General features: G+C 59.5%; 59 protein-coding genes (1 of these 59 only partly in view). 19 read left to right on the forward strand and 40 right to left on the reverse strand.

The annotated features are described in order from the left end of the window. Nucleotides 1-123 precede the first annotated feature (123 nt). Complete coding sequence (locus tag JNB91_RS21195) at nucleotides 124-534, reverse strand: MarR family winged helix-turn-helix transcriptional regulator (RefSeq protein ID WP_223218304.1); 411 nt, start codon at nucleotides 532-534, stop codon at nucleotides 124-126. 97 nt (nucleotides 535-631) lie between these two features. Here JNB91_RS21195 and JNB91_RS21200 point away from each other — a divergent pair, with 97 nt between their 5' ends. Further along, on the forward strand, nucleotides 632-1,249 hold the full coding sequence (locus JNB91_RS21200) for a hypothetical protein (protein ID WP_220327474.1): 618 nt from the start codon (nucleotides 632-634) through the stop codon (nucleotides 1,247-1,249). 6 nt (nucleotides 1,250-1,255) lie between these two features. On the opposite strand, the gene JNB91_RS21205 is transcribed toward JNB91_RS21200, so the two are convergent. From JNB91_RS21205 to JNB91_RS21220, 4 genes are all read right to left on the reverse strand, one after another. Next, on the reverse strand, nucleotides 1,256-1,615 hold the full coding sequence (locus tag JNB91_RS21205; protein WP_206824942.1) for a nuclear transport factor 2 family protein: 360 nt from the start codon (nucleotides 1,613-1,615) through the stop codon (nucleotides 1,256-1,258). 67 nt (nucleotides 1,616-1,682) lie between these two features. Continuing rightward, entirely contained in the window at nucleotides 1,683-2,678 is a 996-nt protein-coding gene (locus JNB91_RS21210) for an aldo/keto reductase (protein WP_220327475.1), read from the reverse strand. 60 nt (nucleotides 2,679-2,738) lie between these two features. Continuing rightward, nucleotides 2,739-3,698, reverse strand: a complete 960-nt coding sequence (locus JNB91_RS21215) for an aldo/keto reductase (protein WP_220327476.1) — start codon at nucleotides 3,696-3,698, stop codon at nucleotides 2,739-2,741. A gap of 119 nt (nucleotides 3,699-3,817) precedes the next feature. Continuing rightward, nucleotides 3,818-4,762: an aldo/keto reductase gene (locus JNB91_RS21220; RefSeq protein ID WP_220327477.1), complete on the reverse strand. Its 945-nt coding sequence runs from the start codon at nucleotides 4,760-4,762 to the stop codon at nucleotides 3,818-3,820. Between the two features lie 191 nt (nucleotides 4,763-4,953). On the opposite strand from JNB91_RS21220, the gene JNB91_RS21225 reads away from it, so the two are divergent. Next, complete coding sequence (locus JNB91_RS21225; RefSeq protein WP_220327478.1) at nucleotides 4,954-5,940, forward strand: Gfo/Idh/MocA family protein; 987 nt, start codon at nucleotides 4,954-4,956, stop codon at nucleotides 5,938-5,940. On the opposite strand, the gene JNB91_RS21230 is transcribed toward JNB91_RS21225, so the two are convergent. Together JNB91_RS21230 and JNB91_RS21235 are read right to left on the reverse strand one after the other, a co-directional pair. Continuing rightward, a complete protein-coding gene (locus JNB91_RS21230; protein ID WP_220327479.1) occupies nucleotides 5,937-6,320 on the reverse strand; it encodes a GtrA family protein in 384 nt (127 codons plus the stop codon). The genes JNB91_RS21225 and JNB91_RS21230 overlap by 4 nt on opposite strands. Next, on the reverse strand, nucleotides 6,317-7,375 hold the full coding sequence (locus JNB91_RS21235; RefSeq protein WP_220327480.1) for a glycosyltransferase: 1,059 nt from the start codon (nucleotides 7,373-7,375) through the stop codon (nucleotides 6,317-6,319). Before JNB91_RS21235 ends, JNB91_RS21230 begins: the two co-directional genes overlap by 4 nt. Nucleotides 7,376-7,499: 124 nt before the next feature. On the opposite strand from JNB91_RS21235, the gene JNB91_RS21240 reads away from it, so the two are divergent. Then, complete coding sequence (locus JNB91_RS21240) at nucleotides 7,500-9,350, forward strand: hypothetical protein (protein ID WP_223218305.1); 1,851 nt, start codon at nucleotides 7,500-7,502, stop codon at nucleotides 9,348-9,350. A 1-nt stretch (nucleotide 9,351) separates the two neighbouring features. Here JNB91_RS21240 and JNB91_RS21245 read toward each other — a convergent pair whose 3' ends face one another. Beyond that, nucleotides 9,352-9,576 carry a hypothetical protein gene (locus JNB91_RS21245; protein WP_220327481.1) on the reverse strand — a complete coding sequence of 75 codons (225 nt, stop codon included), beginning with the start codon at nucleotides 9,574-9,576 and terminating at the stop codon, nucleotides 9,352-9,354. A gap of 213 nt (nucleotides 9,577-9,789) precedes the next feature. Further along, nucleotides 9,790-10,053: a spike base protein, RCAP_Rcc01079 family gene (locus tag JNB91_RS21250; protein ID WP_220327482.1), complete on the reverse strand. Its 264-nt coding sequence runs from the start codon at nucleotides 10,051-10,053 to the stop codon at nucleotides 9,790-9,792. Nucleotides 10,054-10,210: 157 nt separating this feature from the next. Here JNB91_RS21250 and xseA point away from each other — a divergent pair, with 157 nt between their 5' ends. Continuing rightward, nucleotides 10,211-11,842: an exodeoxyribonuclease VII large subunit gene (gene xseA, locus JNB91_RS21255; protein ID WP_220327483.1), complete on the forward strand. Its 1,632-nt coding sequence runs from the start codon at nucleotides 10,211-10,213 to the stop codon at nucleotides 11,840-11,842. A gap of 42 nt (nucleotides 11,843-11,884) precedes the next feature. Here xseA and JNB91_RS21260 read toward each other — a convergent pair whose 3' ends face one another. The 4 genes from JNB91_RS21260 to JNB91_RS21275 form a co-directional block, all read right to left on the reverse strand. Next, nucleotides 11,885-12,640, reverse strand: coding sequence for a ParA family protein (locus JNB91_RS21260; RefSeq protein ID WP_220327484.1), 756 nt, complete (start codon nucleotides 12,638-12,640; stop codon nucleotides 11,885-11,887). 182 nt (nucleotides 12,641-12,822) lie between these two features. Further along, nucleotides 12,823-14,076 (reverse strand): aminopeptidase, encoded by a 1,254-nt coding sequence (locus tag JNB91_RS21265; RefSeq protein WP_220327485.1) that lies wholly within the window; start codon nucleotides 14,074-14,076, stop codon nucleotides 12,823-12,825. 79 nt (nucleotides 14,077-14,155) lie between these two features. Then, the gene (ybaK, locus tag JNB91_RS21270) at nucleotides 14,156-14,629 is read right to left on the reverse strand and encodes a Cys-tRNA(Pro) deacylase (protein WP_220327486.1); all 474 of its coding nucleotides are present in this window, start codon (nucleotides 14,627-14,629) and stop codon (nucleotides 14,156-14,158) included. Nucleotides 14,630-14,631: 2 nt separating this feature from the next. After that, nucleotides 14,632-14,985, reverse strand: coding sequence for an ArsC family reductase (locus JNB91_RS21275; RefSeq protein ID WP_220327487.1), 354 nt, complete (start codon nucleotides 14,983-14,985; stop codon nucleotides 14,632-14,634). Between the two features lie 204 nt (nucleotides 14,986-15,189). Here JNB91_RS21275 and JNB91_RS21280 point away from each other — a divergent pair, with 204 nt between their 5' ends. Next, nucleotides 15,190-15,354, forward strand: a complete 165-nt coding sequence (locus JNB91_RS21280) for a hypothetical protein (RefSeq protein WP_220327488.1) — start codon at nucleotides 15,190-15,192, stop codon at nucleotides 15,352-15,354. 54 nt (nucleotides 15,355-15,408) lie between these two features. Here the strand turns inward: JNB91_RS21280 and JNB91_RS21285 are convergent, their stop codons facing one another. Continuing rightward, complete coding sequence (locus JNB91_RS21285; RefSeq protein ID WP_220327489.1) at nucleotides 15,409-16,197, reverse strand: 2'-5' RNA ligase family protein; 789 nt, start codon at nucleotides 16,195-16,197, stop codon at nucleotides 15,409-15,411. A gap of 87 nt (nucleotides 16,198-16,284) precedes the next feature. Here JNB91_RS21285 and JNB91_RS21290 point away from each other — a divergent pair, with 87 nt between their 5' ends. Further along, complete coding sequence (locus JNB91_RS21290; protein ID WP_220327490.1) at nucleotides 16,285-16,842, forward strand: methylated-DNA--[protein]-cysteine S-methyltransferase; 558 nt, start codon at nucleotides 16,285-16,287, stop codon at nucleotides 16,840-16,842. 13 nt (nucleotides 16,843-16,855) lie between these two features. On the opposite strand, the gene JNB91_RS21295 is transcribed toward JNB91_RS21290, so the two are convergent. The 16 genes from JNB91_RS21295 to JNB91_RS21370 form a co-directional block, all read right to left on the reverse strand. Further along, on the reverse strand, nucleotides 16,856-17,449 hold the full coding sequence (locus tag JNB91_RS21295) for a YqaA family protein (RefSeq protein ID WP_220327491.1): 594 nt from the start codon (nucleotides 17,447-17,449) through the stop codon (nucleotides 16,856-16,858). 281 nt (nucleotides 17,450-17,730) lie between these two features. Continuing rightward, a complete protein-coding gene (guaA, locus tag JNB91_RS21300) occupies nucleotides 17,731-19,308 on the reverse strand; it encodes a glutamine-hydrolyzing GMP synthase (protein WP_220327492.1) in 1,578 nt (525 codons plus the stop codon). A 39-nt stretch (nucleotides 19,309-19,347) separates the two neighbouring features. Continuing rightward, the gene (locus JNB91_RS21305; protein ID WP_220327493.1) at nucleotides 19,348-19,986 is read right to left on the reverse strand and encodes a 5'-methylthioadenosine/S-adenosylhomocysteine nucleosidase; all 639 of its coding nucleotides are present in this window, start codon (nucleotides 19,984-19,986) and stop codon (nucleotides 19,348-19,350) included. Next, nucleotides 19,983-20,432 (reverse strand): PaaI family thioesterase, encoded by a 450-nt coding sequence (locus JNB91_RS21310; protein ID WP_220327494.1) that lies wholly within the window; start codon nucleotides 20,430-20,432, stop codon nucleotides 19,983-19,985. The genes JNB91_RS21305 and JNB91_RS21310 overlap by 4 nt, the downstream gene beginning before the upstream one ends. A gap of 71 nt (nucleotides 20,433-20,503) precedes the next feature. After that, nucleotides 20,504-20,956, reverse strand: coding sequence for a TspO/MBR family protein (locus JNB91_RS21315; protein ID WP_220327495.1), 453 nt, complete (start codon nucleotides 20,954-20,956; stop codon nucleotides 20,504-20,506). Between the two features lie 37 nt (nucleotides 20,957-20,993). Continuing rightward, nucleotides 20,994-22,079 (reverse strand): DUF1513 domain-containing protein, encoded by a 1,086-nt coding sequence (locus tag JNB91_RS21320; protein WP_220327496.1) that lies wholly within the window; start codon nucleotides 22,077-22,079, stop codon nucleotides 20,994-20,996. Nucleotide 22,080: 1 nt separating this feature from the next. Next, a complete protein-coding gene (locus tag JNB91_RS21325) occupies nucleotides 22,081-23,193 on the reverse strand; it encodes an imelysin family protein (protein ID WP_220327497.1) in 1,113 nt (370 codons plus the stop codon). Then, the gene (locus tag JNB91_RS21330; RefSeq protein WP_430736334.1) at nucleotides 23,193-24,677 is read right to left on the reverse strand and encodes a di-heme oxidoreductase family protein; all 1,485 of its coding nucleotides are present in this window, start codon (nucleotides 24,675-24,677) and stop codon (nucleotides 23,193-23,195) included. The genes JNB91_RS21325 and JNB91_RS21330 overlap by 1 nt, the downstream gene beginning before the upstream one ends. Before the next feature lie 215 nt (nucleotides 24,678-24,892). Continuing rightward, on the reverse strand, nucleotides 24,893-26,170 hold the full coding sequence (locus JNB91_RS21335; RefSeq protein ID WP_220327499.1) for an imelysin family protein: 1,278 nt from the start codon (nucleotides 26,168-26,170) through the stop codon (nucleotides 24,893-24,895). A gap of 127 nt (nucleotides 26,171-26,297) precedes the next feature. Further along, a complete protein-coding gene (locus JNB91_RS21340; RefSeq protein ID WP_220327500.1) occupies nucleotides 26,298-27,587 on the reverse strand; it encodes an RsmB/NOP family class I SAM-dependent RNA methyltransferase in 1,290 nt (429 codons plus the stop codon). A gap of 119 nt (nucleotides 27,588-27,706) precedes the next feature. After that, nucleotides 27,707-28,114, reverse strand: a complete 408-nt coding sequence (locus tag JNB91_RS21345) for a septal ring lytic transglycosylase RlpA family protein (protein ID WP_220327501.1) — start codon at nucleotides 28,112-28,114, stop codon at nucleotides 27,707-27,709. Nucleotides 28,115-28,495: 381 nt separating this feature from the next. Then, the gene (locus JNB91_RS21350; RefSeq protein WP_220327502.1) at nucleotides 28,496-29,368 is read right to left on the reverse strand and encodes an SDR family oxidoreductase; all 873 of its coding nucleotides are present in this window, start codon (nucleotides 29,366-29,368) and stop codon (nucleotides 28,496-28,498) included. Next, nucleotides 29,368-30,543, reverse strand: coding sequence for a tRNA epoxyqueuosine(34) reductase QueG (gene queG, locus JNB91_RS21355; protein WP_220327503.1), 1,176 nt, complete (start codon nucleotides 30,541-30,543; stop codon nucleotides 29,368-29,370). The genes JNB91_RS21350 and queG overlap by 1 nt, the downstream gene beginning before the upstream one ends. Then, nucleotides 30,524-31,216, reverse strand: coding sequence for a glutathione S-transferase family protein (locus JNB91_RS21360; protein ID WP_220327504.1), 693 nt, complete (start codon nucleotides 31,214-31,216; stop codon nucleotides 30,524-30,526). The genes queG and JNB91_RS21360 overlap by 20 nt, the downstream gene beginning before the upstream one ends. Nucleotides 31,217-31,923: 707 nt before the next feature. Continuing rightward, nucleotides 31,924-32,904, reverse strand: a complete 981-nt coding sequence (locus JNB91_RS21365) for a complex I NDUFA9 subunit family protein (protein WP_220327505.1) — start codon at nucleotides 32,902-32,904, stop codon at nucleotides 31,924-31,926. Between the two features lie 103 nt (nucleotides 32,905-33,007). After that, nucleotides 33,008-33,295, reverse strand: a complete 288-nt coding sequence (locus JNB91_RS21370) for a DUF1330 domain-containing protein (protein ID WP_220327506.1) — start codon at nucleotides 33,293-33,295, stop codon at nucleotides 33,008-33,010. 86 nt (nucleotides 33,296-33,381) lie between these two features. On the opposite strand from JNB91_RS21370, the gene JNB91_RS21375 reads away from it, so the two are divergent. Further along, nucleotides 33,382-34,416 carry a NosD domain-containing protein gene (locus JNB91_RS21375; protein ID WP_346269377.1) on the forward strand — a complete coding sequence of 345 codons (1,035 nt, stop codon included), beginning with the start codon at nucleotides 33,382-33,384 and terminating at the stop codon, nucleotides 34,414-34,416. 12 nt (nucleotides 34,417-34,428) lie between these two features. Here the strand turns inward: JNB91_RS21375 and pyrF are convergent, their stop codons facing one another. From pyrF to dnaN, 4 genes are all read right to left on the reverse strand, one after another. Then, nucleotides 34,429-35,139 carry an orotidine-5'-phosphate decarboxylase gene (gene pyrF, locus JNB91_RS21380; protein WP_220327595.1) on the reverse strand — a complete coding sequence of 237 codons (711 nt, stop codon included), beginning with the start codon at nucleotides 35,137-35,139 and terminating at the stop codon, nucleotides 34,429-34,431. Nucleotides 35,140-35,144: 5 nt separating this feature from the next. Continuing rightward, the gene (locus JNB91_RS21385; RefSeq protein ID WP_220327508.1) at nucleotides 35,145-35,732 is read right to left on the reverse strand and encodes a histidine phosphatase family protein; all 588 of its coding nucleotides are present in this window, start codon (nucleotides 35,730-35,732) and stop codon (nucleotides 35,145-35,147) included. 69 nt (nucleotides 35,733-35,801) lie between these two features. Beyond that, the gene (gene pmtA / locus JNB91_RS21390; protein WP_220327509.1) at nucleotides 35,802-36,395 is read right to left on the reverse strand and encodes a phospholipid N-methyltransferase PmtA; all 594 of its coding nucleotides are present in this window, start codon (nucleotides 36,393-36,395) and stop codon (nucleotides 35,802-35,804) included. 143 nt (nucleotides 36,396-36,538) lie between these two features. After that, nucleotides 36,539-37,657: a DNA polymerase III subunit beta gene (gene dnaN / locus JNB91_RS21395; protein WP_220327510.1), complete on the reverse strand. Its 1,119-nt coding sequence runs from the start codon at nucleotides 37,655-37,657 to the stop codon at nucleotides 36,539-36,541. A gap of 90 nt (nucleotides 37,658-37,747) precedes the next feature. Between dnaN and JNB91_RS21400 the strand changes: the two genes are divergently transcribed. From JNB91_RS21400 to JNB91_RS21440, 9 genes are all read left to right on the forward strand, one after another. Further along, nucleotides 37,748-37,888 carry a hypothetical protein gene (locus tag JNB91_RS21400; protein ID WP_220327511.1) on the forward strand — a complete coding sequence of 47 codons (141 nt, stop codon included), beginning with the start codon at nucleotides 37,748-37,750 and terminating at the stop codon, nucleotides 37,886-37,888. Between the two features lie 24 nt (nucleotides 37,889-37,912). Then, nucleotides 37,913-38,818, forward strand: a complete 906-nt coding sequence (gene rsmI, locus JNB91_RS21405) for a 16S rRNA (cytidine(1402)-2'-O)-methyltransferase (RefSeq protein WP_220327512.1) — start codon at nucleotides 37,913-37,915, stop codon at nucleotides 38,816-38,818. Beyond that, nucleotides 38,818-39,192: a YraN family protein gene (locus JNB91_RS21410; RefSeq protein WP_220327513.1), complete on the forward strand. Its 375-nt coding sequence runs from the start codon at nucleotides 38,818-38,820 to the stop codon at nucleotides 39,190-39,192. The genes rsmI and JNB91_RS21410 overlap by 1 nt, the downstream gene beginning before the upstream one ends. Before the next feature lie 130 nt (nucleotides 39,193-39,322). After that, nucleotides 39,323-40,621 carry an extracellular solute-binding protein gene (locus JNB91_RS21415; protein ID WP_220327596.1) on the forward strand — a complete coding sequence of 433 codons (1,299 nt, stop codon included), beginning with the start codon at nucleotides 39,323-39,325 and terminating at the stop codon, nucleotides 40,619-40,621. An 80-nt stretch (nucleotides 40,622-40,701) separates the two neighbouring features. Further along, on the forward strand, nucleotides 40,702-41,682 hold the full coding sequence (locus JNB91_RS21420; protein WP_346269378.1) for an ABC transporter permease subunit: 981 nt from the start codon (nucleotides 40,702-40,704) through the stop codon (nucleotides 41,680-41,682). Nucleotides 41,683-41,694: 12 nt separating this feature from the next. Continuing rightward, on the forward strand, nucleotides 41,695-42,537 hold the full coding sequence (locus tag JNB91_RS21425; RefSeq protein ID WP_220327514.1) for an ABC transporter permease subunit: 843 nt from the start codon (nucleotides 41,695-41,697) through the stop codon (nucleotides 42,535-42,537). An 11-nt stretch (nucleotides 42,538-42,548) separates the two neighbouring features. After that, the gene (locus JNB91_RS21430; protein ID WP_220327515.1) at nucleotides 42,549-43,646 is read left to right on the forward strand and encodes a sn-glycerol-3-phosphate import ATP-binding protein UgpC; all 1,098 of its coding nucleotides are present in this window, start codon (nucleotides 42,549-42,551) and stop codon (nucleotides 43,644-43,646) included. A 129-nt stretch (nucleotides 43,647-43,775) separates the two neighbouring features. Further along, entirely contained in the window at nucleotides 43,776-44,726 is a 951-nt protein-coding gene (gene gshB, locus JNB91_RS21435) for a glutathione synthase (protein WP_112507086.1), read from the forward strand. Nucleotides 44,727-44,903: 177 nt separating this feature from the next. Then, complete coding sequence (locus JNB91_RS21440) at nucleotides 44,904-46,439, forward strand: YifB family Mg chelatase-like AAA ATPase (RefSeq protein ID WP_220327516.1); 1,536 nt, start codon at nucleotides 44,904-44,906, stop codon at nucleotides 46,437-46,439. A 10-nt stretch (nucleotides 46,440-46,449) separates the two neighbouring features. On the opposite strand, the gene cysK is transcribed toward JNB91_RS21440, so the two are convergent. Next, the gene (cysK, locus tag JNB91_RS21445) at nucleotides 46,450-47,415 is read right to left on the reverse strand and encodes a cysteine synthase A (protein WP_220327517.1); all 966 of its coding nucleotides are present in this window, start codon (nucleotides 47,413-47,415) and stop codon (nucleotides 46,450-46,452) included. Between the two features lie 282 nt (nucleotides 47,416-47,697). After that, nucleotides 47,698-48,168: a dUTP diphosphatase gene (dut, locus tag JNB91_RS21450; protein WP_220327518.1), complete on the reverse strand. Its 471-nt coding sequence runs from the start codon at nucleotides 48,166-48,168 to the stop codon at nucleotides 47,698-47,700. Between the two features lie 99 nt (nucleotides 48,169-48,267). Between dut and JNB91_RS21455 the strand changes: the two genes are divergently transcribed. Further along, complete coding sequence (locus JNB91_RS21455) at nucleotides 48,268-49,848, forward strand: peptide chain release factor 3 (protein ID WP_220327519.1); 1,581 nt, start codon at nucleotides 48,268-48,270, stop codon at nucleotides 49,846-49,848. A gap of 6 nt (nucleotides 49,849-49,854) precedes the next feature. Here the strand turns inward: JNB91_RS21455 and JNB91_RS21460 are convergent, their stop codons facing one another. After that, nucleotides 49,855-50,439, reverse strand: a complete 585-nt coding sequence (locus JNB91_RS21460) for an IMPACT family protein (RefSeq protein ID WP_220327520.1) — start codon at nucleotides 50,437-50,439, stop codon at nucleotides 49,855-49,857. Between the two features lie 183 nt (nucleotides 50,440-50,622). Between JNB91_RS21460 and JNB91_RS21465 the strand changes: the two genes are divergently transcribed. Beyond that, nucleotides 50,623-50,910, forward strand: a complete 288-nt coding sequence (locus JNB91_RS21465) for a putative quinol monooxygenase (RefSeq protein ID WP_220327521.1) — start codon at nucleotides 50,623-50,625, stop codon at nucleotides 50,908-50,910. A 58-nt stretch (nucleotides 50,911-50,968) separates the two neighbouring features. Here JNB91_RS21465 and JNB91_RS21470 read toward each other — a convergent pair whose 3' ends face one another. From JNB91_RS21470 to otsB, 3 genes are all read right to left on the reverse strand, one after another. Next, entirely contained in the window at nucleotides 50,969-51,178 is a 210-nt protein-coding gene (locus JNB91_RS21470; protein WP_220327522.1) for a TOBE domain-containing protein, read from the reverse strand. A gap of 77 nt (nucleotides 51,179-51,255) precedes the next feature. Then, entirely contained in the window at nucleotides 51,256-52,635 is a 1,380-nt protein-coding gene (gene otsA, locus JNB91_RS21475; RefSeq protein WP_220327523.1) for an alpha,alpha-trehalose-phosphate synthase (UDP-forming), read from the reverse strand. 40 nt (nucleotides 52,636-52,675) lie between these two features. Beyond that, entirely contained in the window at nucleotides 52,676-53,485 is an 810-nt protein-coding gene (otsB, locus tag JNB91_RS21480; RefSeq protein ID WP_220327524.1) for a trehalose-phosphatase, read from the reverse strand. A gap of 268 nt (nucleotides 53,486-53,753) precedes the next feature. On the opposite strand from otsB, the gene JNB91_RS21485 reads away from it, so the two are divergent. Next, nucleotides 53,754-54,246, forward strand: partial view of a class II glutamine amidotransferase gene (locus tag JNB91_RS21485; RefSeq protein ID WP_220327525.1) — the 5' portion only. It continues 314 nt past the right edge of the window; the window shows 493 of its 807 coding nt (coding positions 1-493); it begins with the start codon at nucleotides 53,754-53,756; the stop codon falls past the right edge of the window.

The following is a 54,246-nucleotide window of genomic DNA, read 5'->3' on the forward strand; positions in this document are numbered from 1 at the left end:
CCAGCCTCGTGCTCCCTCAGAATGCCAATGATCTGTTCGTCCGTGAAACGTGTGCGCTTCATTCTCTGGTCCTTTCGATGGGCCAGAGCTTACTTCAAAATGGATTATTTCAACGGGGCAAGGTCACGCCTGCTGGACGAACCCGGCAAACACGCCATTCCCGAGTTCGCCCTTCAAACGCTCAGTCACCCTGGCGCTGGCGGCGTTCAGGTCGTCCTTCAATTCCATGGCGCTGGCGGTCGGGTGGATCTCCGATTCCCGGCCGTCCTGCTTGGTCGAACGCCGCTCCAGCAGGCCGCGTGCCATGAGTCCGTCGACAGCGCGGGTGGCGGTTGCCCGGGCTATCTTCAATGTGTCAGCCAGTTCGCTATGCAGCATTCCCGGTTTTTCCAGCACGGCCCGCAGCGTGAACGCCTGCGACGGCGTCAGGTTGTAGGGCTTGAACGCGTCCGACCAGACACGTTCCAGCTGGCGGGCAAGCGCGGTGGTGTTGAAGTAGAGGCAATGGTCGAACATGAAGCGAGCGTAGCACATATAATTGCATATGCAATTAGCTTGTTGTGAGTTAAATCGGGTGGAATGCTGCGGCCTATCTGGATAGCCTGCAAAGGGATGGGCGAGGGGATGGGATATGCGCAAGCCGAATTCGATGAAAGGTCTGGAAGACATCGGCCGTGCGCGGCTGTCGAAGAATTTCTTCTTCCGCGATTTCCTCCATTCGGAAATCGCCGATTTCTACCGTATTCCCAATATCCCCGACGATCCCGACTTGGCGATAGAAGCCGGAAGCCGTCTTTGCGAGGAGCTTCTGGAGCCACTGCAGGCGACATTCGGCCGGCTGCATATCCGCTCCGGTTATCGGTCACGCGCGGTCAACGAGTTTGGCAATCTGAACAAGCTGAATTGCTCGACCAATGCCGCGACCGCGGCCGACCATATCTGGGACATGCGTGATGCCGATGACTGCATGGGCGCGACGGCCTGTGTGGTGGTGCCGTGGCTGATCGATACCTATGATCGCCAAGAGGACTGGCAGCGGCTCGCCTGGTGGATCCACGACCACCTGCCTTATGCCTCGCTCTGCTTCTTTCCGAAATTATGGGCGTTCAACATCCAGTGGCATGAGCGACCGGCAAGGCGGATTTCAAGTTATGTCGCGCCGCGCGGCGTGTTGACCAAACCCGGCATGGCCAATCACGACGGCAGCCATGCCGAATGGTATGCGGGATTTCCACATCTGCAGCGTTGAGGCCGCCTAGGAATGCAGGTGATAGAGCTTGTTGACGATCACCCAGCGGCCCTCGACCTTGAGGAGGGACAGATAGTCCGAAAACCGCATTCCGGCGAATTCGTCGACCACCTTGACGGTTGCGGCATCGCCGGTCACGTCGATCGCCTCGATCTGGATCAGCGGCTGTGAACCGGCAACCGTCGGGCCTTCCGATGCCACGGCATCGATGAACTCGTTGAGGGACATCCACTCGACCTTGCCCTGGTAATTGCCGATGATCGAGGCATTCGGATGAAAGGCTTTTCTGAGTGCGCCCGCATGGGCAAGCGCCATGCCGTCCACATAAAGGTGCACGACGGATTCGACTGATTGTTCTTCCGACATCGCTGAAATCCTCCCGCCCGCGACTATAGCAAAGCCGCAAGCGGGAGCAATGTTGCGTTGTGAGACGTCAGCGCTTCGGCGTCCATGCCGCACCCGCGCCATAGCGCGCGCCTGCGATCTTTTCGGGTGACAGCATCTCGTCGAGCTTGGTCACCTCTTCGGCGCTCAGCGTCACGTCGGCCGCAGCTGCATTCTGCTCCATGTTGGGGATTTTGCGCGCACCCGGGATCGGTACGATGAAATCGCCCTTGGAGAGAACCCAGGCCAGCGCCAGCTGGGCAGCGGTCACGCCCTTCTGCGCTGCCATCTCTTCCACCAGTTTCACCAGCGCCAGATTGGCCGCCATGTTGTCTGCCTCGAAACGCGGCAGCTTGGCGCGCAAATCACCCTCGCCAAAATCGGCCGTGCTCTGGATCTTGCCGGTAAGAAAGCCGCGGCCGAGCGGGCTGAACGGCACGAAACCGATGCCAAGCTCGCGGCAGGTGTCGAGGATGTCGCCTTCCGGATCACGGGTCCAGAGCGAATATTCGCTCTGCAATGCGGAGATCGGATGCACGGCATGCGCCCGGCGAATGATCTCGGCGCTTGCCTCAGAAAGGCCAAGCGCCTTCACCTTGCCTTCCTTCACCAGATCCGCCATCGCGCCGACCGTATCTTCGATCGGAACGTCCGGATCGACGCGGTGCTGGTAGAAAAGATCGATGACATCGACGCCGAGGCGTTTGAGCGAGGCTTCCGCCACCTCGCGCACATGTTCCGGCCGGCTGTCGAGGCCGGACATGGCGGCGGAATCGCTCTTTGTGGGATCGATCTTGAAGCCGAACTTGGTGGCGATGACGACCTGATCCCGATAGGGCTTCAACGCCTTGCCGACCAGTTCCTCGTTGACGAAGGGACCGTAGACTTCGGCGGTGTCGAAGAAGGTCACGCCGATTTCGACGGCGCGCTGCAGCGTCCTGATCGACGTCGCCTCGTCCTGCCCGCCATAGGCGTGGCTCATGCCCATGCAGCCGAGGCCGATGGCCGAAACGGTAAGGTCTTTTCCCAGTCTGCGCGTCTGCATGAAAGTCTCCGATCCTGGATAAGGCAGGCGGGCCGGTTGCATGGCCCGCCTGTTATGGGGTCAGGCGCTGGCGTCGTTGAGCAGCGCCATCTGATTGCTGGTCAGTGTGAGATTACCCGCTGCAATCAGCGTGTCGAGCTGGCGGGCGCTGGTGGCGCTGGCGATCGGTGCCGTCACGCCGGGCCGCTGGGCAATCCATGCAAGCGCCACCGATGCCGGTTGCGAATGGGTTTCTGCGGCCACTTCATCCAGTGCTGCGAGGATACGTGTGCCGCGCTCGTCGAAATAGCGCGCCACCATGCCGCCACGGTTCGGGTTTGCCTCGGCCTCGGCCTTGCTCTTGTATTTGCCGGTAAGGAAGCCGGACGCCAGGCTGAAATAGGTAATCACGCCGATATCCTGCGCGTTGCAGAGGTCGGCCAGCGGCCCCTCGAAGCCTGAGCGATCATAGAGATTATATTCCGGCTCCAGCACGTCATAACGCGGCAGGCCTGCCTTTTCCGCAGCCTCGAACGAGGCCTTGAGCTGCTCGGCGTTGAAATTGGAGCAGCCGATGGCGCGGATCTTGCCCTGTTGCTTCAGCTTGGCGAAGGCGGCGAGCGTCTCTTCATGCGGTGTCTGCGGGTCCGGCCAGTGCGAGAGGTAGAGGTCGATATAGTCGGTCTGCAGGCGATTCAGCGAGCTTTCGACCGCATCGATGATACGTGCACCGGCCAGGCCCTTTTCCATGGCGCTGCCCTGCGGTGTCGATCCGACCTTGGTGATGATCACGGCCTTGTCACGTGCGCGGCCGGATTGCTTCAGCCATTTGCCGATGATCGTCTCGGATTCGCCACCGGCATTGCCGGGAACCCAGCCGGAATAGCAATCGGCGGTATCGATCGTGTCGAAACCGGCGTCGAAGAACTTGTCGAGAAGGTCGAAGGAGGTTTTCTCGTCTGCCGTCCATCCGAAGACGTTACCGCCGAAAACGACGGGCGAAATGGAAAGGCCTGTCCGGCCAAGTACGCGCAGATCCATGATAATCTCCAATATTTATTGCAGGATTTGAGAACCGGCGAGCGCCGGTTCTCTTGATCTAGGGACGCGATGTGACCTTCGCACTGCGTAGATGGTCACGATGCCGTTAGCCGTGCTCCTCAGGCGGCGTCGTTGAGCAGCTTCATCTGCGCGTCGGTCAATGTCAGCTTGCCGGCCGCGATGATCGCGTCGAGTTGCCTGAGGCTGGTGGCGCTGGCGATCGGTGCGGTAATGCCCGGGCGTGCCGCGACCCATGCGATGGCGATCGTCGCCAGGCTTTCGCCGGTCTCGACTGCGACCTGATCGAGTGCTGCCAGAACTTTTGCACCCTTGTCGTTCAGGTAGTCCGGAATGCGATAGCCGCGGGCGCTGCCCGTTGCATCTTCCGGCTTGCGATACTTGCCGCTGAGAAAGCCGGCGGCAAGAGCGTAATAGCTGATCACGCCGATGTCCTCGGCGATGCAGAGGTCGGCAAGCTCACCCTCGAATTTTTCGCGAGTGTAGAGATTATATTCCGGCTGCAACACGTCGTAGCGCGGCAGGCCATCTTTGGCGGCGGCGTCGAGCGAGGCCTTCAGCTGTTCGGCGCTGTAATTGGAGCAGCCGATGGCGCGGATCTTGCCCTGTTGCTTCAGCTTCGCATAGGCACTGAGCGTCTCTTCATGCGGCGTGTCGTCATCCGGGAAATGCGAGAGATAAAGGTCGATATAGTCGGTTTGCAGGCGCTTCAGCGAGTTATCGACGGCCTCGACGATCCAGCTTGCCTTGAGCTTTCGGTCATCCATCGAGGGATGGCCGACCTTGGTGACGACGATCGCCTTGTCGCGGGAAACCTTGCCGCGCTTCAGCCATTGGCCGATCACCGTCTCGCTTTCGCCGCCGGAATGACCATCGACCCATTTCGAATAGACATCCGCCGTATCGATCGTGTTGAAGCCGGCTTCGAAGAATTTATCGAGCAGGTCGAACGAGGTTTTCTCGTCGGCGGTCCAGCCAAACACGTTGCCGCCGAACACGACAGGGGAAATGGAAAGACCGGTCCGGCCGAGTTTGCGCAACTCCATGGGATATCTCCAGATGTTTTTGATTTTGAAGTCGTCTGTGGTGGGAGAGAGAAGGTTAGTCCCGCAAACGGGATGGCCGCAATCCATTATTTTGCGCCTCGGGTTCATTTTTCAAGAAAGCCAAAAGTGCGCATTGAACCTCTCCCGCGGCCACCCTAAGCTGGCGAAAACATGTGCAGAGGGAGAGTGTCATGCTGCGTTTCGGGATTTTGTCGACGGCCAAGATTGCAAGGGATGTCGTCATGCCGGCGATACAGGACGCCGAAAACGCCGTGATCACAGCGGTCGCCAGCCGCGATGTGACGAAGGCAAGGGCGCTGGCCGATCGTTTCGGCGTGCCGCATGCCTTCGGCTCCTACGAAGAAATGCTCGCTTCCGACGTGATCGATGCCGTCTACATTCCGCTGCCGACCAGCCAGCATGTCGAATGGTCGATCAAGGCCGCCAATGCCGGCAAGCATGTTCTGGTCGAAAAACCGCTGGCGCTGAAGGCGCAGGAATTGGATGCCCTGATCGAAGCGCGCGACCGCAACAAGGTGGTCGTGTCGGAAGCCTTCATGGTCACCTATGCGCCGGTCTGGCACAAGGTGCGGGAACTGTTGAAGGATGGCGCGATTGGTGAGCTGAAACATGTCCAGGGCGCCTTCAGCTATTTCAATCGTGACGCCGGCAATATGCGCAACATCCCCGAACTCGGCGGCGGTGCCCTGCCGGATATTGGCGTTTATCCAACCATTGTCACCCGTTTCGCCACGGGTGAAGAGCCCAGGCGTGTACAGGCCGTCGTGCGCCGTGACCCGGATTTCGGCACCGACATCTATTCAAGCGTCAAGGCGGATTTCGGCGGTTTTGAACTGAGCTTCTACATCGCCACCCAGATGGCGAACCGGCAGGTCATGGTCTTCCATGGGACGGAAGGGTTCATCGAGGTGAAGTCCCCGTTCAATGCGGATCGTTATGGTGCGGAAGAGATCGAACTGAACAACCAGAAGCACAATCTCTCGCAGGTCTTCCGTTTCCCCGACAGCCGGCAGTATCGGCGCCAGACCGAAACCTTTGCCAAAGCCGTCGCGGGCGAGCCTTCCGAGATCGTCACGCTGGAAAGCTCGGTAAACAACCAGCGCTTCATCGACGCGATCTATCGCGCCGGCGAACACGACGGCTGGGAGCCGGTCTAACCCTGGTTTTTATGGCGAAAGACGAACCGGGAATAACCGAAAAAGCTGTAGACCGTCGCAGCCGCGGACGCGAAAACGATCGCGACCGCCGGCTGGATCGGCGCGCGGGCGATCAGCGCGGAATAGATCGCGTAATTGATCAGCGCTGACGTGATGCCGACAGTCCAGTAGCGAATTCCCTCCACCGCAAGCGAGTGGGGGGAAGGCTCGAAGGTGCGGTTGCGGTTGACGAACCAGGTGAAGCTCATCGCGGCCATGATCGCCGGTATGCGCGACAGGAACGGCCCGATCGGCGTGTAGGTCAACAGCAGGTGGTTGACGCCGACATCGATCAGGAAGCCGATGCCGCCGGCAAACAGGAACCAGGCAATCCGCTTCATGCCGCGCTCTTGCCTCTCCGTCGAGCAGAAGGCGCGATGGAAGTTTCAGCGGTCGCGGATAATGGTGCCCGGTGCTGAAGCGGCAGGTTCATATAATGAATGCGTAGCTGTTCTGCCCGTGCCCGTGAAACGGAATCGAGGATCAGGCCCGCCGTAAACATCAGGAACGACAGCACCATCAGCACCAGCGAAAAAACCCAGGTCGGCATGCGATCGACAAGGCCGGTCTGAAAGTAGGAAATCAATACGGGTGTCATGAATATCAGGCTGGTCGCCATGAAGGCGCAGCTGATCGCACCGAAGAAAGCAAATGGACGCGTTTCCTTCATCAGCATGGCGAACATCCAGAGGATCTTTCCGCCGTCGCGATAGGTCGAGAGCTTGGAATGCGAGCCTTCCGGACGCCGGCCGTAATCGAGCTCGATCTCCATCACCGGCAATTTCAGCCGCGACGCGTGAACCGACATTTCCGTCTCGATCTCGAAGCCGCCGGAAACGGCCGGGAAGCTTTTGACGAACCGGCGCGAAAAGGCGCGGTAGCCGGAGAAGATATCGGTGAAGTCGCGGCCGAAAATGGCGCGGTAGAGAATGTTGAACACCCGGTTTCCGGCAGCATGGCCCTGACGCCCCGCATCCGCATGCACGCCACGGCGGGTGCCGACGACCATGTCGGCGCGTTCGGTGAGCAGTATGCGGAGCAGCTCCTCGGCATCCTTGGGCGAATAGGTGCCGTCGCCATCCGCCATGATGTAGAGGTCGGCCTCGATATCGGCAAACATGCGGCGTACCACATGGCCCTTGCCCTGGCGGCGCTCGCGCATCACCTCGGCTCCGGCCAGCATCGCTTTCAGCGCCGTGCCATCGGTGGAATTATTGTCATAGACATAGACGCGCGCAGTCGGCAGCGCCTCGCGAAAACTATGCACGACATCGCCGATCGTCGATGCTTCGTTATAACAGGGGATCAGCACCGCAATCGACAGATCGCCGGCGATGGAGCCCGCCAAAGTGCCGGGATGTGCGCCGGCATGATTGCCGGCAGAAGTATCGGTCATGATTTTCACTCTATACGCGGAAAATCCAGTGCAGATACGTCTGCCCTGTCCGCTTTACTATTTCTTGGGAAGGTTAAGTTTAGGTTGCGGGACTTCCCTGAAGCGCTCAAAACAAGTGTGAATGATGAACACGACGACGGATGAGATGTCCCGGCAGGATGCCGCGCCTGTTGAAAGTTCCACACTGTCCCGGCTGTTCCCCGCTGCAGCGCTTTACTGGCTGGTGACGGCCGCAGTCATCGCACTCATCTCCTTGCCAAAAGCAAAAGACCTAATCGGTCCCGACAATGACGATGTCATGCGCCTCGTCGAGATCCGTGACTGGTTCGGCGGCCAAGGCTGGTTTGACCTGATGCAGTATCGGCTCGGTCTCTCCGGCGGCACCTTGATGCACTGGTCCCGCTTCATCGACGCTCCGATCGGGGGGCTTATCAAGCTGTTTTCCTTCTTTATGCCGATGGAAATGGCCGAAGGCGTGGCCGCGAGCGTCTGGCCGCTTCTGCTGGTCGGCCCGCTTCTCTTGGCATTCGGGTTTGCAGGCAGACGGATGGGCGGAGAGGTCGATGGGCCGCGGGTGATGCATATCGCGCTCGGCCTCGGTGCGCTCTTCGCCTTCACCTGCATGAAGTTTCGCCCCGGCGCGCTCGATCACCACAATGTTCAGCTCGTTCTGGCCATCGGGATCGCGGCACTTCTGGCCGATCGTCGTGGAAGCGCGCTCGGCCACGCCGCAGGAGGCATTGCCACGGCCCTGGCGATTGCCATAGGCGCGGAAACAGTACCTCTCGTTGCCGTCGTTTGCCTTTGCGTCGGCGCTCGCTGGGTTTGGCAGGGCGCAGCCTTCGCCGCGGGTGCGCGCGCATTCGGCGTGTCGCTGGCGTTCGCGATTACGGTAGCCTTCTTTGCCACGGTTCCGCCGAGCGCTTACGCGGCCGTGACCTGTGACAGCCTTTCGCTCGGTTTCTATTCGCTCTCCGCGCTGGGCGGGGCAGGGTTGTTCGGCCTTGCCTGCCTTCCTGCACGGATTGCAATCGTTGGGAGGCTCGCAGCCTCTGTAATCCTCGGCGCGATCCTTGGGGTCGCTGTCCTGCTCATTGCGCCGCAATGCCTCGGCAGTCCGCTCGCCAATCTCGATCCGATGCTTGTCGAACTCTGGCTCAATAATGTGATCGAAGCGCAATCGATCTTCGGGCAGGCGCAGCAGTCTCCGGAAACCGTTGCGGGCTTTTATACAGTCGGGCTGTTTGCCATCCTGGTCTGTGTCTTCCGCATCTGGCGCGGCGATGAGCGGGGCCTGCATCTGCTTTTTCTGGTTCTGATTGCCGCCAGCTGGGCCGTGTCTCTGATCCAGGTCAGAGGCAGCCTTTTCGCCAATCTCCTCAGCATTCCTCCTCTCGCGCTTCTGATAGCTGATCTCCAGAAGCTGGCCCGTGAAAACCAGAAAAGCCTTGTTATCAATCTTGGATTTGTCGTCGCCACGCTTGCAAGCGTCCCAGCGGTCTGGGGGGGGGGCGGTGTCATCTGGAAAAAGGGACCGGCCTCCGCCAGCGCGGACGTAATGTCGATGGGCGATACGCAGGCCGCCGACGAATGCGGCGCGGCGGAAGACATGGCGGCGCTACGCAGCCTTCCACCAGGAACGATTGCCGCTCCGTCAAATCGCGGCGCCGGCATATTGCGGTTTACCCAGCATAGGGTTCTGTCTGCCCCGTATCACCGCAATCAGGGCGGCATGCTGGCCGAGCTTCATATCGGCATGGCAAAGCCTGAAGAGGCTCTTCCTCTTCTAAAGCGGGCGGGTGTGACGGTGGTTGCATTCTGCAAAAGCGATCCGCAGACCGAAAATTTGATCCAGATGCACAGTGACGGTCTCTATGCGTCATTGGCGCGAGGCACGGTTCCGGCCTATCTGTCGCCCGTCCAATCTGGTGGAAAATTTCAGCTCTTCCTCGTTAACCAAGGTGATCCGAAATAAATCAGGCGTGTCGCAGGGACTGGATGAGCGCGCCCGCAACGACAAGGTTGATAAGGCCGAAGTTGAAGCCGAGTATAGCCACGAGTAATCCTAACAGGCTCGTGGCGCCAAACAGGGCCGCAACAAAAAAGACAACAGGAATAAGCAGTGCTGCCGCAACTATCGATGCGAGACTGCGTGTCATGCCGGCCAAAAGGCCAATGGTTGCTGCCGTAAGGAATAACACGGCGGATCTCCTTCCTGTGTGTCGGAGATCGTATATCTTATGACCCTCTAAAAAATGCTTTCACATCATGCCTAACGATGGGTCAGTTTTTTTGGTACGATTTTCCGATCAATGTTAAGACTTAGGTCCCTTGTTTTTAGACCTAAGTCCTCTCCTCCATATTGACGCAACGCAAAAGCGCTGGTCGGGTTCCATTATTGGGCCAGCCGCATATTAGAACAATGCGACGATTGCGCTCGGCCTCGTGCCTGACGAGAGGGCCTGGTTTATGCTGAGTGGCAGGAAGCTGCCGGGAGGCACGCCGATGAAGGTCAGGTCATCGCCGGAAAGCATCCGGATTGCGAGTGTGCCGCAACTGCCGACATAAAGCGCATGACTGGGCACCGAGAGATTGGCGATATCGTTCGCAGCGACGGCGATCCCCGCGGATGCGGAGCTTGAAAGAGAAGACCGGGTATTTGCAAAGGGATCGGTCATGACAGGTTCTCCAGGTTGATTTTCCTTGGGTTGCCTCACAGCTCAAGGATGCGGGAGGGCGCGCGACGAAAAGGGAACTCCGCCTCTCTTAGTCTCGTCCACATCAATCCGCATGCTGGCGGGTGAAATCCTTCTGCCGATCAGCTAGAACGGTGAAATGAGCAGCACGTTTGCACCCGACGCACAAAGCAATCTGACGGAATTTTCGGTGTCGGAGCTTTCCGGCTCGATCAAGCGAACCGTCGAGAATGCTTTCGATCATGTGCGCGTGAGGGGCGAGATTTCAGGCTATCGTGGCCCGCATTCGTCCGGCCATGCCTATTTCAGCCTCAAGGACGACAGGTCGCGCATCGACGCCGTGGTCTGGAAGGGGACGTTTTCCCGCCTGAAATTCCGCCCTGAAGAGGGGATGGAAGTGATCGCGACCGGCAAGGTCACGACTTTCCCCGGCTCGTCCAAATACCAGATCGTCATCGAAAATCTGGAACCGGCGGGTGCCGGAGCACTGATGGCGCTGCTCGAAGAGCGCCGCCGCAAGCTGGCGGCCGAAGGGCTTTTCGACAAGGAACGCAAGCGGCCCTTGCCCTATCTGCCGCGTGTCATCGGCGTCGTGACCTCTCCGACAGGTGCGGTCATTCGCGATATCCTGCATCGCATCACCGACCGTTTTCCGGTCCATGTCGTCGTTTGGCCGGTCAAGGTTCAGGGTGAGGGGTCGGGCGAGGAGGTCGCAGCCGCCATCCGTGGCTTCAACGCTGTGGGACCGGATGACCCGATGCCGCGGCCTGATATCCTGATCGTCGCCCGTGGCGGCGGCAGCCTTGAGGATCTCTGGAGCTTCAACGACGAGATCGTCGTGAGAGCCGCAGCGGAAAGCGCCATCCCGCTGATTTCCGCCGTTGGCCACGAGACCGACTGGACGCTGATCGATCATGCCGCCGACGTTCGCGCGCCGACGCCAACGGGTGCTGCCGAAATGGCGGTGCCGGTGAAAGCCGATCTCGATGCGCAACTGGCGAACCTTGCGGCCCGTCTGCGCGGCAGCGCCTCGCGACAGATGGACCACCGCAGGCAGTCCTTGCGGGCTCTTGTGCGGGCGCTCCCCTCGATCGATCAGTTGCTGGCGCTCCCTCGCCGCCGGTTCGACGAGGCGGCGGCAGGCCTTGGTCGTTCGCTGGAACGCACCACGATTGCCAAGCGCCGGACATTCGAACGTGCCTCCGCCGGCCTGCGGCTCGATCTTTTGACCAATCGCCTGGCACTGCAACGACAGGCCTTGGCCGATCGCCTCCTGCGGGCCGATCGTTGTGTGGAACGTCAGATCTTGAGCGAGAAAGGGCGGATAGCGCGCATCGACGCATCGCTGAAATCGCTGCCTGCGCGCTTGGCGAGCCATCTTCAGCGCGAGCAACAGCATGTCGCCGTCCTGATGCGCCAGGCCGACAGCGCGCTTGCTCACACCTTGTCCCGCAGCCGCTCGGTGCTGGCGGGGCAGGACCGTGTTCTGCAGTCTTTGTCCTACAAGAACGTCTTGAAACGCGGCTATGCCGTGGTGCGGGATGGCTCGGACCGCGCCTTGACGCGTGCCGCCAATATTGCCGAAGGCAGCGCGATGTCGATCGAGTTCGCCGATGGTCGCGTCCTGGCGGTTGCCGGTGAAGCGTCGGGTTCGGCCGATCCCGGCCAAGCTGATCAAGGAAAGGCGGCTGCGGCGGCAGTTGCGTCGAAGCGGAAGGCGCCGAAGCCGGATGTCGCATCCGGGCCGCCGAAGCAGGGCAGTCTCTTCTGAGGTGATTGGCTGGAAGGGTGCGTTCCAGCCGTTTAGATGGGATCAGGCGGCCTTCTTGGCAGCCGCTGTCTTGCGGGGTGTTTCTGCCTTTGCCTTGGCAGTCGTTGTCGATTTGGCAGTTTTCGGAACTTTCACGGGGACGGGAGCAAGCCGTGCGATCTCATCGACCAGCAGGCGTGCATTGTCCTGAGCCTTGGCAAGATTGCTGACGGCTTCCGGATCAAGCGCATCGATCAGGGTACCGGCGTCGAACATGTCGCGATAGGCGGCGCGTTCGATCAGTGGTGTGGCGAGCACATGCACGCCCTGTTGCGCCAGCATGCCCTTCACCGCGAGCAGTGCCCGTGTGGTGATGATGGAGCTGACACGGGTAAGCGCCACCGAATGCGCGATATGGATGTCGCATTCGCTTTTCAGCTTCTTCAGGATATCGAGCACCTGTGCGCCTCCCGCCGCATCCAGCGCGCAGCCCTGAACCGGCACGAAGACGTGGTCGGAAAGGCCAAGCCCCTTGGCAAGCAGCGGCGTGACGCCGCCAGGCAGGTCCACCACCACATAGTCGTTGCGTTTCTTCAGGTCCTTGATCGTCTTCTCGATATTGTCGGCATCGATATCGGCGATGATCGAGAATTTCGGCATTTTTGCCATCCGCGTCATCCAGCGGGAAACCCACTGCTGCGGATCGGCGTCGAGCATGGCGACGCGAAAGCCCCGCTTTGCCAGCTCCCCGGCCGTGACAAGAGCCATCGTGGTCTTGCCTGCGCCGCCTTTCGTATTCGCAAATGTAATCACTGGCATTCACAACCCTCCGGTTCACATGAACACCACGGAGGAAAGCCATTCTTCTTGGCCTATTCTTGTCTGCTTCCGTCGTGATGATTTGCGAATGCTTTACGAACAAGCTTGCGCCGCGCTGGTGAAAGCAACGCGGCGTAGAAAATAAGTATATCAACGGATATGCAATATAGGCTTGATTGGCCTCAGGCCCACTCGCCCTTGCGCATCACCGGCACCTTGGAACCATCCGGCTTGATGCCATCGATATCCACCTTGTCGGAGCCGATCATCCAGTCGATATGGATCAACGAGGAATTGCCGCCCTGCGCCTTGATCTGTTCGGGTGAAAGCGACGCGCCGTCGATGAAGCATTTCGAATAGCATTGGCCAAGCGCGATATGGCAGGAGGCATTTTCATCGAACAGCGTGTTGTAGAACAGGATGCCGCTTGCCGAGATCGGTGAGGAATGCGGCACCAGCGCCACTTCGCCCAGCCGCCGCGCGCCCTCATCCGTATCCAGTACCTTGTTCAGCACCTCTTCGCCCTTGGAGGCTTTTGCCTCGACGATCCGGCCGCCTTCGAAACGGACCTGGATATTGTCGATCAGCGTGCCCTGATGCGACAGCGGCTTGGTGCTCGACACATGGCCTTCCACCTTCAGCGCATGCGGCGTGGTGAACACTTCCTCGGTCGGGATGTTCGGGTTGCAGATGATGCCGTTCTTCGCCTTCGAAGCGCCGCCATGCCATTCATGGCCATCGGCCAGGCCGACCGTGAGATCCGTGCCCGGGCCGGTGAAATGCAGAGCGGAAAAACGTTCGCCGTTCAGCCAGGTCGAACGCGTCTTGAGATTTGCATTATGCTCCGCCCAGGCGGCAATCGGATCGGCGGCATCGACGCGCGAGGCGGAAAAGATCGCCTCTGCCAGCTTGGCGACCGCCGCATCCTCCGGAAGATCAGGAAAAACCTGCCTGGCCCATGAAGGGTTCGGATAGGAGACGATGTTCCAGTTGATGTCGAAATTGGCGATCTTTTCCAGCGCCGGCTTGTAGGCCATCGAGTTCGCCTTGTTGGCGCGTGCCACCTTGGCCGGATCCTGACCGGAAAGCAGCATCGGATTGTCGCCGGCGATCGCCAGGCGTGCAGCGCCGTTCTCGTAAGCCTTGGCCATGCCCTCGTAGAGCCAGCCGGATGCCTTGTCGAAACTGGCGTCGGGCGCATGCTGATAGCGCGCCAGCGTCGTTTCCTCGTCGGAATAGAAAGCCGAAACAATGCCGGCGCCTGCCATATAGGCATGCTTTGTGATGAACCGCACCAGCGGCAGCGCCGCGACCGGCGCGGTGATCACGAGGTCCTGCCCCTTCTCAAGCCCGAGCCCCACCTTCACCGCGACTTCCGCGAGCTTCTCCAGCTTGTTCGGGTCGATAGCGGTCTGGAAGTTTGGGACAATGGTCATGGCTTGGCCTCTCGATTTTTCGTGTGAGGCTAGACTTAGTAAGCTTTGGGGCAAAAATGAAGTCTTGAACGCATGGACCTCAGGCAATCAGCGCAGCGGCAATCGCCTTCAATGCATTTTGGGCATCACCTGGCACAAGGCGTATCTGCAATCCGCGCTGGCCGCCGTTGATGAAGATATAGGGCTCGTCGAGCGCACTGATCTCGATCGCCGTCGGCACCAGCTTTTTCTGGCCGAGCGGGCTGATGCCGCCGACATGATAACCCGTCATCCGTTCCGCATCGGCCGGCTTCATCATATGGGCGGATTTTCCGCCAAAGGCCGAAGCGAGCTTCTTCATCGACACTTCATGATCGGATGGCACGACGACGCAGACGGGCTTGCCATCCAGTTCCGCCATCAGGGTTTTCAGCACGCGCTTCGGCTCCTCGCCGATCGCCTCCGCTGCCTGCAGCCCGATCCGGTCCGCATTGGGATCATAGTCATAGGAGACGGTCGTATAAGCGATCTTCATGCGATCGAGGGTCTGCGTCGCGCGTGTGGTTTTCGACATGGTCAGGCTTTCCGCAAGGCGTCTTCATAAATCTCGGGCTTGAAGCCGATCAACAGCTTGCCATCCGCTTCGAGAACCGGCCGCTTGATCATCGAAGGCTGTGCCAGCATCAGCTCGATCGCCTTGTCCTTGTCGATGTTCAGGCGCTCGGCCTCGTCGAGTTTCCTGAATGTCGTGCCCGAGCGGTTGAGAACCGTTTCCCATCCCGCTTGATCGACCCATGCTTGCAAATGGGCGCGATCGATGCCCGAGGCCTTGTAGTCATGGAATGCATAGCTCACACCCTGTTGGTCCAGCCATGTCCGAGCCTTCTTCATCGTGTCGCAGTTCTTGATGCCGTAGATGGTGGTCGCCATTTCGCCGTCCCTTGTCGTGCCGGCTCGCTTCGCGTGAGCCATTCTGGTCGACGAAGCGATAGCAAGAGCATATCCGGGAATGCAAGCCAATGAGGCAGATCAAATAGTGGCATGCCAAGTCTGCATGGCTGACCTGTGCGCGTATGCGTTGTGTAAGCGATGTCTTGAGCGCATATATTAGGGGACAGAAAAGGAGTTGATGTCATGTCCGCCCAGAACAAAAACCGTGGTAGCCGTTTTAGCCGCGCCTTCGCAATTTTCGGCGCTGCAGTTTCTGCTTCGGCCGCCGTTGAAAACCATCGTCGCCCGAAGAACAGCGATCTGACCATCCTCGGTATCGACCCGAAGGCTTTCGATCGCATCGGCTGATCGCTTAAAACCTACCGCGTTTCCCGCAGGCCGTCATCTCAGTGGCGGCCTTTATCATGAGTGCGGTGTCTCGCAGGTTCCGCGTCCGAACTCGGTCGGAAGACATAATTGGGCTGGCAGTCTCATAAAGGGCGGGGCCTCGGCATCGAAATGCCACCGCCCGAATTCCTCATGCCGCCCTTCGCCATTGTGGCTGTAGATCAGCGCGAATTCATCCGCCAGCCAGACATATGGTTCTTTCAAGCCCATAATTTCCCTGCGCCCGTAACCATAGATGATGGTGACATGGGGCGACAGCGACCTCAGCGTCTGTCTCGGCAGATTGTGCCGGGTCAGTGCGCCATGAAGCATCCGCACGAAAGCCTGAATGCTGGAATTCTTGGCTCTGCTGGTCAGCGCCAGATGTTGCCCATTTCCGTAGAGAGCGCAGCCATCCAGAATAATTTCGAAAGGCCGCGCCTTGACCGATCTGACTGCAGTCTCGATCCTTGGGACGAGATGATAGGGTGGCTCGTCGAACTCATCCATCAGCAGCAGGCTCACATGCAGCAATTCGGCTAGATGAGGACTGCGATTGGTGCGGCCAAGCGCATGTCGGCAGGCCTCATCATATATCTCCTGACTCAGACAAAACGGCGGCTTGATGACGAAGAACAGTTCGCTTCGCCGCGGGAGCTTGGAGTGTGGAAACCGGAACGGTTTCTCCTCGATGCCGTGTCTCGCCAACGGCAGCAATGGCTGATGATCCCGCAACTCTGCACCTCCCATTTTTACGAACCTGGGGCATGCGGAGAAGCCAGTATAGCGAAATTCAATTGACAATAAAGAACAAAAAGTGAACAATTGCTGCGATCAGCGCAAAAAACGGGTTGCTTGCCCGTCCGCAAAATACGAATCTGGCAGCGGGATGAACTGAACGGAGATGGGCCAATGGCCGAACATCGGTATACGGTTTTCGAAACCGCAGGCGGCTTCTGTGCCATTGCCTGGAACGATGCCGGCATCACCCGTTTTCAACTGCCGACCGGGAGCGAAGCTTCGACCGAAAATCTGCTCCTGCGCCGTATAGTGCAGGGGAATAAGTCTTCGCCGCCTGCCGAGATCCAGAGCACGATCACGCTGGTAAAACGTTATTTCGCCGGCGAACGCATCGATTTCTCCGATATCCGTCTCGATCTTGCCGGTCAGGATGATGTCTTCAGAAACATCTATGCCGCTGCCCGCCGCATCGGCTGGGGCCACACGACCACCTATGGCACGATCGCCAGGGAACTGGGTCTGGGGCCGGAAGCGGCCCGCGATGTCGGTCAGGCTATGGCGAAAAATCCGGTGGCGCTGATCATTCCGTGCCATCGGGTCTTGGCCGCCGGCGGCAAGATCGGCGGCTTTTCCGCACCCGGCGGATCAGGCTCGAAACAGCGCATGCTCGAGCTTGAAGGCGTGCGGCTGGCGCCGCCCGAACCGGCGCAGCAATCGCTGGGCTTTTGATCGCTGTATGCGCTCAGTGCGACAATAGAAGCTTGTAGCCGGCAAACAGCGTGATCAGCACGGCCGCACCGATCATCGCGATCTTTCCGAGCCGCTTTTCGATAAAATGGCGGATGTCTTCCCCATAGCGGCGCAGCAGCCATGCCAGCAGGAAGAAGCGCGCACCGCGCGTGACCAGCGCCGAGACGATGAACAGCCAGATGTTTACATGCACGGCGCCGGAAAGGATCGTCACCACCTTGATCGGCGGCAGATGCGCGAAACCTGAGGTCACCAGCATCAGCAGGATCGTCTCGAAGGTAATGCCGGCTTTCAGCTCGTTGAACGTATCGAGCTTGCCCCAGAATTCGAGGATCGGCATGGCAATCGCATCGAAGGCAAACGAACCGATCCACCAACCGGCAATACCGCCGAGAACCGAGAAAACCGTCGCAACCAGCGCATAACGCCAGGCCCGCTCCGGCCGGGCCAGCGCCATCGGCAGGAAAAGCACATCAGCCGGCACGAGAAAGATCGAGCTTTCGACAAAGGCGATAACCGCAAGCCACACTTCCGCAGATTTGCGCGCACTGAGCGCCATCGTCCAGTCGTAGAGGCGTTTGAGCATGGTGAAATCCAGAGCTTGGGGGAAATCCGAGGGTGATGGAATATACCGTGGAAGAGCTCGGTTGTTTGTCTGCCCTATCGATCCACAGGCGCGGCTGAACTGCAACCCTGCACAGTGAAGCTGATCGTTATCTGAACGGTCTTTCTTTTTGGAGATTGGCGACAAGTCAAGCTCGTCTTGGCATCCAACTGCCTGAAATCATTGCGTGTTCTAAATCCAGAAGGCCGGATAGACAATCGGCGCGCCATGTCATCATAGCGCGCCGACCATATTTCAATCTCTTATTCCCACTCGATCGTGCCGGGCGGCTTGCTCGTCACGTCATAGACGACACGGTTGATGCCGCGCACCTCGTTGATGATGCGGGTCGCCGCACGGCCGAGGAAGTTCATGTCATAGGGATAGAAATCCGCCGTCATGCCATCGACCGAGGTCACCGCGCGCAGTGCGCAGACGAAGTCGTAGGTGCGGTAATCGCCCATGACGCCGACCGTCTGCACCGGCAGCAGCACGGCAAAAGCCTGCCAGATCGTGTCGTAGAGACCGGCCTTGCGGATTTCGTCGAGGTAGATCGCATCCGCCTTGCGCAGGATGTCGAGCTTTTCGCGGGTGATGCCGCCGGGGCAGCGGATCGCGAGGCCCGGACCCGGGAACGGGTGGCGGCCGATGAACGATTCCGGCAGGCCGAGTTCGCGGCCAAGTGCGCGGACTTCGTCCTTGAACAACTCGCGCAGCGGCTCGACGAGCTGCATGTTCATGCGCTCGGGCAGGCCTCCGACATTGTGGTGGCTCTTGATCGTCACCGAAGGGCCGCCGGAGAAGGAGACGCTTTCGATCACGTCCGGATAGAGCGTGCCCTGTGCGAGGAACTTCGGCGCACCCTTGCCATCGGCAGCGATCTTGGCGGCTTCCGCCTCGAACACTTCGATGAACAGGCGGCCGATCGTCTTGCGCTTGACTTCCGGGTCGGTGACGCCTTCGAGCTGTCCAAGGAACAGGTCGGATGCATCCACGGCAACGAGCGGGATGTTGTAGTGGTCACGGAACATGCCGACGACCTGTTCGGTTTCGCCCTGACGCATCAGGCCGTGATCGACATAGATGCAGGTCAGCTGGTCGCCGATCGCCTCATGTATGAGGATAGCGGCAACGGATGAATCGACGCCGCCGGAAAGGCCGCAGATGACGCGTTCCGAACCGACTTGATCCTTGATCTTGCGGATCATTTCGGCGCGGTAGGCGGCCATGGTCCAGTCGGATTTCAGGCCGACGATCTTGTGCACGAAGTTGGAGAGCAGCTTCGCACCATCCGGCGTATGCACCACTTCCGGGTGGAACATCGTCGTATAGTAATGGCGGCTCTCGTCGGCTGCGATCGCGAACGGCGCGTTTTCCGAGGTGGCGATGACTTCAAAGCCTTCTGGAAGCTTGGTGACGCGGTCGCCATGGCTCATCCAGACCGGATAACGTCCGCCCTGTTCCCAGAAACCGTCGAAGAGCGGGCTCGACTTCTTCACTTCCACATCGGCGCGGCCGAATTCGGCGGCATGGCCACCTTCGACGACACCGCCGAGCTGGGTGCAGAGCGTCTGCTGGCCATAGCAGATGCCGAGGATCGGCACGCCGCTGTCAAACACGGCCTGCGGTGCGCGCGGGCTGCCTTCGGTGGTCACCGAAGCGGGGCCGCCGGAGAAGATCACGCCCTTGGGCGCGAGCCTGTCGAAAGCCTCGGCGGCGTTCTGGAAGGGATGGATTTCGCAATAGACACCCGCTTCGCGGATGCGGCGCGCAATCAGCTGCGTCACCTGGCTGCCGAAATCGATGATGAGGATGCTGTCGGGATGAGCTATCTGGGTCATGGCGAGCCTTTAATGAAGAACCCCGATTTTTGCAACTGCTCAGATGCGCAAATCGCCGGTTTCAAGGGCGTTTGCCAGCTTGTCGATAACACCGGCCAGCTTCTCGTCGATGACATGAAGGTATTCGGTCCAGTTATCGACGTGTTTCAGCTCTTGCCTGCCGTCGGAAATGCCGCGAAGGCCGATCAGCGGGATACCGAACAGCTGGCAGCAGCGCATCACCGCAAAGGTCTCCATGTCGACCATGTCGGCTTCGATCGGATCGTAGGCAGCACCTGAGACGATATTGCCGCCGGTGGAAAGCGCGGCCTCTGCAACGCCTGGAATGCGAAGCGGCAGCGGCATGGCGGCGGGATGATCGAGAAACGGTGTGCGGCCTTTCTCAAAGCCGAGCGGTGACGCATCCATATCGCGATAGGCGACCGAAGTGACCTGATAAACCTCGGTCTGTTCGAGGCTGCGCGATCCGGCCGAACCGAGCGAGACGATCAGGTCGGGAAGCTCGCCTTTGCCCTGCATTTTCGTCAGCGCATGGGAAAGCACGATCGCTGCCTCGATCGGGCCGACGCCGGTCATCAGCGGCTTGATGCGGGATTTCAGATGCGGGCCATATTCCGCATCGACGGCCATGACGAACAGCACGGCGTGCCGGCCGATATGCTTCAGTTCAAAACTCATTCCACCACGTCCTGTCGATCGCGGATGACCATCATCGACGTGGTCATCGAGGCGATCAGTTTTGCCGGCCCGTCACCGATTGCATAGGCGCGGCCATCTGCGACGATGATTGTCGAACCGGGCTTGGTCACCTCGCCGCGGAACAGAAAGCGCTCGCCACGGCCGGGCGAGAGCAGGTTGACCTTGAACTCTATCGTCAGAAGCGAGACTTCCGGTGCGATCACCGTATAGGCGGCATAGGTACAGGCCGTCTCGAGCGGTGCGGAAATCACACCGCCATGCAGGAAACCGTGCTGCTGGGTAAGCTTCTCATCAAAGGGAAGCTCGATCTCCACCATGCCTTGCTGGATGCGCGTCAACTCCGCGCCGAGCATCACCATGGCATTCTGCTTGGCAAAACTGCGTCGGATGCGTTCGTGAAAGTCGCCTGGATCGGTAATCTTCATGGTCTGCCCTTGTGTCGCGGCGAAACTGGCATGCTGTCGGCAGATCGGCAAGCGCGACAAAATGACTATTATCAATTCAATAGGACGATCGAAAGGTTCAGCACTGCGGCAAATGCAACCCAGAATGCGTAAGGCACGAAAAGCCACGCAGCCTGCCGGTTGGGCTTCCAGCTCATGACGATGAACAGCACGATGAAGGCCAGCATCGGCACGATGATGATAAGGCCGAGAAGCGGGCTTTGCAGGCCGAAAAAGGCCGGAGACCAGAAGATGTTGAGAAAACCCTGTATAGCGAAGACGATCAGCCGGGCGGTATTATCCTTGTCGAACCAGGTCGTGGACAAGGCAACGCCGATCATCACGTAAAGCCCCGCCCAGACGGGGGCGAAAACCCAGTCGGGCGGATTGAAGAACGGTTTGTTCAGCGACTGATACCAGTCGCCCGGTGTGTTGGCGTAACTGCTGAGTGCACCGATGGCAACGCAGGTGACAATGAAGAAAGCAAAGGTCAGTATTTTACCCATGGCGGGTGATCTAGGGTCGCTGCAACCTGAGTAAAGATCATTTTATCCGGATAATATGCTGGTCCCAGGCCACGTCGCTGTGTGTGCCGTTGAAATTGCCATCATAGGAAGACACGGCAATGCCATGGGCAGCGGGTGCCACGCCTGCTGCCTCGCGAACACTTTCTTCCGCCAGCACAAGGCCGGTTCTGGCATCGAGCATGACAGATGCCCCGCCGATAGGAGACGTCAGGCCGACGATGTTTTCGCGGCGATTGACCGCGATTGCCCCGACATAATTGGCAAGCCGCGCTGTCGTCTCGTCCGGCAGCGAGAGGAGCGCAATATCCTCGCCTTCCGAGAACCAGCCGGCAAGCGGCGGATTTTCGTTGCGAGCCCCTTCCCATTGGCAGGCAAACCAGATGCGGCCATTTTCGGCAATGTCCAGATGCCGGGTGGACAGCTTGCTGAGCGAGGAGGGCATCGCGTGTTTCTGGATCAGCGCACCGCTTATGGCGTCCAGCATCACCAGCGACGGTTCCATGCGGTCTAGATTGAGCTTGGTGCGGCCGAAATCGGGATGGGTCTCGATACCGCCATTGGCGATTACCAGAAGTGCGCCATCATCCGAGACGGTCATGTCATGCGTGCCGATGCCATGGGCGTCGAATTCGCCAATCCGCCGAAAGCCATTCCGGCCATCGTAGAGGCCGATCATGCCGCGATTGCCGTCGAAATCGTTTTCGCTGGCATAGAGCACCGAGCCATCTGGCGAGAAATGCCCGTGGCCGTAAAAATGCCGACCCTCAGGTGCGGTGATCATGATCGGTTCGGCCTGGCGTGACGGATCGAACACCATCGCAAACGTGCCCGGCCTGCGGGCGAAGGCGACGGTGCGGCCGGTCGCGGAGCTGAAAGCCATGCCATGCGCACGAGCGGGCAGGGCCACCCGGTCGATGATCTCACCGCGTTCGGAAACCGTAGCGATGCCGAAAGAGCCGTCCGGCGCTCTACAGCCCGAGGCGTAAACTGCATCGGCCCGCTCCAACGCATGCAGCGAGCACGGCGAAAGTGCCGCCGCAAAACCAATGCCTGCGGCTTTCAGAAATGCGCGACGGTCGATCGTCTCGCCATACCAGGTCATGTCAGTCCCCGTCGGCGAAGGAGAAGCCGGATGACAGGCCGATTGCGCCGCCATATCCGTCATTGAGCTTGGCGATCACATCCTTGCCGTCGGCAAGCAGTGTGTCCAGTTTTTTACGGTCCGCGGAATCTTCCACGGCCTTCTCAAGATCGGGTGTCATGCCGCTTGCAAGGGTGGACATGGATTTGAGCTTCTCTTCGGTGGCAGCCACAATCACTCGGTCCTTTTCCGGCAGAAGCTCCACCATGCCGGATGTCGTCAAAAGTGCGGACAGCCCATCGAGGTTGGCCTTGACCATAGGCCAGGTATTTTCCGAGCGCCAGAATAGCGCCTGTTTGGGGAATTTCGCCTTGTCGGCGCCCTTGTAGAAGGTCTCGATCCGCTGATCTCGCACCGCTTCGGCACCGTGGACCAGAATGCCGAGCAGGCCGGTGATAGCTTCGCTGCCGGTGCGGAAGGCAGGGTTGTCGGCTCCCGGTTGCTCCCAGGCCTTCTGGATGCCGTCCGGCGCATCCCATATGCCGGAAATCTCGGCGGCGACATTCCCGACATTTTCGGCGACGGCAGCGCTGTAACGGCAACGGAAGTCATTTCCGGTGACAAGCGTATCCGAGCCGGTTCCAAAGAGAAGATATTCCAGAGCGCCGAGCCCCTGCGTTGCGACGCTCTTGGTGGCAAGCGTCTTCGGATCGGTGGCGGTTTCGTCGGATTTGGCAAGAACCGCCTGGACCTGTTTCAGGCCGGTGCTCTTGCGGTCGGGATAAAACAGGATGCGCTCAAAGCGGTTCTGCTCGATCACCGGGCCGGTGCGGACGATCTCGATATGCGCCCAATTGGCGGCAAGCTTGCCGAAGCCGGTCTTTGCGGCATCGTAATTGGCCTGAGACGGCGCCGCGCAAAGCGTCTTCATCGTTGCCGTCATGTCTTCGGCCGATGTCTGGAACGCATCGTAACCCGGCCGGATGAAACTATCGACCGCAGCCGTCATCACCTTGCTGACGGTCGCTGCCGGCAGTTCGACCGTTGGTGCGGTATCGGCCTCCTGCGCAAAGGCGGCGGGGGCAAAGATCGCTGGAAGCAGTGCGATCAGGCCGGAGGCGAAGGTTTTGCGCATCAGAGCGACTCCAGGAAGGTGAGAAGGGCGGTGCGATCCTGTTTGTCCATGGCTGCAAAGGCGCTGCGTGCGGCTTCCGCCTCGCCGCCATGCCAGAGGATCGCTTCGGTGAGATTGCGGGCACGCCCGTCATGCAGGAAGAAGGTGTGGTTGTTGACGGTCTTGGTCAACCCGATGCCCCAGAGCGGCTGGGTGCGCCATTCCTGCCCGTTCGCCACGCCCACCTGCTGACCATCTGCCAATCCTTCGCCCATGTCATGCAGGAGGAAATCCGAATAGGGCCAGATCAGCTGAAAGGCATGCGCCTTGTTGCCGGCATCGCGGCGGGTGACGAATTTCGGCGTGTGGCAGGCGGTGCAGCCGGCCGAATAGAACATCTCCTTGCCTTTCAGCACTGTTGGGTCGTCGATACTGCGACGCGCCGGCACGGCAAGGTTTTCAGAATAGAAGGTGACGAGCGACAGCACCGGGTCGGGCGCTTCGACCGGCCCCAGCCGCTCCTGCACGCCGGTCGGCATCGCAAGACAGGCGGCTTGCGCCTTGGTGCAATCGCCATGCGAAAACGGCGTGTCGGGTGTCGAAATGCCGATATCGCCGGTAAACGCACCCGAGGACTGGTCGCGGATCGAGGCATTTTGCGCCTTGAAGCCGAACCGCCCGAGTTTTAACTCGCCGGTCATGTGGTCGCGCACCAGCGCCGCCTTGCCGGATATCCCGTCGCCATCCTTGTCGTCGGGATCGGCATTCGCCAGGATGTCGGCTTCGTGGATCGCCTGGATCAGCCCCATGCCGATCATGGGGGGGGCCACGCGCGGCGACAGCGTCACATCGCCTTCAAGAGGTCCGTACCCGAGATTGGAAACAGAATAGGTCGGCTTGCGCAGGCTGACCACTTCGCCGTCACCGAGCGTGACCGGCACTTCCTCATAGGAAATCTCCATCTTGCCTTCCGAGGCAAGGCCCGGAACGGCCAGATCCTGAAACTGCTCGCCATAGACGGCGTCGGGAAAATTCAGCTTGCGGTAATCGCCGATCGCCTCGCGCTCGTCGTCGGTGCGGGCAGGCCGCGCCAGCCGCAGAAACATCGAGGTTGCGTCGGCCGCACCTTCCGGCGGATGACCACGGCCATCCTTCAGGTGACAGCTCTGGCAGGCGCGTGCATTAAACAGCGGCCCAAGACCGTCGGAAGCCTGGGTGGAGGAGGGGGACGACACCCAGAGCTTGGTGAACAGCGCATTCCCAAGCTTGAAAGTCTGCTCTTCCTCAAAGGTGATGTTCGGCGAAAAATGCGAGAACGCGTCGCCGTTGACGATCGCCTTGGTCGTCGCGGCACCGCCGGACATGGTCTCGAACTGCTCGGCCTTGGAAAAATCCGTAGTCGGCTTCGTCACGCTGATGACGCGTTTTAGATCCTTCGGATTGAGATCTGTCCGCGCTTTAGGGAGCAGGCTGTCGCTGCCGGTTGCGACCAGCGGCACCAGCACGAGCGCGCCGGAGATGAGAGGCAGGACCAGTCGGAACCAAGGCCCCCTCTGCCTGCCGGCATCTCCCCCACAAGGCGGGAGAACGCAAGCATCACGCCCATCGGCTGATAAATCCTGTCGACGGGAGGACTGCAAGTTAAGCCCCTCCCCCTTGTGGGGAGGGGTTGGGGAGGGGTTCTTTTTCATTGGAGTGGCGGCTGCCGCCTTTCCGTCAATTATTTAAAGACAGCGTCAGGATTATCGAGGCTGTCGGAACCTTCAAGCTCGATCTTGCCGAGATCCAGCGATGCGATGACGCGTTCGATGCTCTTGGTCTGGTCGATCAGGCCGTCGATCGCCTTCTGCACGACCGCATTGCCCTTGGCATTGTTCTCGCCGATCATCTGGTCATAGGCTTCGACCTTCTGGGCGCGATCCTTCATGACGTTCATCGCCGCAAGCGTCGCATCGAGCTTGCCCTTGATCTCCGTGTCGAGCGCCTTGTCCTTGGCGGCAACGAGATCGGAAAGCGACGGACCCTTCATCTTCGTGCCATCGACGCGGGTATATTCACCCGTATAGGCGGACTTGATGCCGATCGCGTCGTTGAGATGCGATGCGTAGGTGTTGTCGGAGAAGCAATCATGCTCCTCTTCCGGATCATGCAGCAAAAGGCCGAGCTTCATGCGCTCGCCGGCAAGCTCGCCATAGGAAAGCGAACCCATGCCGGTCAGGATTGCAATGAGACCCGCATTGCCGTCTGCTTCGACATTCTTGGTTGCGTCGCCATCCGGCGCCCAGGCCTTCACCATGTCGCCGAGATCCGCAACCAGCAAGGTCGACGCGGCCTTGAGATATGCGGCACGACGGTCGCAATTACCGCCGGTGCAATTGGCCTTGTCATAATCGGTATAGGGGCGTTTGCCGGCGCCTGCCTCGGTGCCGTTCAGATCCTGTCCCCAGAGCAGGAACTCGATCGCATGATAGCCGGTCGCGACATTCGCCTCGATCTCGCCCGCCTCGTGCAGGCTCTGGATCGTCTCCGGCGTGATCTCGGTAAGATCGACTTCCTCGCCGTTGATCTTGAGCTTCGGGTTGGCGATCACATTGGCGGTGTAAAGCGCGTTTTCATCGCTTTCCGTGCCGTAAGACGCATCGACATAATCGATCAGGCCTTCGTCGAGCGGCCAGGCATTCACCTTGCCTTCCCATTCATCGACGATCGGATTGCCGAAGCGATAGACTTCCGACTGCTGGTAAGGCACGCGGGCGGCAATCCATGCCGCCTTGGCGGCTTTCAGCGTCGCGTCGCTGGGCTTGGCGATCAGCTCGTCGATTGCCTTGTCGAGAGCCTGCGCCGTCGTCAGCGAGTCCTCGTATTTCGCCTGCGCCAATTCGGCATAGTGCTTCAGCACGGCTGCGGGGGTAGTGTCTGCACGGGCCGGTATCGAAGTGAAGACCGTCGAGGCGGCAAAAAGCGCCATAGCGGCGCCGAGCAAGGTTTTGCGGGTCATGTCCCTCTCCTTCGCGGCGTCGATCCCACGACGTCGCCAATGAGAGTTCTTGGCGCGAATTAAAAGTGGTGTCAAACGTTCTAGTTTAGAACGATTTGAAGTTATGGTTGATCCGCGCGGCCGAAATTTACACCTTGCGTTGCATGCGGCAGAAAAAGAATCCGTCCGTATCGGTACTTGCAGGTGACAGCGTGATCGTGCCTGCATCCGTAACGCGAGGACGAGGCGCCTGAGCGCCGAATATTTTCGTCCAATCGTCAGCGACGGAAGTGATCGCGAAGGCCGGGTTCTCGGCGCAGAAACGCTCGACCTGACGATCGTTCTCTTCCGGCAGCACCGAGCAGGTGACGTAAAGCAGTGCTCCGCCCGGCTTGACGAACTTTGCCGCTTCGCCAAGTGCGTCCTGCTGCTGGGAAATCCGCTCGTCGAGATTTTTCTGCGTCAGCCGCCATTTGGTGTCCGGGCGACGGCGCCATGTACCGGTGCCGGTGCAGGGGGCATCGACGAGAACGGCATCAAGCTTGTCTCGCATGGAATCGAGCTGGCGCGGATCGTCATGAACCTGAACATTGCGGGTGCCGGCCCGGCGCAGGCGCTCGATGATCGGCGCAAGACGCTTGCGGTCGGCGTCATAGGCGTGAACCTGACCCTTGTTGTTCATTGCAGCCGACATAGCGAGCGTCTTGCCGCCGCCGCCGGCGCAATAATCCAGCACCTGGTCGTGTTCGCCGGGCTGCACCAGATCGGCGACGATCTGCGAGCCTTCGTCCTGAACCTCGAACCAGCCTTTCTGGAAGGAAAGCTCCGCCGTAACGTTCGGCAGGCGCGACGCGCCTTCGCCGGCTGCGATGCGGATGCCGTTGCGGGCAATCGCGGCAGCTTTCGCGCCGGAGCGCTCCAACGCCTTCACCACCTTGTCGCGATTGGCCTTGAGCGTATTGGCGCGAAGATCGAGCGTCGGGCGATCGGCAAGCGCCTTCGCCTCGGCAAGCCAGGTGTCGCCGAAATTGGTTTCGAATGAGGGCTGCACCCAGTCCGGGATATCACCCTGAACATGCAAAGGCGCATCATCAAGATTACGGCCGGAGAAAGCGGCAATATGAGAGTCGGTCAGCGCCGGAGGGGCAAACTTGTCGTCGGCAAATTCGGCTGCAAGCGTCTCGGTGGTGAAACCCCACTGGCGCAGCAGAACGGCATAGGCAAGCGCAACAGGGCTTTCGTCATCCATCAGCCAGGCATGGGAAAGCCGCATGCGAAGCGCGTCGTAGACAATGTTGCCGATGGCTGCCCGGTCGCCGGATCCGGCGAAACGGTGGGCAAGGCCCCAGTCTTTCAGTGCATCCGCCACCGGGCGTTTGCGTGCTTCAATATCGGCCAGAACTTCAGTTGCTCCGGCTACTCGCCCGCCCAGTCGCATATCATACTCCGTATCGGTTGAACCCGTATGGAGCCGGTCGTAACCGCGATCGGGCAGAAGGGCAAGGGGGAGGCTCGCCGCAGCAGGGCCTGTCCCTTGAGTTTGAAGTGGCGAATGGCTTAGCCGTCGACGCCCTTCATGCCCTTGCCGGCGACCTTCTGGGTGTCGGCAACGATCTGATAACAGACCTGTGCCGTGCCCGAGCGGACCATGCCGATATTCTGGGCGGCAGCCTTGGATACGTCGATGACCCGGCCGCGGATAAACGGTCCGCGATCGTTGATGCGCACGATCACGCTTTTGCCGTTGCGCTTGTTGGTCACCAGTACCTTGGTGCCGAAAGGCAGCGAGCGATGCGCGGCGGTGAGCTTGGCCGCATTCATCCGTTCACCGGATGCGGTCTTGGAGGTCAAAGCATACCAGGATGCGTGTCCGCATCCGGGCGCAGCATTGGCTGGCGCCTGGCCGAGAAGTGCAAAAGCAGCAATGGCGGCCGTGGCGGCAGTTAGGCGTCGAACTGTTTTCAAGTCGGTCGTCCCCGTCGTTAAGTCCCTGCACGTTGCGTGCAAATGGCTAAGGCGAGGCCAAAAATGGCTAAAACGTGGGATTTAAAATCACGGAATGTTAACAGACGTAACATTTGTGATTACATTGCTATCGATCTTTTTAACGAGCCGGCTAATTGATGTTGGAATAAAACCTTAGGAATCAGTCGGTAAACGGAATTACGTTCCTGCAAGATTCCGTGACCGCTTGCGATCACAAAATGGCGCGAAAAAAATTTGTTGTCGCACCGGGTTTTTTGCCCAAATTGGACAAATTGTGTGGCGCTTTGCCGTATGAATTAAGAAATATTAACCCGCAGACGGCCTGAGGATGGAAATTTCAACCGTTTTAAAACGAGAAATTCAACCGCGCCAGGTATTGTCGGACCACATTTGGGCGAGTGAAATGTGGTAGTTGGGGAATGCAAACTTGAAGCCCAGCGAACGGATTTTTTCATTCGAGACACGCTTGTTGGCGCCGTAGAAAGAGCGCGCCATCGGCGTCATTTCGGCCGTCTCGAAATCCACTTCCGCCGGTGGCTCGACACCCATCAGGCGCGCGGCCTCGGTGATCACGTCCTGGGGTGGGCAGGGCTCATCGTCAGTCACATTATATATGCCGGCCAGATTGCGCTCCGCGAGGAACAGAATGGCGCTGCCGATATCCTCGACGCGGATACGGTTGAACACCTGATCCTTCTTTATGATGCGGCGTGCGGTGCCGCGGTCGAGATTGACGAAGGCGTTGCGCCCTGGTCCATAGATGCCGGAAAGGCGCAGCGCCGCGACCGGCACGCCAGCGATGCGACCCTGCTCGGCCCATGCTTCTTCGGTGCCGACCCGTTCGATCGACCGGCCAAGGATCGGACTACCCGGCGTTTCTTCCGTCACCCAGCCGCCGCCATGATCGCCATAGACGCCGACCGTCGACAGATAACCGATCCATTTCAGCTTCGGGCAGAGCGCCGCAAGCCGACCGGCAACCAGTTGCAGCAGCGGATCATGCTCCTTGCCGGGCGGGATCGACTGGATGAGATGGGTCGCATCCTGCAGTGCCGCCAGCAATTCCGGGCTGAACGCAGTGCCGTCGAAAATGTAGGGCTTGATATGATGTGATGCGAGCGCCTCGGCCCCTTCAGGCGTGCGGACCGTACCAGCAACGGAAAAGCCTTTTGCCGCAAAGGCCTTTGCAATCGCCTTGCCCGAATAACCGCACCCGAAGATCATCACAGTCATCAATCCACTCCTGCCATCTGCCATTCCCGGCGAACCTCGGGATCATTATCTGCTGCGCGGCCTTCAGCGAATGCGGCAAACGCGCCATCGTCCATCAACTGCCTCAACGCCCACACTGCCATCCCGCGCACTGTGGGAGAGGGGTCGTCGGCCAGGAGACGGCATTGCTCGATGAACTGGCGATCACCGGAATTGCCGGCTGCGATCAGTACGTTGCGAACAAAACGGTCGCGCCCGATGCGTTTGACCGGCGAGCCGGAAAAGAAGGTTCGGAATGTCGGGTCGTCCAGCGTCAGAAGAAAGGCGATCGACGGTTCCTTCAGGTCCTCGCGCGCCTTCAGCTTCATCTCGGAGGCGCTGGCCGCAAACTTGTTCCATGGGCAGGCGGAAAGACAGTCATCGCAGCCATAGATGCGGTTGCCGATCATTGGCCGGAATTCCGGGTCGATCGGCCCCTTGTGCTCGATCGTCAGATAGGAAATGCAGCGCCGCGCATCCAGCCGGTATGGTGCCGGGAAGGCGGCTGTCGGACAGGCATCGAGACAGGCGCGGCAGGAACCGCAGTGATCCTTTTCCGGGCTGTCGATCAAAAGCTCGGCGGTGGTGAACAGGCTGCCGAGAAACAACCAGGAGCCATGGCTGCGGCTGACGAGATTGGTATGCTTGCCCTGCCAGCCGAGGCCTGCCGCCTCCGCCAGCGGTTTCTCCATCACGGGTGCCGTGTCGACGAACACTTTGACATCCTCGCCCGCACGCGCTGCAAATCGGGTGGCGATTTCCTTCAATCGCCCCTTGATGACGTCATGATAATCGCGATTGCGGGCATAGACGGAGATCGCCGCTTTGTCCTTGATCGATTGGAGATAGCGCGGATCTTCCTCGGGGCCGTAATTCAGCCCGAACATCACGATCGAGCGCACTTCACTCCACAGCGTCTTCGGATCGGCGCGACGTTCCTTCGTCTCCGCCATCCAGTCCATCGTGCCGTGATGGCTGTCGTCGAGAAATACGGAGAGCCTCTCCGGTGCACGCGGAATGCTTGTCGGCAGCGTGATGCGACAGAGGTCGAAGCCTTGAGCGGTGGCTTCCTCGCGAATGAAGGCAGTCAGCTTCTCTCGCCGGCGAAGCGCCTTGTCGTCTTCGCTCTTTCCGGCGCTAGAAATCGAGGTCCGCATAATGGGAGACCGGGGTCAGGCCGCGGATACGCTCGGCAAGCATCGGGCGGAAGGACGGGCGCGACTTCAGCCGCTGGTACCAGTCCTTGGCGATGGGGAATTCCGACCATTCGATTTCACCGAGATAGTCGAGAACGGAAATCGAGGCTGCGGCAGCAAGGTCCGCATAGCTCAGCCGCTCACCGGCCAGCCACTGGCGCGATCCTGCAAGCCAGGAGAGATACTTCATATGCTGACGGATATTGGCGCGCGAGGTGCGCAGCGCCTTTGAATCCGGTGCGCCGCCGCCTTGCGCTGCCGTCATCTGCAGCTTGTAGACCCGTTCGCGGGTGAGCGGACGGGTTACGTCCTGCTCCATCTTCTGCAGGAACCATTCCGTCAGCCGGCGGATTTCGGCGCGGTGCCAGGGATCTTCCGCCAGAAGCCGGCGCTCGCGTTTCAGCACGCCATGGGTTTCGTCGAGAAACTCCATCAGCACCGAGGGGCCACAGAGCACCCGCATGCTGTCATCGACATAGACGGGAAGCGTTGCTGCCGGATTGAGGCTCAGGAATTCCCGCCGCTTTTCCCATGGCTGTTCCTCCACCAGATCGGCCTGAAATCCATACTCGGCAAGGATCAGGCGAACAAATCGCGAGGCGGAAGACATGGGGTGATGATAGAGGGTGGGCATCGGGCTTCGGCTATCGTGTGCGGGGTGTGGGTGGCGTAGGCTTATATCGCGCCCGCCTGACATAGGTCAGCTATATGGACTTGATAGGGCCAACACAAGCAAGCGGCATAAATTCGCAACAAGTCGCAAACTGCCTGCATTTTGTCAGTAAAGAATTAAGAACGATTGCAATTGCTGGTAACCGAGCGAATTGCGGGTCTTGCGGCCGGTTTTCCTGGAGCTCTCGGCTACGCTGCCATTAAATATCAGAGCTAAGCCGGATGCGTTCGGCGCTAAAGAAAGACCGGCTTGTCGCCGCTCTTCAGGTATTCTTAGCGAGGAATGGATGCCGTGGCGCAGGGATCGACGCCGTAAGCCGGAGCGCAACCTTCTTTGCCGCTTGCAGCGGTCTGGGGCGCCATGAAAGAACCCGCGAGAATGACAAGTGCCGCGCATGCAAAGAAAAGGGCGATAGGCTTGCCCATGAAAGACGCCTTTCAAATAGATGATATTGCAGTGAACTCATTTCGTGCGACCGATTTATTGGTCACCGCTTCTGAATTCAATAACGGTTTTTGCTAAACCTGCGGTTAACGCACACTCATTTGCATGTGAGGACTTTATGCCACATCGACAATTGTCAAGCTGCATAAATCCAAGGCTTTAGAGATGCCTGCCCGTTAGGCAGGCACCTGAAGTGCGCGCAGCAGAAATGACAAAAGATAAGGTCAGGCCGCCTTGCCGCTGCCGGTAAACTGGCCGTGCGGACGGAAATGGACCAGGTAGGAGGCAAGGATGGAGCCCGGAACAACCGGACGAATGCCGAGCCCGCAAAGCGTGCGTCCCTCCTTGATCGCGTTCTCGGAGACGACATTGTCGCTCTTGAGAAGCTCAATCTGATCGGCAGTCACCGGTGGCTTTACGAACGGGATGAGGGACGCGATGCTTCCGATCATCGAGGCAATCCCGAAAGGCAGCGAAACCAGCGCGCGCTCGCGACAGGTCACGCGCAGCACGGTCTCGAGACAGTCGCGGAATGTCATCACTTCAGCGCCGCCGAGTTCGTAGATCGTGCCGGGTTTCAGCGTGCCATCGACCGAACGAGCAACGACTTCCGCCACGTCCTCGACATAGACGGGCTGCAGCTTGGTCTTTCCGCCGCCGATCAGCGGCAGCGCCGGAAGCCGGCGAGCCATCGCACCAAACTTGTTGAAGAAATTGTCTTCCGGTCCGAACACGATCGACGGCCGCAAAATGACGGCCTCGGGGATAAGCGACAGGATGCTTGCTTCGGCGCGGCCCTTGCTGCGCGCATAGGACGAGCCGGAATTCACATCGGCGCCGATCGCCGAAATATGGGTGAACTTCGCACCTGCCTTGGCTGTCGCCTCGGCGACCGCGCGGGCCCCTGCGTCCTGAATGGCGTCAAACGTATTGCGGCCGCTTTCAAACAGAATGCCGACGCAGTTAATCACATGCGCCGAGCCTTCGACAGCACGCTCGATCGACTTCGGATAGCGAAGATTGGCCTGAACCAGCGAAATCTGGCCGACATAACCCGCTGGCAGAAGAAAACCGGCGAGATCCGGGCGGCGCACCGCGACGCGCACGCGATAACCGCGCTTGGCGAGCGAGCGAACCACATGGCGACCTACGAAACCTGATCCACCGAAAACGGTAACAAGCGGCGGAAGATTATTTACGGTCATGGTCTGCCCCGAAATCTGTCTCTTACTCATTGGTCTTTAGCTTAAACCTCAACGTGGTGGAAGAGACTTGCGCGCCTCAGATGTCGCAAGTCTCTGGGTGACTTCAGATCCCCTGGACGACCACCATTTCGCCGTCGGCAACTTCCTGTCGGATTTTTGCAGCCACCTGATATTCCGGCGAATTATAGCAATCGATCGCAGCCTGCATCGATGGAAACTCGATCACGACATTGCGATGGCGCGATGTGCCTTCCAGTTCTTCACTTGCGCCGCCGCGCGCCAGAAAATGCGCGCCATATTTCTCGAAGGCCGGTTTTGCAGCCGCCACGTAATCCTTGTAGCGCTCGGGATCGTGCACATCCATTCGCGCGATCCAATATCCCTTGGTCATGAAATATCCTCCTCTCCCGTTTAGGCTTATCCGAAATCGGGCGAATCAGGAGGCAAGTCAATATGCGGCGATACGCATTCCCTTTCGTGGCGGCTGTAATTGTGGCGGGTGGCTCGCCGCTTTTACTCGTTGCTTCCGATGCGCGGGCCGATGCCTGCCCGGCGAATGTCATGGACGCACTTCGTGCGCCGGCGGGCAAGGAGGCAAAGCCGGTCAACATTCGCTGCGATGTTAGCTTGAACAAGGGAGACAGGATCACCCAGCGTATCGTCTTCTCGGGCAGCCGCTCCTCCGGTGTGGTCTTTGATTGTAACGGGGCGATGATCGACGGCAGTGGGACGAAGGCAAGGACGGTGCTGATCCAGTCGCGCAAGGGCGATGACGGCAAGTGGGACGTGCCCACCGACATCACCATCCGCAACTGCCAGATAAAGGGAGATCTGCGCATCCAGGGGCTCGGCAACAACGGCCAGGCGAAGGAAGTGAAGGCATCGTCGAACCGGGACGGTCACACACAAAGGGCGCAGGCAGCAGCGCCGACCGGCATTCTCCTCGACAACCTGACATTCTCCGGCAGTGTCGGTGTACCGCTCTATCTCGCGCCGGGCGTGACCAATGTCACGGTGCAGAATTCCCGGTTCACCGGCAAGGCAAGTTCGACCGTCGTTTATCTCGATGCCGAATCAGCCGGAAACGTCATTGTCGGCAACACATTTTCCGCTCGCCCCGAATGGCGCGAGGTTATCGCCGTCGATGGCTCGGCAAACAATCGGATTGAAAACAACACATTCGTCAATCCGCTCAGCGGCGGGGTCTATCTCTATCGAAATTGCGGCGAAGGCGGCACGTTCCGCCATCAGTCGCCGCAGGGCAATCTCGTCCGCGGCAACACGTTTCAATATCAGGTCCCGGTTGCGCGGCCGGCAGTCTGGATCGGTAGCCGGGAAGGGCTGAGCATGTTCAACAGCTACTGCCTCGTCCAACCCAAGATGCTGCTCGAAGGTCTCGATCATAGCGACGGCGCCAATAACAACACCGTTACGGATAACCGCCTGATCGGCGGCTCCCCGAACCTGATCGTCGATGAGGGCGCCGGCAACCGGGTCTCCAACAATCGCTAGTTGGCTAGACCCTCAGGCGTCGTTGGCGGGCCAGAGAGCCTCGCGCATTTCCGCAAGAATTGCTTCTGCCGATGCTTTCGGATCCTCGGCCTTGACGATCGGACGGCTGACGACGAGATGCGTGGAACCGGCTTTCAAGGCGTCGAATGGAGTCACGACACGCTTCTGGTCACCAGCATCGGCACCTTTCGGGCGAATACCGGGGGTAACGATTGCCATGTCGGTGCCGAGGATCTCGCGAACGGCAGCGGATTCTTCCGCGGAGCAGACGATGCCGCCCATGCCAGCGTCGCGTGCCTGCGCCGCACGGGTGCGGACCAGCTGTTCCGGGGTCTGGGCATAGCCTGCCTCGGTCACGTCGGCTGCATCCATCGAGGTCAGTACGGTGACGCCGAGCAGGCAGAGATCCGATCCCTTGGCGGCTTCGACTGCGGCCAGCATTGCCTTGGGATAAGCGTGCAGCGTCAGCATGGTCATGCCCATCTTGGCAATGTTCTCCACGCCCTTCGCCACAGTGTTGTCGATGTCGAGCAGCTTCATGTCGAGAAAGATCTTCTTGCCGTCCTTGGCAAGGTCACGGGCAAATTCCAGCCCGCCGGCAAACACCAGCTGGTAGCCGATCTTGTAGAAGGAGACGCTATCGCCGAGCGTGGCGACCATTTTTTCGGCCTCGGAAACGGTCGGGATATCGAGGCCCACGATCAGTCGGTCACGCGCTTGCATGTTGGTCATTCCCCTTGCCATGTTTCTATCGGGGTCCAGTCGCACGAGACGGTGCGATCCGCAAGGGAGAAGCAGAAGAGATTTCCGCCGCCGCCTGGCTGATCATGGCTTCTTGTGATCGGGGTTTGCAGCAGATGGCATTTCAAAAGCGTGCCGACGCCGCCATGGCCGACGAAGGCGATCGGCATGTCGGGATTGTGGTCGGAAAGTATGCGATCGAAAGCGGCAACGATGCGGGCCTGCGCATCCACGGCCTTTTCCCAGCCCTTGAAGCTCTCCGTCGGATTGGCGAAGAACCAGTCTGCCGCCGCTTCGAATTCCGGCGGGGCCAGAAAACCGGTGGCCGACCGATCATTTTCATGCGTGTCGGGAGCAAGCATGATCGAGACATCAGCAACGGCGGCCAAGATCTCCGCCGTTTCGATCGCCTTTGTCTCGTCGCTTGAAACGATCCGGCCGAGCTTTTGCGCCCAGGGCTGCTGTGAAGCTTTCTGGGCACGATGCCGGCCGATATCAGAAAGCCCCCATTGCGGCACCGGCACCTTCGGGTCGATGCGCACCTGCGGGTGAGTGATATAAAGGCCGAAGGTCATGTCGGTCAGGACTCCAGAGCGGATCGAGATCGATCCCGCTTACATCGGACGATTGACGCGAGTATGAATTCAGGTCCTTGTATAGGTCCACAACTGCGCCGGCGGGATATTCCGCACGACAAAATCATAATGCTTGATCTTGTAGCGATCCGGATTGGCGATGATCGGCGAGACCGGACCATAGGTGATCTGCATCACCGGGCGCCCGGCGGGCATGCGGTCGAGCAGGTCTTCCAGAAGCGCAATACGGCTTTCCATCGGAAAGCTCAGCATCGGGATGGCGGAGATCACGCTGTCGAAGATCACCGATTTCATCCCTCCCAGCGTCTTGTCGAGGTCGAAGGCGTCGCCATTGATGAAATGGACGCCTTGATAGGTTTTCAGCAGGTTCTGGTAGAAATCTGTCGAATATTCGATCGAAACCAGGTTTTCAGGTGCGATGCCGCGTTCCAGAATTGCCTTGGTGATAACGCCTGTGCCAGGGCCAAGTTCAAGCACGGGCAGACCGGACGAGGGATTGATGACGCTTGCCATCCGCTTGGCGGTGACGGAAGAGGTGGGGCAGATCGCACCGACACTTTTCGGACCATCCATCCAGCCCTTGAAGAAACGGATTTCCTCGTCGAACTTCCGGCCGAGCCGTTCCTTCAAGCGTAATTCCATCTAGTTACCTCTCCCGGTTTTCATGCCTATCTGGTCGTCTGGCCGCAGGGGTCAAGGTCCATGACGCAAAGGCAGGCAAGAATGTCGCAATTAGAAAGCGGCATAAAAAAGGCGGCTCGGAATTTCCGGCCGCCTCGATTGTTTTATACGCGCATTGGCATCAATACGTAGAGAGCATCGTCTCCCGCTGTATCTCTCACCAGCGTCGGTGAACCCGCATCCGCCAGCATGAAGATGGCGTCGTCACCCGAAAGCTGGGCCGTGATGTCGAGCAGGTATTTTGCGTTGAAGCCGATTTCCATCGGATCGTTGTCGTATCCGACCGCGACTTCTTCCGTGGCGCTGCCCGAATCCGGGTTGTTGACCGTCAGCATCAACTGGCCTTCCGTCAGGGCAAGCTTTACCGCGCGGCCGCGCTCGGACGAAATGGTCGAAACGCGATCGACTGCCTTGGTGAAGGTCTGGCAATCGACGCGCATTTCCTTGTCGTTGCCGGTCGGGATAACGCGCTGGTAATCCGGGAACGTGCCGTCGATCAGCTTCGACGTCATGATGATGTCGGCGATCGTCAGGCGGATTTTTGCGTCGGAAACTTCAACGGTTACCAGTGCTTCCGGATCATCTACCAGCTTCTGCAACTCGCCGACCGTCTTGCGCGGAATGATGATCCCCGGCATGCCTTCGGAGCCGGAAGGGGCTTCCACGTCTGCGCGTGCGAGACGGTGACCGTCGGTGGCAACGGCGCGCAGCTTCAGGTCGCCGCCGGCCTCGATAGTGTGGAAGAAGATGCCGTTCAGGTAATAGCGGGTCTCTTCCGTGGAGATCGCGAACTGGGTGCGATCGATCAACATCTTGAGATCGGTCGCCTTGAGCTTGAACGTATGGCTGAACGAGCCGGCGGTCAGATCCGGGAAATCGGTTTCCGGCAGGCATTGCAGCGAGAATTTCGAACGGCCGGACTGGACCGTCATCGATCCGCCATCCGGGTTGGTGGCGAGCAGCACTTCCGAACCGTCAGGCAGCTTGCGGACGATTTCATAAAGAAGATGTGCAGGAACCGTGGTGGCGCCGGCCTGTTCGACCATCGCCGGAACGGACTCTGTGATCTCCAGATCGAGGTCCGTCGCCTTCAGTTCGACGCTGGCATCGGAAGCGCGCATCAGCACGTTGGAAAGGATCGGAATTGTGTTGCGGCGCTCGACCACGCGATGCACGTGGCTCAACGATTTCAGAAGATTGGACCGCTCGAGAGTAATACGCATGGACTCAACCGCTTTCGACCTGGGCGTCCCGAAAGCTGGGGCGCCTTATATTCTTCGGCTTTCATAAGCCGGACGATGTGGAGGGGCAAAATGGCAGAGATCGACCTTTCAACGCAAGAGGATAAGCGGGCAGTCTGCTTCATTTCGGCACTCGCGGCAGGCCTGCACACAGAAAACTTGCCCCTCTGCCGCTTGCGGGCCGCCATCGCCTTGACCATAAAGGGCTTATGATCATCCAACTGAATTGAAAAGCTCGTGGCTGGACCCTCTGAAGCGACCCGGGGCTACCGCGTCGCCAACACTTTCGTTCCCTCGCGCCCGCTGGAGCCGGCGCTCTATCTCGTCGCAACGCCGATCGGCAATCTCGGTGACATCACGCTGCGCGCGCTGGAAACGCTGTCGGGCGCGGATGTGCTGGCCTGCGAAGATACCCGTGTCACCCGCGTGCTGCTGGATCGTTACGGCATCGCCAACAAGCCCTATGCCTATCACGAGCATAATGCCGACGAGATGGGGCCAAGGCTATTGGCCGCTCTGGAAGAGGGCAAGTCCGTCGCGCTGGTTTCCGATGCCGGAACGCCACTTGTTTCCGATCCGGGTTATCGGCTGGGGCAATCGGCGATCGAGGCGGGTTACAAGGTCGTGCCCATTCCCGGTGCATCTGCGCCTCTGGCGGCACTGGTTACCTCCGGCCTCCCCAACGATGCCTTCATGTTCGCCGGGTTCCTGCCCGTGAAGGAGAAGGGACGGCGCGACCGGCTGGCGGAACTGTCGAAGATCCCGGCGACATTGATATTTTTCGAATCTCCGCATCGTATCGCTGCAACGCTGGCGTCCGCGGCTGACGTTCTTGGTGCCGGCCGTGCTGCCTGTGTCGGGCGCGAATTGACCAAGGCTTTTGAGGAGATAAGCCGCGCCTCTCTGGGAGAACTGGCCGAAGCCTTTGATGGTCGCAACGTCAAAGGCGAGATCGTCTTCCTTGTCGGGCCGCCAGCTTATGATGACGTGCCGGCTGCCGTCGATGTCGATGTGCTGCTCGAAGAGCTGTCGTCTTCGATGCCGGCGGCCAAGGCTGCGGCCGAGGCCGCACGCCTGACGGGGCTTTCCAAGAGAGATCTCTACCAGCGGCTCGTTGCCATGAAGGATAAGGATGGGGGCTGATGGGCCGGAGTGCCGAAGATAAACGGCATCAACGCCGTCGCGCCGAGCGGCGCGGCCACGTTGCCGAATATCTTGCGGCTCTCTACCTTTTGCTCAAGGGCTATAAAATCCTCGCATTTCGTCACCGGACCAGACTTGGCGAGATCGATATCGTTGCGCGCAGAAAGACGCTCATTCTGTTCGTCGAGGTGAAAGCCCGAGCGCGGGAAGGTGATGCTATCGATGCTGTGGGCTACGACACGCAGAGACGGATAAGGGCGGCCAGCGATATCTGGCTGTCGCGGCGGCGTGACGCGCATCTTCTGTCTGCTCGATACGACATTATCGCCGTTCTGCCATGGCGTTTGCCACGTCATTTTCCGGATGCTTTTTGACGGCTGAATGAAGTTTTTGCAAAGCTGTGCAAACGTCACAAATCTGAAATCGAACTGTTAAGAGCCTGTCACGAGCAGGCCCTATTGCGATCCTCGATCCAACCAAGGCGGAGAGGACGTAACCATGACCATGATCAAGAAATTTTCGATGGCCGCGATGGCAGTTGCTATGTCTGCAACATCCTCGCTCGCAGCAACCAACATCACCTGGTGGCACGGCATGGGCGGCCGCAACGGTGAAGTCATCAACGAGATCTCGCAGAAGTTCAACGCTTCGCAGACCGCTTGCGCTCTGACGCCGATCTCCAAGGGCACCTATGAAGAAGCTCTGGCAACCGGTATCGCCGCTTTCCGTTCTGGCGAGCAGCCGAACATCCTCCAGGTTTTTGATGCCGGTGCTGCCACCATCATCAACGCCAAGGGCGCGACCGTTGCCGCCGAAGACCTGATCAACAACGCAGGTTACAAGTTCGACCGCGAAGCCTTCATCGAAGGCGTTCGTTATTTCTACGCCGACAGCGAAGGCAAGTTCATCGGCATGCCGTTCAACTCGTCGGCCCCGATCATGTACGTCAACCCGCAGGCTTTCGAAAAGGCCGGCGTTGAAGTGCCGAAGACCTGGGAAGAGTTTGAAGCCGTTGCGCCGAAGCTCAAGGAAGCCGGCTTCATCCCGTTGACCGCTTCGCAGCTGACCTGGCAGTTCACCGAGAACTTCTTCTCGCGCCAGAACATCCAGTTCGCCAACAACAACAACGGTTACGACAGCGTTGTCGACACCAAGATGAACCTCACCGACAAGAACCTTGTCATGATGTTCGAAAAGCTGAAGGCCTGGTCTGACGCCGGTCTCTACAAGTTCTACGGCGCAAGCTGGAACGACAACCAGAAGCCTTTCGAAGAAGGCAAGGTTGCCATGTGGATCGGTTCTTCCGGTTCCTTCGGCGGCCTGCAGAAGACCGCATCCATGCCGTTCTCGGCTGACTTCCTGCCTTACTGGTCGGGCATTCAGGGCGCCGGCACCAACACCTTCATCGGTGGCGCTGCACTCTTCGCAATGGCCGGCAAGCCGGAAGCCGAAAACAAGTGCACGGCCGACTTCTTCCAGTTCCTGACCTCGCCGGAAGTCCAGAAATTCTACCACCAGGCTACCGGTTACGTTGCCATCACCAAGGCTGCCTACGAGCTTGCCAAGTCTGAAGGCTACTATGAAAAGACCCCGGTTGCCGAAGTCGGCATCAAGCAGCTGATGCTGCCGTCGGGCGAATGGTCCAAGGGTTACCGCCTCGGCTTCTACCCGCAGATCCGTTCCATCATGGAACGCGAATACAACAAGATCTTCTCGGGCGAAACGACCGTCCAGAAGGCATTCGAAACCATCGAGAAGGAAGGCAACGACCTCCTCGCCCGTTTCGCCAAGACCGCCGGCTGATAGCCATCTCCCGTCATCGTCCGTCCGCTCCCTCAAGGGGCGGGCGGGCTCTTTTGTAATTGCAAGAAAGGGGAGAACGCGTGGCCTATACGACGTCACAGCCGCAGCTTGGCGGTTTCCTGTCCCGCCTCGGTTTTGGGAAAAGCGCGCGTAAAAAAAACGCCGTCGCGACGGAAGAAATGAAGCGTGTGCAGTTCACCTCGCCCGTTCTGCCCTATCTGTTCCTTTTCCCGCAGCTCGCGGTGATCTTCATCTTTTTCTACTGGCCCTCGGTACAGGCGATGAACTCGTCCTTCTATCTTGAGGATCCGTTCGGCTTCGGCTCGACCTTCGTGGGCTTAAGCAATTACACCGATGTGATCTTCAGTTCCGAATATCAGTCGATCGCGCTGTTCACGGCCGTCTTCACCGTGCTCGTCACCTTCCTGTCGCTCTCGCTGGGATTGCTGCTCGCCGTCAAAGCCGACCGCGTCATCCGCGGAGCCTCGACCTACAAGACGCTGCTGATCGCCGTCTACGCCATCGCAGCCCCTGTTTCGGGCCTGATCGGCATGATGATCTTTGACCAGCATGTCGGCCCCTTCGTGAAGATGATGTCTTACTTCGGCTGGCACATGCAGGTGGGCCTCAACTATTACGACACAGCCTTCGCCATGACGGTTGTCGCCGTCTGGAAGCAGATTCCCTACAATTTCATCTTCTTCCTATCGGGCCTGCAGAATGTGCCGGTCTCCGTACGCGAAGCGGCGATGATCGACTGCCGCTCGGGCCTGCGCCGCTTCTGGACCGTCATCCTGCCGCTTCTGGCGCCGACCGCCTTCTTCCTGTTGACCATCAACGTCACCTACGCGCTGTTCGACACGTTCGGCATCATCGACGTCATGGTCAAGGACAAGCCCGCTAACAACCCGGTCACGCTGGTCTACAAGGTCTATGCCGATGGTTTCCGCGGCAATGATATCGGCGGCTCTTCGGCTCAGTCGGTCATCCTGATGATCGTCGTCTTCGTCCTCACCATCTTCCAGTTCCGCTTCATCGAGCGGCGCGTCCACTACAATTGAGAGGATAAGGCCATGTATCGAATACGGTTTACCGATCACCTCATCCTCATCCTCGGCGCACTGTTTCTCTGCATGCCGGTCGTAGTCGCCTTCATGACGTCTACCCACACGGCGGCAGACATTCACAGCAATGGCCTGTCGCTTGCCTGGGGCGACAATTTCATAGCCACCTATGAGAAGGTTCTGACCCAGAAGGGTGGCTTTACCGGCGATATCACCGGTGCCCGCATGGTGATGAATTCGCTGATCCTCGGCATCGGTTTTGCCGTCGGCAAGATCGTCCTGTCGATGATGGCCGCCTATGCCATCGTCTATTTCCGCTTCCCCATGGCGACGCTCTCTTTCTGGGTGATCTTCACCACCCTGCTTCTGCCGCTCGAAGTGCGCATCATGCCCTCCTATCAGGTCATGTCGGATCTCGGCCTCTTGAACAGCTACACGGGCCTCATCGTGCCGCTTCTGGCATCCGCCACCGGCACCTTCTACTTCCGCCAGTTCTTCAAGTCCGTGCCCGAGGAACTGCTGGAAGCTGCCCGCATCGATGGCGCGGGTCCCTTCAAGTTCTTCATCGACATCCTGGTGCCGATCTCGCGCACCATGATCGCCGCCATCTTCATCATCATGTTCGTCTATGGCTGGAACCAGTATCTCTGGCCGATGATGATGACGACCGACGAGAGCTTCTTCACGTTGATGCGCGGCATCAAATCCATCCTGCAGGTCTGGGTCGGCTCGAACATTCCCGATTACAACGAAGCATTTGCGCTGGCGGTTCTCGCCATGCTTCCGCCCGTGGCAATCGTGGTGATTTTCCAGAGCTGGTTCATCAAGGGCCTGACCGAAAGCGACAAGTAAGGAACGATAAAATGGCCGCGATCGACATCAGCAGCGTTGGCAAGATCTATACCGGCGGCGTCCGTGCCGTCACCGATATCAATCTCGACATCAGGGACGGCGAATTCATCGTCCTGGTCGGCCCATCGGGCTGCGGCAAGTCCACGCTTCTGCGCATGGTCGCAGGCCTGGAGGACATTTCCGAAGGCACGGTGAAGATCGGTGACCGCGTGGTCAACCAGGTCGAACCGGCCGACCGTGACATCGCCATGGTGTTCCAGAACTATGCGCTCTACCCGCATATGACGGTGCGCCAGAACCTCGAATACGGGTTGAAGAACCGCAAGACGCCGAAGGCCGAGATCGATGCGCGTGTGGCGGAAGCCGCCCGCATGCTGGAAATCACCCAGTATCTCGATCGCAAGCCGCGTGCGCTTTCCGGCGGCCAGCGCCAGCGCGTCGCCATGGGCCGCGCCATTGTCCGCAAGCCGGCTGCCTTCCTGTTCGACGAGCCGCTGTCGAACCTCGATGCCAAGCTGCGTGTTTCCATGCGCGGCGAGATCAAGCGCCTGCAGCGCCGCCTCGGTACGACTTCGATCTACGTCACCCACGACCAGCTCGAAGCGATGACGCTTGCCGATCGCCTTGTCGTCCTCAACGGCGGAAAGATCGAGCAGGTCGGCTCGCCGCTCGATGTCTATCACACACCGGCCTCGACTTTCGTGGCAAGCTTCATCGGCTCTCCGGCGATGAACCTCGTCAAGGCGGAACTGCAGGGTGACAGGCTCGCGATCGGTCCGTCGCAGATCTCGCTGAACGGCTACGCTCCGACATCCGGTGCCGTCACCGTCGGCCTGCGCGCCGAAGACCTGCGCGTGGTATCGTCCGCTGATGGCATGCCGTTCACCGTCGAATATGTCGAGGAACTCGGCTCGCAGCGTCTTGCTCATGGCCTGGTCGGCGATCAGGCGATCACCATCGCGCTCTCCGGCGAAGCCGAGATTTCCGACAACATGCGGATCGCCGTCGATCCCTCCAAGCTGCACTTCTTCGATGCCGAGACAGGCAAGCGTCTGGACGCACATGCACCCGCAAAAGCCACCGTATCAGTGGCCGAACCGGTCGCCTGAAGCGCCGGATCTACGTGAGTTTGATCTGTGCGGTCGGGATTGTTCCCGGCCGCATTGCTTTCGGGCCTATGCCATCCTAAATCAGGCAAGCTTGGAATTCAGGCGGCATCTTTATCGGGGACGAAACTCATGGCGCATGTTCGCAAGGTCGCAATCCAGATGGACCATATTTCCAGCATCAACATTGCTGGCGATTCCACCTTCGCAATGACCTTGGAGGCCCAATCCCGCGGCTACGAGCTTTTCCACTACACGCCCGACCGCCTGACAATGCGCGACGGCAAGATCTTTGCCGCCGTAGAGCCGCTGCAGGTTCGCGACATCAAGGGCGATCATTTCACTCTCGGCGACAAGCAGCGCGTCGATCTCTCGCAGATGGACGTCGTGCTCCTGCGTCAGGATCCGCCCTTCGACATGGGCTATATCACCTCCACCCATCTTCTGGAGCGCATCCACCCCAAGACGCTTGTTGTCAACGACCCGGCATGGGTGCGTAACTCGCCGGAAAAGATTTTCGTCACCGAATTCGCCGACCTGATGCCGCCGACGCTGATCTCGCGTGACCCCGAAGAAATCGCTGCGTTCCGCCAGGAGCTGGGCGACATCATCCTCAAGCCGCTTTACGGCAATGGCGGCGCCGGCGTCTTCCATTCCGCCCGTGACGATCGCAACTTCACCTCGCTTCTGGAAATGTTCGGCCAGATGTATCGCGGCGAGCCCTATATCGCGCAGGGCTATCTGAAAGAGGTCCGCAAGGGCGACAAGCGCATCCTTCTCGTCGATGGCGAGCCGGTGGGCGCAATCAACCGCGTACCGGCGGAAACCGATAGCCGCTCCAACATGCATGTCGGCGGCCGCGCCGAACCGACCGAACTGACGACGCGCGAAAAGGAAATCTGCGCCCGTATCGGACCCGCTCTGCGTGAGCGCGGCTTCATCTTCGTCGGCATCGACGTGATCGGCGACTACATGACCGAGATCAACGTGACTTCGCCTACCGGCATCCGCGAAGTGAAAAAGTTCGGCGGTGCCGATGTCGCGAGCCTGATGTGGGATGCGATCGAAGCCAAGCTCAACTGAGTTTCATCCCACCATTTGAAGAAAGAGGCGCCTTAACCGGCGCCTTTTTTGTTCCGTTTGTTCGATTTTTGTTCTTGTCTAAATTTGCATGACGTGTCAGCTTATGGTTGTGGTGGCGCGAAGGCAGGCCGTGGGGGCAGGGCCATCGTGCGGACCTCATCTCGGGGAGCGAATGGCATGGTTTCACGCGTCAGTACCATTGCATTCCAGGGCATAGAAGGTGTGCCGGTCGATGTTCAGGTCATGGTTGGGCCGGGCAAGATGGGCATGCATATCGTCGGCCTGCCGGACAAGGCGGTTGCAGAAAGCCGCGAGCGGGTGCAGGCCGCACTCCACGCCTCCGGCCTCGCCATGCCGGCAAAGAAGGTAACCGTCAATCTTGCGCCCGCCGACCTGCCGAAAGAGGGCTCGCATTTCGATCTCGCCATAGCACTTGGGTTGATGACAGCACTCGGCGCCATTCCGGGCGATGCCGTGTCCGATCATGTCGTCATCGGTGAATTGAACCTCGACGGCACGCTGGCGGCGGTCGCCGGTGCGCTTCCGGCCGCGATCAGCGCCAATGCCGTCGGCAAGGGCTTGATCTGCCCGGCAGACAGCGGCGCGGAGGCTGCATGGGCCGGGCCGGATGTCGATATCATCGCGCCGCGCAGCCTGATCGCGCTCGCCAATCATTTTCGCGGCACGCAGGTCATCTCGCGTCCGCAACCGGCCATCCGCGCGCTTCCCGCCAACCTGCCGGATCTGTCCGAGATCAAGGGACAGGAAAGCGCCAAGCGCGCCTTGGAAGTCGCGGCGGCCGGCGGCCATAATCTGCTTTTCGTCGGTCCTCCGGGATCAGGCAAGTCGATGCTAGCCGCACGGCTTCCCTCCATCCTGCCGCCGCTTTCGGCCGCCGAATTGCTGGAAGTGTCGATGATCCATTCGATCGCCGGCCAGCTATCGGGCGGCAAGCTCTCTGACCGTCGGCCCTATCGCACTCCCCATCATTCGGCGACCATGGCGGCGCTTGTCGGTGGAGGCCTGCGGGCCAAGCCGGGCGAGGCGTCGCTTGCCCATCACGGCGTCCTGTTTCTTGATGAATTTCCGGAATTCTCGCCCCAGGTGCTGGATGCCCTGCGCCAACCGCTGGAAACCGGCGAATGCGTCATCGCCCGTGCCAATCACCGGGTTTCCTATCCGGCCAGCATCCAGCTCGTGGCGGCCATGAACCCGTGCCGCTGCGGCATGGCGGGCGAGCCCGGCCACTCCTGCGCCAGAGGTCCGCGCTGTGCGGCCGATTACCAGGCGCGCATTTCCGCTCCGCTGATGGATCGTATCGATATCCGCATCGATGTGCCGGCAGTGTCCGCCTCGGATCTTATCCGGCCGGCACCGGCTGAAAGCAGTGCCGATGTCGCCAGACGCGTTCATGCAGCCAGAGAATTGCAGCAGGATCGATATCTCGCGGCAGGCCTGTCAGGTCCGCTCACCAATGCCCGTTGCTCTACAGCGCTGATCGAAAAGGTGGCGGAACCCGATCCATCCGGCCTGCAATTGCTGAGGGATGCGGCGGAGAAACTGAAATTCTCTGCCCGCGGATATCATCGGGTGTTGAAAGTGGCCCGCACGCTCGCCGATCTCGACGGCAAGCCGACCGTCGGCCGGCTGCATCTGGCAGAAGCGATTTCCTACCGCATGGCCAGCGAGCGGCTGGCCATCGCAGCGGCTTGAGGGGTTACGGTTAGCCGCCCAAGCCTTCGAACAGTGCGGTCGAAAGATAACGCTCTGCGAAGGAGGGGATGATAACGACGATCGTCTTGCCGGCATTTTCCGGACGACTGCCCACTTCGATGGCTGCCTTCAGCGCGGCACCGGAAGAGATGCCGACCGGCACGCCTTCGAGAGCGGCCACATGGCGTGCCGTTTCCAATGCGTCGGTGCTGGCAACCGTGACGATCTCGTCATAGATCTTGGTGTCGAGAATTTTCGGCGCAAAACCCGCACCAATGCCCTGGATCTTGTGCGGACCGGGCTCGCCTCCGGAAAGCACCGGCGATTCCTTCGGCTCGACGGCAATGACCTTGAGGTCGGGCTTGCGGCCCTTCAGCACCTGGCCGACGCCGGTAATCGTGCCACCGGTGCCGATGCCTGCAATGAAGATATCGACCTTGCCGTCCGTATCGTTCCAGATCTCCTCGGCCGTCGTCTTGCGATGGATTTCCGGGTTGGCCGGGTTTTCGAACTGCTGCGGAATGATTGCATCGGGCAGCGTGGCGGCAAGCTCCTCCGCCTTGGCGATTGCGCCCTTCATGCCCTTGGGGCCTTCGGTCAGCACCAGTTCGGCACCGAGAAGCGCCAGCATCTTGCGCCGTTCGACGGACATGGTTTCCGGCATGGTCAGGATCAGCTTGTAACCCTTCGCGGCTGCCGCAAAGGCAAGCGCGATGCCGGTATTGCCCGAAGTCGGCTCGACAAGCGTGGTTTTGCCGGGCGCGATCTTGCCCTGCGCTTCCAGGCTCTCGATCATCGCGACGCCGATACGGTCTTTCACGGAGGCGATCGGATTGAAGAATTCGAGCTTGGCGAGAATAGTGGCCTTCACGCCCTTTTCCTTCGCCAGCTTGTCCAGCTTCACGAGCGGCGTATCGCCGATCGTTTCGGTGATCGAGGAATAGATGCGGCCACGGCCCAGCTTCTTGTCCGACATTGTCGTTTCTCCACGAGAGCGCCGTGCGTCCGAATGGACGCACAAAGGACGCTCGATGTCTCTAAATTCACGCATCAGGCTTTCCGATTTTCGGAAAGCCTGATGCGTGAAACAGGTGACCGAAAAATAGTGCCCGACAGGGGAAGAGGCGAGGATGTTTTTCTCTTATCGCATCGAAAAAACGCGAAATATCCTTCTCTCAATAAGCTGAATGGCGCAATGCCATGCTGCAAAAGAAGCGATCTTGACAGCTATCAATGCCGGCGCGGGCGGAAAGCGGCGTTAGACCCCTGTCGAACCGAAGCCGCCTGCACCGCGCACGGTCTCAGTCACTTCGCTGATTTCGGCCACACGCACTTGCGTTACCGGCGCAATCACCATCTGGGCAATCCGCATGCCGCGGGTGATGACGAAATCCTCCTCACCGAGATTGATCAGCAGCACCTTCACTTCGCCGCGATAGTCGCTGTCGATCGTGCCGGGCGTGTTGAGGCAGGTGATCCCATTTTTGAAGGCGAGGCCGGAGCGCGGACGGATCTGCGCCTCGAAGCCCGCCGGCACCTCGAAGATGAAGCCGGTTGGCACCAAAGCTCGCTTGCCCGGAGCAAGCGTCAATGGTTCGGCGTCGGTTACGGCGGCACGAAGATCCATGCCGGCAGCACCAGCGGTTTCATAGGAGGGCAGCTCCAGTCCAGTGCCATTTTCCAGGCGGACGAGATTGAGCTTGGGCGAAGAAGATGTGTGAGCGTTCATCCCTTCATTAGCCCGGTCGTGGCAGCCGGGGTCAAACACGAATTGAAACTTATCCACTAAGTCGCTAGATACGCGGCAACTCGAAGGATTGTTGCTCATATGGCCGAAACTCTGGCAGAGGCGGTTTCCCGCCGCCGTACATTTGCGATCATCGCCCACCCGGATGCGGGCAAGACGACGCTGACCGAAAAGCTGCTTCTGTTCGGCGGTGCCATCCAGCTCGCGGGCGAGGTCAAGGCTAAGAAGGACCGCATCCAGACGCGGTCCGACTGGATGAAGATCGAGCGCGAGCGTGGCATCTCGGTCGTCACCTCGGTGATGACCTTTGAATATAATGACAAGGTCTTCAATATTCTCGATACGCCGGGTCACGAAGACTTCGCCGACGACACCTATCGCACCCTGACGGCGGTGGATGCCGCCATCATGGTCATCGACGCCGCCAAGGGTATCGAGCCGCGTACGCTGAAACTTTTCGAAGTCTGCCGCATGCGCGATATCCCGATCATCACCTTCGTTAACAAGATGGACCGCGAAAGCCGCGACATCTTTGAAATCCTGGACGAGGTGGAAGAGAAGCTGGCGCTCGATACCGCTCCGATCACCTGGCCGATCGGCCGCTCCAAGAGCTTCTGCGGCTCCTATCACCTTGCCGAAAACAAGGTGCGCGGCCCCGATAGCGAAGAGGCAGTCTCTGTCAACGGCCCTCAGGCCGCGATGGATCGACTGCCGGAAAACGAGCGTGCCGCCTTCGTCGAAGAGGTGGAACTGGCGCTCGAAGCCTGCCGCCCGTTCGATCGTCAGGCCTTTCTCGAAGGCCATATGACGCCGGTCTTCTTCGGCTCGGCACTGCGCAATTTTGGTGTACGCGATCTGATCAATGCGCTCGGTGACTTCGCTCCGCCGCCGCGCGACCAGGTTGCCGATATCCGCACCGTTCATGCCGCCGAAGACAAGATGACGGCCTTCGTCTTCAAGATCCAGGCGAACATGGATCCGAACCATCGCGACCGTATCGCTTTCGCACGCATCTGCTCCGGCAAGCTGGAGCGCGGCATGAAGGCAAGGCTCGCCCGCACCGGCAAGCAGCTCGGCCTCACCGCACCGCAATTCTTCTTCGCCTCGCAGCGCCATATCGCAGATACGGCTTACGCGGGTGACGTCGTCGGCATTCCCAACCACGGCACGCTGCGTATCGGCGACACGCTGACCGAAGGGGAATCGCTGGTCTTCCAAGGCGTCCCGAACTTCTCGCCGGAAATCCTCCGCCGCGTGCGGCTGGGTGATGCGATGAAGGCGAAGAAGCTGAAGGAAGCCTTGCAGCAGATGGCCGAAGAAGGCGTCGTGCAGCTCTTCCAGCCGGAAGACGGTTCGCCCGCCATCGTCGGCGTCGTCGGTGCGCTACAGCTCGACGTGTTGAAGGAACGGCTTTCGGCGGAATACAGCCTGCCGGTCAGTTTCGAAATGTCACGATTCTCGGTCTGCCGCTGGATCTCGTCGGACAACAAGGCGGATCTGGAAAAATTCGTCACCGTCAAGCGCGGCGATATCGCCCGCGATCTCGATGGCGATCCGGTCTTCCTGGCGCAGGATGCCTTTTCGCTTCGTTACGAGGCCGAGCGTTATCCGTCGATCAAGATGGCCGCCATTAAGGAATATCACGTCGCCAAGGCGGCGTGATATCGGTCAGTCGATCTTCAGCTCCGACCTGCCGCTCGTCAGGTCGGAGACCAGTCGCGAGACGGCCTCAACCTCCGCTTCAGGAACCCGAAGCACAAGGTCGGCCCCGGTTGCGGTAAACTGCTCCTCGGCAATGGTAAGATCCGTGATCGCCTGAAGCCGCGCCTTCACGCGCGCCAAATCTGAAAAGTCGATCCGCACGAACCCTTCGACGGATGGCTTCAGCTCGATCATCGGCGCGCTTCGCAGGCAACCCGCCGCCGTGCCGCCATAGGCGCGCACCAGCCCGCCGCTGCCGAGCAATATCCCGCCGAACCAGCGGGTGACGATCACCACGACATTGTCGAGCGACTGGCCGTCGATTGAGGCAAGGATCGGTTTTCCGGCGGTTCCGCTCGGCTCCCCGTCATCGGAAAACCGATAGGCCGCTCCGATCCGCCATGCCCAGCAGTTGTGATTGGCACCGGCGTCGGAATGCGTTGCGATGGCGGCCTTCGCTTCCTCTTCGGTCGCGACGGCAAGCGCGATCGCCAGAAACCGGCTTTTCTTGATGATCTGCTCGAATGTGGCGGTTTGCTCTAGCTGGAACATCGTTGAGCTTTATCGCCGGGACACGCGGATTGGAAGTCTCCGAAATCCGCGGCGATTTTACAACCATTCGTCTCTTGAACAGGACGGCATTCTTGGCTCCCATCCATCTTGAGGTCGCTCTTACCGCACCCTCGCAAACCTCTGAATTAAAGCACCTTGTTTCATGCCTTTAGGAGCAATCACATGATTGAAGCTATTTTTGCCTTTCGCGCCAAGCCAGGCAAGGAAGACCAGCTTCGCGAAGCGACACTGGCGATCGTCGAGCCGACACGACGCGAGGAAGGCTGCATACAGTTCGTCGTCCTTGAGGACGTAAACGCGCCCGGCACCTTCTTCATTCGCGAAACCTGGCGGGATCAGGCTGCCCTGGATGAGCATTTCGCCCAGCCTTACCTGAGGGCGCTCGGTGAAATTCACAAGGAAACCCTGGCCGATCCGCTCAAGCAGCACATTCTCAAGGTCTATGAGTGAGCGAGGAAATCCGGCTGACAGGCAATGGGGCGGAATGTCTCCGCCCCGAAAAATATGCTCAGTCGATGGCGACCATCACGTCCGAAGCCTTGATCACCGCATAGGCGTCGGAGCCGACAGCAAGCTCCAGTTCGTCAACCGCCTCGTTGGTGATCGAGGAGGTTACGATCAGGCCATTGCCGAGATCGATCCGAACATGCGCGGTGGTTGCGCCCTTCTTGACGTCGACGACCTTGCCCTTGAAGCGATTGCGCGCGCTGATCTTCACCGTGGTTCTCCTGTGCTGGATTGATTTGCCGCCAAACAATCCGGCAGGAGGTGTCCTGTCAAGCGGCCTGGGCGGCGTCAATCCGTCGTCAGGTCTTTCAGGAAGTCGTCGCACCAGCGGTTGATGTCATATTCGAGCAGGTGGTTCATCATCTTCTCCCAGCGCTGCTTGCGTTCGTCGAGAGACATGCTGAGGCCGCGCGCGATGGCATGGGCCGTACCCTCGATATCATAAGGGTTGACCAGCAATGCGCCGGTCAGTTCGCGGGCAGCGCCGGCAAAGCGTGAGAGCACCAGAACGCCGGGATCTTCCGGGTCCTGCGCCGCGACATATTCCTTGGCGACAAGGTTCATGCCGTCACGTAGAGGCGTGACGAGGCCGATCTTCGCCAGCCGATAGAGGCCGGCCAGCAGCGGCCGGGGCACCGAGCGGTTCACATAGCGGATCGGCGTCCAGTCGACCTGACCGAGAGCGCCGTTGACGCGACCGGCCTGTTCGGCGACTGTCCGCTGCATCTGCTCGTATTCCGGAACCTCGGAACGCGATTTCGGCGTGACCTGCAGATAGGTCACCTTGTTCTGGTAAGCGGGGTTCAACCGCACGAATTGCTCGAACGCATCGATACGTTGCGTAATGCCCTTGGAATAATCCAGCCGGTCCACGCCGATGATCAGATCACGGCCCTCGATGCTTTCCTTCGCCTTCTTCACCATCGCATTGCGCGAGGCCTTCACCGCATATTTTGAAAAGGCCTCGGTTTCGATCGAGATCGGGTAGGCTCCGCCCTTGAAGCTCCGCCCATAGGTGGAGAATTTCTTGCCGCCCTCGAGCCGCTCGCCAATTCCTTCGCGCACCAGTCCACCGCCGAAATTGTCGAGGTCGTAATCGGTATGGAAGCCGACGAGATCATATTGCGAAAGCCCGCGCATGATCTGTTCATGCACCGGCATGGCAAACAGCACATCGGCAGGCGGCCAGGGGATGTGCAGGAAGAAGCCTATCTTGTTCTTGAACCCCATCTGCCGAAGTTCTGCCGCGAGCGGGATCAGGTGATAGTCATGCACCCAGATGATGTCGTCTTCTTTCAAGAGAGGTGCCAGCTTGTGGGCAAAGAAGCGATTGACGCGGAAATAGCCCGCCATTTCCTTGCGACCATATTCCGCCAGATCCAGCCGGTAGTGGCAGATCGGCCAGAGCACGCGGTTGGCAAAGCCGTGGTAATATTCCTCGACATCGGTATCGGTGAGGTCGGTCAGCGCATAGGTGATATTGCCATGCTCTCGGATATCCATCTTTTCCGGCTCGCGTTCACCGCTTGAATTGCCGGACCAGCCCATCCAGATGCCGCCGCGTTCTTCGAGTGCGGCCTGCAGGGCAACGGCCAGACCGCCGGCCGGCGCATCGCCAGCCTTTTTCGGAACGGTGACACGGTTCGAAACGACCACAAGGCGGCTCAAGGCAAATTCCTTCCAATGATGTAGAGCGGCGGCCTGCGCATTATCGCTCCAGGCCTGCCAGAATGTCGCGAAGCTCGGCAGCGGAGGAGACCAGCATCGCTGCCTGCGTGACGTGGCCGTCAGGCAAGGTTGCCTCGCCGATCCGGATGGACAGGCCGCCAAGCGCATTGGCGGTTTTGAACATGGCCTCGTCGGTCAGGTCATCGCCTATCGCCACCGGCAATCGGCCTGCAAAACAGGGTTCGTTAAGAAAGCTACGCAGAGCCTCTCCCTTGCTGGCACGGGCCGGGCGAAGCTCGATCACCATCTTGCCGCGCTGCAACGCAAACTCGCTCCCGGCCTCCGCTGCTGCACGCTCCATCAGCGCTTCAAGCTCAGCCTGCCGCTCCGGCGCCTGCCGGTAATGCGCACCGATTGCAGCACCCTTGTCTTCGATCAGCACGCCATCCCAACTGGCGGTATCGGCAAAAAGCCGCGCCTTCAGGATTTCGAATTCGGGCGACACGGTAACACGATCGACGGTGCCGTCTGACATCCGCCGTTCCGCGCCATGAAGGCCAGCCGTCGGAAACTGATAGGGTGAAAAGAGCCTTTCGGCATAGGGAAGCGCCCGGCCCGTCACCAGCGCCAACGCGCCGCCGAGCTTTTTAGACACCGCATCCAGATTGGCCGGCAGATCCTGCGGCACCACAACACCGTCGGGCGTTGCTGCCAGATCGATCAGTGTGCCATCGATATCGAGAAAGAGTGCCCAGCGATCGAAATCTCTGAGAAGGCCCGAAACCGTTGTTCCGGATGACGTGAGACCAGAAGAAGATCTGGCTTCACTTAGCTTTGCTTGCTGCGACATACAACCTTATCTAGGCCAGCCTCCGGTATCGACAAGCCTTGCCGCCACGCAATGGCCGCAAATGGGGCGGTCTGTACGATAGCGTTCGGTCATGCATCAAAGCGTGGCCGACACACAACAGTCTTAATGTGCGTTGCAAAACGTGAAGTTCCAGCCGTCGCAATTCCGTCATGAATACTGTTAGCTTAACTTTTCATTAGGCGAATAACTCGACCCTCCTTCCAATGCGCCGCGTTTGGCCGCGATCTCTATCGGAGTGACAAAATCCATGTGCCGTTGGGCTGCCTATCGAGGCGAACCGCTTTATCTGGAAGAGCTTGTTTCATCACCGGCCCATTCGCTCATAGAGCAGTCCCATTGTGCAACCCGCGCCAAGACGGCGACCAACGGCGACGGTTTCGGCATCGCCTGGTATGGCGACAGGCCTGAGCCGGGGCGCTACCGCGATGTTCTACCCGCCTGGTCCGACTGCAACTTGAGAAGCCTCGCGCGCCAGATCCGCTCCTCGCTTTTCCTTGCCCATGTCCGCGCCGCAACCACGGGTGCCACCCGGCGCGACAACTGTCATCCCTTCGTTCACGGCCACTGGTCCTTCATGCATAATGGCCAGATCGCCAATTTCGATCGTATCCGCCGCCGCATGGAAAGCATGCTTTCGGATGATCTGTTCAGCGCCCGTACCGGCACGACCGATAGTGAAATGATCTTTCTTCTCGCGCTGCAATTCGGCCTTGATGCCGATCCGCTAGGCGCAATGGAAA

Origin of the sequence: Aliirhizobium wenxiniae (genome assembly GCF_019511445.1) — a bacterium.
Taxonomy (GTDB): Bacteria; Pseudomonadota; Alphaproteobacteria; order Rhizobiales; family Rhizobiaceae; genus Neorhizobium; species Neorhizobium wenxiniae_A.

What these genes read in the sequence shown, in the direction of transcription:
- xseA (WP_220327483.1), top strand. Translation starts at nt 10,211, where the DNA reads ATGAGCAGCACGTTTGCACCCGACGCACAAAGCAATCTGACGGAATTT.
- JNB91_RS21205 (WP_206824942.1), bottom strand. Translation starts at nt 1,615, where the DNA reads ATGTCGGAAGAACAATCAGTCGAATCCGTCGTGCACCTTTATGTGGAC.
- JNB91_RS21455 (WP_220327519.1), top strand. Translation starts at nt 48,268, where the DNA reads ATGGCCGAAACTCTGGCAGAGGCGGTTTCCCGCCGCCGTACATTTGCG.
- JNB91_RS21260 (WP_220327484.1), bottom strand. Translation starts at nt 12,640, where the DNA reads ATGCCAGTGATTACATTTGCGAATACGAAAGGCGGCGCAGGCAAGACC.
- JNB91_RS21225 (WP_220327478.1), top strand. Translation starts at nt 4,954, where the DNA reads ATGCTGCGTTTCGGGATTTTGTCGACGGCCAAGATTGCAAGGGATGTC.
- JNB91_RS21275 (WP_220327487.1), bottom strand. Translation starts at nt 14,985, where the DNA reads ATGGCGACCACCATCTACGGCATCAAGAACTGCGACACGATGAAGAAG.
- JNB91_RS21335 (WP_220327499.1), bottom strand. Translation starts at nt 26,170, where the DNA reads ATGACCCGCAAAACCTTGCTCGGCGCCGCTATGGCGCTTTTTGCCGCC.
- cysK (WP_220327517.1), bottom strand. Translation starts at nt 47,415, where the DNA reads ATGTCGGACAAGAAGCTGGGCCGTGGCCGCATCTATTCCTCGATCACC.
- JNB91_RS21280 (WP_220327488.1), top strand. Translation starts at nt 15,190, where the DNA reads ATGTCCGCCCAGAACAAAAACCGTGGTAGCCGTTTTAGCCGCGCCTTC.
- JNB91_RS21460 (WP_220327520.1), bottom strand. Translation starts at nt 50,439, where the DNA reads ATGTTCCAGCTAGAGCAAACCGCCACATTCGAGCAGATCATCAAGAAA.
- pmtA (WP_220327509.1), bottom strand. Translation starts at nt 36,395, where the DNA reads ATGGAATTACGCTTGAAGGAACGGCTCGGCCGGAAGTTCGACGAGGAA.
- JNB91_RS21240 (WP_223218305.1), top strand. Translation starts at nt 7,500, where the DNA reads ATGAACACGACGACGGATGAGATGTCCCGGCAGGATGCCGCGCCTGTT.
- JNB91_RS21195 (WP_223218304.1), bottom strand. Translation starts at nt 534, where the DNA reads ATGTGCTACGCTCGCTTCATGTTCGACCATTGCCTCTACTTCAACACC.
- JNB91_RS21370 (WP_220327506.1), bottom strand. Translation starts at nt 33,295, where the DNA reads ATGACCAAGGGATATTGGATCGCGCGAATGGATGTGCACGATCCCGAG.
- JNB91_RS21325 (WP_220327497.1), bottom strand. Translation starts at nt 23,193, where the DNA reads ATGCGCAAAACCTTCGCCTCCGGCCTGATCGCACTGCTTCCAGCGATC.
- JNB91_RS21385 (WP_220327508.1), bottom strand. Translation starts at nt 35,732, where the DNA reads ATGACCTTCGGCCTTTATATCACTCACCCGCAGGTGCGCATCGACCCG.
- JNB91_RS21210 (WP_220327475.1), bottom strand. Translation starts at nt 2,678, where the DNA reads ATGCAGACGCGCAGACTGGGAAAAGACCTTACCGTTTCGGCCATCGGC.
- JNB91_RS21310 (WP_220327494.1), bottom strand. Translation starts at nt 20,432, where the DNA reads ATGAAGATTACCGATCCAGGCGACTTTCACGAACGCATCCGACGCAGT.
- pyrF (WP_220327595.1), bottom strand. Translation starts at nt 35,139, where the DNA reads ATGCAAGCGCGTGACCGACTGATCGTGGGCCTCGATATCCCGACCGTT.
- JNB91_RS21265 (WP_220327485.1), bottom strand. Translation starts at nt 14,076, where the DNA reads ATGACCATTGTCCCAAACTTCCAGACCGCTATCGACCCGAACAAGCTG.
- guaA (WP_220327492.1), bottom strand. Translation starts at nt 19,308, where the DNA reads ATGACCCAGATAGCTCATCCCGACAGCATCCTCATCATCGATTTCGGC.
- JNB91_RS21365 (WP_220327505.1), bottom strand. Translation starts at nt 32,904, where the DNA reads ATGACCGTAAATAATCTTCCGCCGCTTGTTACCGTTTTCGGTGGATCA.
- JNB91_RS21290 (WP_220327490.1), top strand. Translation starts at nt 16,285, where the DNA reads ATGGCCGAACATCGGTATACGGTTTTCGAAACCGCAGGCGGCTTCTGT.
- JNB91_RS21430 (WP_220327515.1), top strand. Translation starts at nt 42,549, where the DNA reads ATGGCCGCGATCGACATCAGCAGCGTTGGCAAGATCTATACCGGCGGC.
- JNB91_RS21340 (WP_220327500.1), bottom strand. Translation starts at nt 27,587, where the DNA reads ATGCGACTGGGCGGGCGAGTAGCCGGAGCAACTGAAGTTCTGGCCGAT.
- JNB91_RS21440 (WP_220327516.1), top strand. Translation starts at nt 44,904, where the DNA reads ATGGTTTCACGCGTCAGTACCATTGCATTCCAGGGCATAGAAGGTGTG.
- JNB91_RS21415 (WP_220327596.1), top strand. Translation starts at nt 39,323, where the DNA reads ATGATCAAGAAATTTTCGATGGCCGCGATGGCAGTTGCTATGTCTGCA.
- JNB91_RS21215 (WP_220327476.1), bottom strand. Translation starts at nt 3,698, where the DNA reads ATGGATCTGCGCGTACTTGGCCGGACAGGCCTTTCCATTTCGCCCGTC.
- JNB91_RS21220 (WP_220327477.1), bottom strand. Translation starts at nt 4,762, where the DNA reads ATGGAGTTGCGCAAACTCGGCCGGACCGGTCTTTCCATTTCCCCTGTC.
- JNB91_RS21360 (WP_220327504.1), bottom strand. Translation starts at nt 31,216, where the DNA reads ATGCCCACCCTCTATCATCACCCCATGTCTTCCGCCTCGCGATTTGTT.
- JNB91_RS21230 (WP_220327479.1), bottom strand. Translation starts at nt 6,320, where the DNA reads ATGAAGCGGATTGCCTGGTTCCTGTTTGCCGGCGGCATCGGCTTCCTG.
- ybaK (WP_220327486.1), bottom strand. Translation starts at nt 14,629, where the DNA reads ATGTCGAAAACCACACGCGCGACGCAGACCCTCGATCGCATGAAGATC.
- JNB91_RS21235 (WP_220327480.1), bottom strand. Translation starts at nt 7,375, where the DNA reads ATGACCGATACTTCTGCCGGCAATCATGCCGGCGCACATCCCGGCACT.
- JNB91_RS21350 (WP_220327502.1), bottom strand. Translation starts at nt 29,368, where the DNA reads ATGACTGTGATGATCTTCGGGTGCGGTTATTCGGGCAAGGCGATTGCA.
- gshB (WP_112507086.1), top strand. Translation starts at nt 43,776, where the DNA reads ATGGCGCATGTTCGCAAGGTCGCAATCCAGATGGACCATATTTCCAGC.
- JNB91_RS21320 (WP_220327496.1), bottom strand. Translation starts at nt 22,079, where the DNA reads ATGACCTGGTATGGCGAGACGATCGACCGTCGCGCATTTCTGAAAGCC.
- JNB91_RS21305 (WP_220327493.1), bottom strand. Translation starts at nt 19,986, where the DNA reads ATGAGTTTTGAACTGAAGCATATCGGCCGGCACGCCGTGCTGTTCGTC.
- JNB91_RS21400 (WP_220327511.1), top strand. Translation starts at nt 37,748, where the DNA reads ATGGCAGAGATCGACCTTTCAACGCAAGAGGATAAGCGGGCAGTCTGC.
- JNB91_RS21315 (WP_220327495.1), bottom strand. Translation starts at nt 20,956, where the DNA reads ATGGGTAAAATACTGACCTTTGCTTTCTTCATTGTCACCTGCGTTGCC.
- queG (WP_220327503.1), bottom strand. Translation starts at nt 30,543, where the DNA reads ATGCGGACCTCGATTTCTAGCGCCGGAAAGAGCGAAGACGACAAGGCG.
- JNB91_RS21295 (WP_220327491.1), bottom strand. Translation starts at nt 17,449, where the DNA reads ATGCTCAAACGCCTCTACGACTGGACGATGGCGCTCAGTGCGCGCAAA.
- dut (WP_220327518.1), bottom strand. Translation starts at nt 48,168, where the DNA reads ATGAACGCTCACACATCTTCTTCGCCCAAGCTCAATCTCGTCCGCCTG.
- JNB91_RS21250 (WP_220327482.1), bottom strand. Translation starts at nt 10,053, where the DNA reads ATGACCGATCCCTTTGCAAATACCCGGTCTTCTCTTTCAAGCTCCGCA.
- JNB91_RS21425 (WP_220327514.1), top strand. Translation starts at nt 41,695, where the DNA reads ATGTATCGAATACGGTTTACCGATCACCTCATCCTCATCCTCGGCGCA.
- JNB91_RS21200 (WP_220327474.1), top strand. Translation starts at nt 632, where the DNA reads ATGCGCAAGCCGAATTCGATGAAAGGTCTGGAAGACATCGGCCGTGCG.
- JNB91_RS21465 (WP_220327521.1), top strand. Translation starts at nt 50,623, where the DNA reads ATGATTGAAGCTATTTTTGCCTTTCGCGCCAAGCCAGGCAAGGAAGAC.
- dnaN (WP_220327510.1), bottom strand. Translation starts at nt 37,657, where the DNA reads ATGCGTATTACTCTCGAGCGGTCCAATCTTCTGAAATCGTTGAGCCAC.
- otsB (WP_220327524.1), bottom strand. Translation starts at nt 53,485, where the DNA reads ATGTCGCAGCAAGCAAAGCTAAGTGAAGCCAGATCTTCTTCTGGTCTC.
- JNB91_RS21410 (WP_220327513.1), top strand. Translation starts at nt 38,818, where the DNA reads ATGGGCCGGAGTGCCGAAGATAAACGGCATCAACGCCGTCGCGCCGAG.